The 57,671-nt window shown below is 59.2% G+C and carries 44 protein-coding genes, 1 tRNA gene, 2 pseudogenes and 1 riboswitch (1 of these 48 running past the window's edge); of the genes and pseudogenes, 13 read left to right on the top strand and 34 right to left on the bottom strand.

Annotated features, from left to right (window positions below; genetic code table 11):
- Positions 1 to 695 precede the first annotated feature (695 nt).
- From G1C98_RS05880 to G1C98_RS05925, 10 genes and pseudogenes are all read right to left on the bottom strand, one after another.
- Positions 696 to 1,721, bottom strand: coding sequence for a nitroreductase family protein (locus G1C98_RS05880; protein WP_169080204.1), 1,026 nt, complete (start codon positions 1,719 to 1,721; stop codon positions 696 to 698).
- A gap of 177 nt (positions 1,722 to 1,898) precedes the next feature.
- A complete protein-coding gene (locus G1C98_RS05885; protein ID WP_169080206.1) occupies positions 1,899 to 3,347 on the bottom strand; it encodes a Coenzyme F420 hydrogenase/dehydrogenase, beta subunit C-terminal domain in 1,449 nt (482 codons plus the stop codon).
- A complete protein-coding gene (locus G1C98_RS05890; protein ID WP_169080208.1) occupies positions 3,344 to 4,864 on the bottom strand; it encodes a lipopolysaccharide biosynthesis protein in 1,521 nt (506 codons plus the stop codon). Before G1C98_RS05890 ends, G1C98_RS05885 begins: the two co-directional genes overlap by 4 nt.
- 207 nt (positions 4,865 to 5,071) lie before the next feature.
- Positions 5,072 to 5,971 (bottom strand): annotated as a pseudogene (locus tag G1C98_RS05895) (polysaccharide pyruvyl transferase family protein); the annotation flags it as partial.
- 19 nt (positions 5,972 to 5,990) lie between these two features.
- Entirely contained in the window at positions 5,991 to 6,554 is a 564-nt protein-coding gene (locus G1C98_RS05900; RefSeq protein ID WP_169080212.1) for an LbetaH domain-containing protein, read from the bottom strand.
- Positions 6,547 to 7,551 carry a glycosyltransferase family 2 protein gene (locus G1C98_RS05905; protein WP_169080214.1) on the bottom strand — a complete coding sequence of 335 codons (1,005 nt, stop codon included), beginning with the start codon at positions 7,549 to 7,551 and terminating at the stop codon, positions 6,547 to 6,549. Before G1C98_RS05905 ends, G1C98_RS05900 begins: the two co-directional genes overlap by 8 nt.
- Positions 7,552 to 7,559: 8 nt before the next feature.
- Positions 7,560 to 8,813 carry an O-antigen ligase family protein gene (locus G1C98_RS05910; RefSeq protein ID WP_240944948.1) on the bottom strand — a complete coding sequence of 418 codons (1,254 nt, stop codon included), beginning with the start codon at positions 8,811 to 8,813 and terminating at the stop codon, positions 7,560 to 7,562.
- A gap of 111 nt (positions 8,814 to 8,924) precedes the next feature.
- Positions 8,925 to 10,067, bottom strand: a complete 1,143-nt coding sequence (locus tag G1C98_RS05915; RefSeq protein WP_240944932.1) for a glycosyltransferase — start codon at positions 10,065 to 10,067, stop codon at positions 8,925 to 8,927.
- On the bottom strand, positions 10,064 to 10,966 hold the full coding sequence (locus G1C98_RS05920) for a glycosyltransferase (protein ID WP_169080218.1): 903 nt from the start codon (positions 10,964 to 10,966) through the stop codon (positions 10,064 to 10,066). The genes G1C98_RS05915 and G1C98_RS05920 overlap by 4 nt, the downstream gene beginning before the upstream one ends.
- Positions 10,967 to 11,019: 53 nt before the next feature.
- A complete protein-coding gene (locus G1C98_RS05925) occupies positions 11,020 to 12,546 on the bottom strand; it encodes a sugar transferase (protein ID WP_169080220.1) in 1,527 nt (508 codons plus the stop codon).
- 500 nt (positions 12,547 to 13,046) lie between these two features.
- Between G1C98_RS05925 and G1C98_RS05930 the strand changes: the two genes are divergently transcribed.
- Positions 13,047 to 14,606: an MDR family MFS transporter gene (locus tag G1C98_RS05930; protein ID WP_169080486.1), complete on the top strand. Its 1,560-nt coding sequence runs from the start codon at positions 13,047 to 13,049 to the stop codon at positions 14,604 to 14,606.
- Positions 14,607 to 14,801: 195 nt separating this feature from the next.
- On the opposite strand, the gene G1C98_RS05935 is transcribed toward G1C98_RS05930, so the two are convergent.
- Together G1C98_RS05935 and G1C98_RS05940 are read right to left on the bottom strand one after the other, a co-directional pair.
- Positions 14,802 to 15,608 (bottom strand): ComF family protein, encoded by an 807-nt coding sequence (locus tag G1C98_RS05935; protein WP_169080221.1) that lies wholly within the window; start codon positions 15,606 to 15,608, stop codon positions 14,802 to 14,804.
- Positions 15,609 to 15,649: 41 nt separating this feature from the next.
- On the bottom strand, positions 15,650 to 16,441 hold the full coding sequence (locus G1C98_RS05940; RefSeq protein WP_169080222.1) for an HAD-IIB family hydrolase: 792 nt from the start codon (positions 16,439 to 16,441) through the stop codon (positions 15,650 to 15,652).
- Positions 16,442 to 16,519: 78 nt separating this feature from the next.
- Here G1C98_RS05940 and G1C98_RS05945 point away from each other — a divergent pair, with 78 nt between their 5' ends.
- Positions 16,520 to 16,948, top strand: a complete 429-nt coding sequence (locus tag G1C98_RS05945; RefSeq protein ID WP_205831914.1) for a metallopeptidase family protein — start codon at positions 16,520 to 16,522, stop codon at positions 16,946 to 16,948.
- Between the two features lie 185 nt (positions 16,949 to 17,133).
- On the opposite strand, the gene G1C98_RS05950 is transcribed toward G1C98_RS05945, so the two are convergent.
- From G1C98_RS05950 to G1C98_RS05960, 3 genes are read right to left on the bottom strand one after another with little or no spacing between them, the layout of a single operon-like run.
- Positions 17,134 to 18,639 (bottom strand): DUF5719 family protein, encoded by a 1,506-nt coding sequence (locus tag G1C98_RS05950; RefSeq protein WP_169080224.1) that lies wholly within the window; start codon positions 18,637 to 18,639, stop codon positions 17,134 to 17,136.
- Positions 18,636 to 21,767 (bottom strand): glycosyltransferase family 2 protein, encoded by a 3,132-nt coding sequence (locus G1C98_RS05955; protein WP_205831915.1) that lies wholly within the window; start codon positions 21,765 to 21,767, stop codon positions 18,636 to 18,638. Before G1C98_RS05955 ends, G1C98_RS05950 begins: the two co-directional genes overlap by 4 nt.
- Positions 21,764 to 22,063 carry a WhiB family transcriptional regulator gene (locus G1C98_RS05960; RefSeq protein WP_169080225.1) on the bottom strand — a complete coding sequence of 100 codons (300 nt, stop codon included), beginning with the start codon at positions 22,061 to 22,063 and terminating at the stop codon, positions 21,764 to 21,766. Before G1C98_RS05960 ends, G1C98_RS05955 begins: the two co-directional genes overlap by 4 nt.
- Positions 22,064 to 22,314: 251 nt before the next feature.
- Between G1C98_RS05960 and G1C98_RS05965 the strand changes: the two genes are divergently transcribed.
- From G1C98_RS05965 to G1C98_RS05980, 4 genes are all read left to right on the top strand, one after another.
- On the top strand, positions 22,315 to 23,730 hold the full coding sequence (locus G1C98_RS05965; RefSeq protein WP_470287745.1) for an LCP family protein: 1,416 nt from the start codon (positions 22,315 to 22,317) through the stop codon (positions 23,728 to 23,730).
- 155 nt (positions 23,731 to 23,885) lie between these two features.
- Complete coding sequence (locus G1C98_RS05970; RefSeq protein ID WP_240944933.1) at positions 23,886 to 25,415, top strand: LCP family protein; 1,530 nt, start codon at positions 23,886 to 23,888, stop codon at positions 25,413 to 25,415.
- A 129-nt stretch (positions 25,416 to 25,544) separates the two neighbouring features.
- Positions 25,545 to 27,467: an FtsK/SpoIIIE domain-containing protein gene (locus G1C98_RS05975; protein ID WP_240944934.1), complete on the top strand. Its 1,923-nt coding sequence runs from the start codon at positions 25,545 to 25,547 to the stop codon at positions 27,465 to 27,467.
- A 100-nt stretch (positions 27,468 to 27,567) separates the two neighbouring features.
- A complete protein-coding gene (locus G1C98_RS05980; protein WP_169080227.1) occupies positions 27,568 to 27,846 on the top strand; it encodes a WhiB family transcriptional regulator in 279 nt (92 codons plus the stop codon).
- A gap of 168 nt (positions 27,847 to 28,014) precedes the next feature.
- Here G1C98_RS05980 and G1C98_RS05985 read toward each other — a convergent pair whose 3' ends face one another.
- The gene (locus G1C98_RS05985) at positions 28,015 to 29,505 is read right to left on the bottom strand and encodes a sensor histidine kinase (RefSeq protein ID WP_169080228.1); all 1,491 of its coding nucleotides are present in this window, start codon (positions 29,503 to 29,505) and stop codon (positions 28,015 to 28,017) included.
- Between the two features lie 119 nt (positions 29,506 to 29,624).
- Between G1C98_RS05985 and trhA the strand changes: the two genes are divergently transcribed.
- A complete protein-coding gene (gene trhA / locus G1C98_RS05990; protein WP_169080229.1) occupies positions 29,625 to 30,536 on the top strand; it encodes a PAQR family membrane homeostasis protein TrhA in 912 nt (303 codons plus the stop codon).
- 117 nt (positions 30,537 to 30,653) lie between these two features.
- On the opposite strand, the gene G1C98_RS05995 is transcribed toward trhA, so the two are convergent.
- The 12 genes and pseudogenes from G1C98_RS05995 to G1C98_RS06050 form a co-directional block, all read right to left on the bottom strand.
- Positions 30,654 to 31,136: a GreA/GreB family elongation factor gene (locus G1C98_RS05995; protein WP_169080230.1), complete on the bottom strand. Its 483-nt coding sequence runs from the start codon at positions 31,134 to 31,136 to the stop codon at positions 30,654 to 30,656.
- A gap of 89 nt (positions 31,137 to 31,225) precedes the next feature.
- A complete protein-coding gene (locus G1C98_RS06000) occupies positions 31,226 to 31,633 on the bottom strand; it encodes an FKBP-type peptidyl-prolyl cis-trans isomerase (protein WP_169080231.1) in 408 nt (135 codons plus the stop codon).
- A gap of 167 nt (positions 31,634 to 31,800) precedes the next feature.
- On the bottom strand, positions 31,801 to 32,370 hold the full coding sequence (locus tag G1C98_RS06005) for a cadmium transporter (RefSeq protein ID WP_169080232.1): 570 nt from the start codon (positions 32,368 to 32,370) through the stop codon (positions 31,801 to 31,803).
- 214 nt (positions 32,371 to 32,584) lie between these two features.
- Positions 32,585 to 32,664: transfer RNA gene (locus G1C98_RS06010), tRNA-Leu, on the bottom strand.
- A 96-nt stretch (positions 32,665 to 32,760) separates the two neighbouring features.
- Positions 32,761 to 33,759: a Ppx/GppA phosphatase family protein gene (locus G1C98_RS06015; protein ID WP_169080233.1), complete on the bottom strand. Its 999-nt coding sequence runs from the start codon at positions 33,757 to 33,759 to the stop codon at positions 32,761 to 32,763.
- A 69-nt stretch (positions 33,760 to 33,828) separates the two neighbouring features.
- Positions 33,829 to 34,401 (bottom strand): DUF501 domain-containing protein, encoded by a 573-nt coding sequence (locus G1C98_RS06020; RefSeq protein ID WP_417852302.1) that lies wholly within the window; start codon positions 34,399 to 34,401, stop codon positions 33,829 to 33,831.
- A 66-nt stretch (positions 34,402 to 34,467) separates the two neighbouring features.
- A pseudogene (locus G1C98_RS06025) lies at positions 34,468 to 34,959 on the bottom strand (FtsB family cell division protein); the annotation flags it as partial.
- 229 nt (positions 34,960 to 35,188) lie between these two features.
- Complete coding sequence (gene eno, locus G1C98_RS06030; RefSeq protein WP_169080236.1) at positions 35,189 to 36,487, bottom strand: phosphopyruvate hydratase; 1,299 nt, start codon at positions 36,485 to 36,487, stop codon at positions 35,189 to 35,191.
- Between the two features lie 88 nt (positions 36,488 to 36,575).
- Positions 36,576 to 40,160 (bottom strand): transcription-repair coupling factor, encoded by a 3,585-nt coding sequence (gene mfd, locus G1C98_RS06035; RefSeq protein WP_205831916.1) that lies wholly within the window; start codon positions 40,158 to 40,160, stop codon positions 36,576 to 36,578.
- Positions 40,150 to 40,749 carry an aminoacyl-tRNA hydrolase gene (gene pth, locus G1C98_RS06040; RefSeq protein ID WP_169080237.1) on the bottom strand — a complete coding sequence of 200 codons (600 nt, stop codon included), beginning with the start codon at positions 40,747 to 40,749 and terminating at the stop codon, positions 40,150 to 40,152. Before pth ends, mfd begins: the two co-directional genes overlap by 11 nt.
- 203 nt (positions 40,750 to 40,952) lie before the next feature.
- Positions 40,953 to 41,462, bottom strand: a complete 510-nt coding sequence (locus G1C98_RS06045) for a GNAT family N-acetyltransferase (protein ID WP_169080239.1) — start codon at positions 41,460 to 41,462, stop codon at positions 40,953 to 40,955.
- A 127-nt stretch (positions 41,463 to 41,589) separates the two neighbouring features.
- On the bottom strand, positions 41,590 to 44,832 hold the full coding sequence (locus G1C98_RS06050) for a UPF0182 family membrane protein (protein WP_169080241.1): 3,243 nt from the start codon (positions 44,830 to 44,832) through the stop codon (positions 41,590 to 41,592).
- Between the two features lie 144 nt (positions 44,833 to 44,976).
- Between G1C98_RS06050 and G1C98_RS06055 the strand changes: the two genes are divergently transcribed.
- On the top strand, positions 44,977 to 46,236 hold the full coding sequence (locus G1C98_RS06055; protein ID WP_240944935.1) for a glycoside hydrolase family 3 N-terminal domain-containing protein: 1,260 nt from the start codon (positions 44,977 to 44,979) through the stop codon (positions 46,234 to 46,236).
- Positions 46,237 to 46,322: 86 nt separating this feature from the next.
- On the opposite strand, the gene nadD is transcribed toward G1C98_RS06055, so the two are convergent.
- From nadD to G1C98_RS06070, 3 genes are all read right to left on the bottom strand, one after another.
- A complete protein-coding gene (gene nadD, locus G1C98_RS06060; RefSeq protein WP_169080243.1) occupies positions 46,323 to 47,033 on the bottom strand; it encodes a nicotinate-nucleotide adenylyltransferase in 711 nt (236 codons plus the stop codon).
- Positions 47,030 to 47,575 (bottom strand): phosphoribosylglycinamide synthetase, encoded by a 546-nt coding sequence (locus tag G1C98_RS06065; protein ID WP_169080492.1) that lies wholly within the window; start codon positions 47,573 to 47,575, stop codon positions 47,030 to 47,032. The genes nadD and G1C98_RS06065 overlap by 4 nt, the downstream gene beginning before the upstream one ends.
- A 68-nt stretch (positions 47,576 to 47,643) precedes the next feature.
- Entirely contained in the window at positions 47,644 to 48,933 is a 1,290-nt protein-coding gene (locus tag G1C98_RS06070; RefSeq protein ID WP_169080245.1) for a glutamate-5-semialdehyde dehydrogenase, read from the bottom strand.
- 203 nt (positions 48,934 to 49,136) lie between these two features.
- On the opposite strand from G1C98_RS06070, the gene thrC reads away from it, so the two are divergent.
- The 5 genes from thrC (at position 49,137) to G1C98_RS06095 (ending at position 54,810) form a co-directional block, all read left to right on the top strand.
- The gene (gene thrC, locus G1C98_RS06075) at positions 49,137 to 50,627 is read left to right on the top strand and encodes a threonine synthase (protein ID WP_335341296.1); all 1,491 of its coding nucleotides are present in this window, start codon (positions 49,137 to 49,139) and stop codon (positions 50,625 to 50,627) included.
- A gap of 135 nt (positions 50,628 to 50,762) precedes the next feature.
- Positions 50,763 to 52,094, top strand: a complete 1,332-nt coding sequence (locus G1C98_RS06080) for an MFS transporter (RefSeq protein ID WP_169080249.1) — start codon at positions 50,763 to 50,765, stop codon at positions 52,092 to 52,094.
- Positions 52,095 to 52,206: 112 nt separating this feature from the next.
- Positions 52,207 to 52,371 carry a hypothetical protein gene (locus G1C98_RS06085; protein WP_169080202.1) on the top strand — a complete coding sequence of 55 codons (165 nt, stop codon included), beginning with the start codon at positions 52,207 to 52,209 and terminating at the stop codon, positions 52,369 to 52,371.
- A gap of 135 nt (positions 52,372 to 52,506) precedes the next feature.
- Positions 52,507 to 53,073 (top strand): GNAT family N-acetyltransferase, encoded by a 567-nt coding sequence (locus G1C98_RS06090; protein WP_169080251.1) that lies wholly within the window; start codon positions 52,507 to 52,509, stop codon positions 53,071 to 53,073.
- A gap of 477 nt (positions 53,074 to 53,550) precedes the next feature.
- Positions 53,551 to 54,810 carry a CTP synthase gene (locus G1C98_RS06095; RefSeq protein WP_169080253.1) on the top strand — a complete coding sequence of 420 codons (1,260 nt, stop codon included), beginning with the start codon at positions 53,551 to 53,553 and terminating at the stop codon, positions 54,808 to 54,810.
- 614 nt (positions 54,811 to 55,424) lie between these two features.
- On the opposite strand, the gene G1C98_RS06100 is transcribed toward G1C98_RS06095, so the two are convergent.
- The 3 genes from G1C98_RS06100 to G1C98_RS06110 form a co-directional block, all read right to left on the bottom strand.
- Entirely contained in the window at positions 55,425 to 56,006 is a 582-nt protein-coding gene (locus G1C98_RS06100; protein ID WP_169080255.1) for a pyridoxamine 5'-phosphate oxidase family protein, read from the bottom strand.
- Positions 56,007 to 56,111: 105 nt separating this feature from the next.
- Entirely contained in the window at positions 56,112 to 56,894 is a 783-nt protein-coding gene (tenA, locus tag G1C98_RS06105; protein ID WP_169080257.1) for a thiaminase II, read from the bottom strand.
- Positions 56,886 to 56,999: riboswitch (TPP riboswitch) on the bottom strand. (Overlaps the previous gene by 9 nt.)
- A 101-nt stretch (positions 57,000 to 57,100) precedes the next feature.
- Positions 57,101 to 57,671: the 3' portion of an HAD family hydrolase gene (locus tag G1C98_RS06110; protein WP_169080493.1), read on the bottom strand. The gene runs 95 nt beyond the window's last position; the window shows 571 of its 666 coding nt (coding positions 96-666); the start codon falls outside the window, past its right edge — the gene reads right to left on this strand; the stop codon is at positions 57,101 to 57,103.

Raw genomic sequence — 57,671 nt, forward strand, 5'->3', positions numbered from 1 at the left:
CGCGAACGAATGGTCGAACCGCCGCTACCTGGACATGTCCCGGCTCGATGACAACCTCGTGGAAGCGAACTGATCATCGCGCCATGGACGGCCATGATCCAAAGTGCGCAACTTTTCGGGCACTACCATTTTATGAGCAGGAACACCTGCCCATGTGGTGTTAGGCTCAGAAATGTCTTTTAGAACCAACGCATTTGCGTCCACACGCGTATGATTAGCAGTTAATACCACCAAGCACTTTTGAATCAATCATGAGCTCGACATGATCGCCAATAACAGGACATTGGTCATGCGTCTGAGCAATTACGACTCCAACTGGAAAGCGAGCAGTAGTTCCCAACCCTCACTTGGAAATTCATAATAACCCGTTCCGGATGCCAGATAACTAATCCTTTACCAAAAACATTAATAGGAATTTCAGAGCAAAATTGAGATGATAACTTCTTAAGCCTCAGTAGATGCCAGTAATAGGCAATTCGATGCCACCCTCCAACATTGTGATGATACTCTGCTTTGCATAAATGAGTTTTAAGACGGATAACTTGCGCACCAAACAATCGTTTCAGCAGACTTTTGGGATTAGCCTGGATTAGTCGATCCGCAACCAAAGCAACTAAGTGCACTAAACATGTTAGAGAAATGGCAAGCTGGCACCCTTCAACTCGTCATGGTAGCATACCCTCATCTGTCACCTTTCAGACTCGCGTGACAATACTTTCCGGAGTACGACGTATAGAACGGCATACAGGCACAGACTCCGGGAAATTACCCACTGCGATGTACATCACGGGAAAATCATAGTCAGGCATATTCAACAGTTCCCTGGTCTGACGATCCTGAGACAAATTGAACATCGCGTTCAGAGGACATGCCGCCAAACCATATGCTTCCAATGCGTACAATAGAGACATCGAAAATAGGCCACCATCCACAAATGGCTCATTACGTTCCCCGTAATTCATGAACGCCCGGATATCAGAAGTAATCAGCAATAATACTGGAGGCATATCATATCCATTAAACCCACCTTGAATTTTCAAGGCTGCCTTAATTTTTTCTGAATCGGTAATCTGATATATACGCGTAGCTTGTCGATTGCACACAGACGGAGTCTTCATCGACACCTCGTACACTTTATCAAGCAATTCCTGCGAAACAGGCTTATCTGAATATTCTCGTACTGAATACCTATTTTGTGCTAATTGGATGAATCCCTTGGAAAGGTTATCGGCCTTAGTAGAAGAATTCATGATAAAAGAGCCAGCTTCGCTTGAAGCATCTGGCTCATAAGTTAAAGCAGATTCCCAAATATGTTCGGGGAACATCGCCTTCACCGAAGTAAGGTCGTAATTAACGTCATTATGACGGTGCTGATATTCATGCAGTACTGACAATCCTTGCTGATACAGAGGATTGGTTCTGTAATTTTTATCTGCTTTCTCCAACAAAACCATTCGCTTGGAAATTTCGCTCAAAACGCCCTTGCCAAAGCCGCGCCTGAAATTGACATGACTCAACCCTTTTTCCAACCTATGGATATCAAAAGCCAAACGTGTTTCAACACGTGCTTTGTCGGTGGAAGTGTCAAGGGACATCCAACGCATAAAGCGTTGACGCTGAATCCGCCTCGCCTTAGAAGCCTCTATCATATCTTTTATAGAATGCGCTCTCTCCCATGCAGATTTGGGCACGATGCTCTTAATAATTTGCTTTGCAGACATACTTTTTCTCCTCTCGAAATCCATTTCGTTCAGGCAGCAAGCAGATAACGTTGTTTTCTTGCGCTAAACCCAGAAATGCAAAAAGCGTGGCCAAAGCCAAGCCCATTATTCTGGACTGGTATTAGCCACGCTTCCGTATTACAAATTGCAGAGGAGCGTATAACAGAGTAAGCGCGGTTAGCTACGCCCCCCCCCCATCAAATTTTTAATCCGTGATACCGCCCCAGCAGGCAACACACGTTTAAAGATTCTCTTGCAGGCGCGAATAATTCGCTTCTTTGGAGATGTGCTCACGCGACGATACGAATGTTCAATCGGCTTCATGTGCTTCTTGAACTCGTTGAAATCGTTTGCCTTGACGGCCTCGCGGAATGCGGCGAAGCTCTCGTTCTTCAGCACGGTACGCATCGCGTAGGTCTTCTGACGCCGGTCACTGACGCCGTCCAACGATGGCTTGACGCGTTTGGTCGGGGTCCATTCGCCACGCTGTTCGTGCACATACAAGCGGTATGCAAGCCCCTGCCGGCGATGCCGGAAGCCACCCGCCTGGGACTGGTACACCTCCGCGGAATCGGAATCATGCAGCACAAGCTCGCTGCGATGACGGTCGAATAGGTTCTGGACTTCCTGGTTGCGCACGACAATAACGTTGCAGCCCTCACCATCGTTCACATATTTCGGGATCCATGCATCGCCAAATGTCACATCCGCGGTCTCGGCAAGCACATCGTCACAGTAATCGCATGCGTTGTACTTGAAATAGCCCAATCCCCAATTGGTAGTAGACAGCTCAGCAGTACGCTTGATGACAGGTTTTTCCCCATCAGTCAGCCGAACTTCGACCGCATAGTCGGAAGCAGGGCTGCCCGGAGTCTTATGGCGGAAATCCACGCGAGCGATATTATCCAGGGGAACACCGGATTCCCATGCCTCGCTTTTCGCGAAGAAGTCCGATTTCAGGTGCCCGCACACCAAGCCGATGCAGTACCTAATGCGCTTGTTAAGCACTTCGTCCTGCCTGCACAACAGACGAACCGCTTTCACAAAACAGGGAATACCGATGAACAAATACTTCCCATCATGTTCATGCACATAGGAAAGCACTTCACTCATTTCAACAGGATAGTACTTCGACTTCGCACCCGTCTTAAGCTCATCCACATTATGCGACACCTGGTATGTGTACATGTGTTCCGGATCCGGGCCGTCCTTGACATGAATCACCGCGTCCACGAGTCCGTCCTCAAGCATCTTAGAAGCGAGCCAACTGACCATGCCTCCAGAGCTGCCGCGGGAGCGCCAGCCATCGGCAGACGTGTACCCCACATATGCATTGAGCCAGTAGCCGAGATATTGATCATGGTGTATGTCAGCCTGCTCGGAGAACAGCTCAGCTCCAAGAACATCCTCATTAATGGAACTAGCGAAAGGACACGCACTGTTGACTGCGTCTTCATTCGCAATAGAGCCCTGTATAGAAGCTTGATAACACCCATCGGCACTCTTGGCGATGTTAAATGCAGGGTCAAGATATGCGCATGAGCCACAGCCTACGCAATATGTGGCTGTGCCCCCTACTGCATCCTTATCGGGTGATTGAATCACCTGTTCAACTGTACTGCTCATCTCATTACCTTTCTATGAAGACGATTAACAATTTTCTCTCGCTCATCAGCAGTAAGAGACACTTTCATCGTGCCTGCACCAAACAATAGCGTATACACGATGCCCCACAGCAAAAAAGTCGAAATGGAAGAGACTGGCAACGCCAAGCCACCCAGCAGACATACAGCAACCACTACAAGTGCCAGCAAGATAGTCGGTAATTGGTGTTTCCAGAAATAAACCATGTCCAAACCGATACGAGTGTGATAGTACCAGTTCATGAACAGGCCGGTACCCAGCACAATACTGGCCACGTAGCCGATGGCCGTGGCCCAATACCCAAGAGAAGGTATCAAGAGCACGCTAATCACGATATCAATTACAGATGTAAGAACATAGATTAAGCTACGAGTCTTGTGGCGATTCTTAGCACGTTGAATTTCAATACCCGTGTTCTGGGTGAGTGGAATCATCACTGGCAATACCATAATCAGGCAGAGCCAATACGCGTCCGTATTCGCTTCGCCTGCCCAGATACGTACAAAATACCTGCCAAGCACAATAAACCCGCCGAACAGATACCAGAAGATGACCATCTGATAACGGCCCACTCGTGTCATCAACTGGGTCAGGACTTTGTTATCATCCGATTCCGCAACGATGCGGTTGATTTGCGGATTAAACACATTTGACATGGTTGTCGACATGGAAAAGAAGATATTCCTGATCTGCACAGCAATAGCAAACACCGCCACTGCCGTTGAACTGGCCATTGCACCTAATAGGAAATTGGGCACGTTGTTGTTGACCAAATCGAAAATCTGGTTCAAGAAAATCCAGAAACTGAATACTGCGATTGCTTTGAATAACACCCATTCCAAACCACGGAATGTGAATTTCATATTTAACTTATGCGTGGCAAATGCGATGTTCCACACAAGCAAAATGGTCGAGATCGTCAACTGGGCGCATGCCACACCGATAGCACCCATTCCAAGCCAGAGAAGCAGAACCGCGAGGAACGGCTGTGCCAATGCGGTGAGCAGCTGGCGCGACTGCTGGAACACGAACCGTTCATGTGCCACGATGTACGAATCGAATGGCGTGGACAGCATAGTCACCGCGATGTTCACACCCATGACCATCAACAGTGCGCGTGCCAGATTGATTTCTTGAGTTGTCAAGCCGCCAGAGAACAATGCATGCACATTCAGAACCATTGCTCCACAACCGATTAAGCACAACACTGCGACAGTAAGGTACACAAGCAGGAACATGCCATTCAGTCGGCGCACGCCCAAACCATTGTCCGGACATCCAGCAGCACGCTCACGCATGTAGAAGCGCACGTAGCTCCCATAGAAACCTGCCGACAGGAGCGTCAACGCGAACACCACGCTGTTGGTCATCTGGAACACGCCGTAATCGCCCTGCCCCATGAAATGCAACAGCAGAGGCACGTAAATAAGATTGACCAGGTTTTTCACCAAAATGTTCGCATAGCCGAGCAGCGCTCCAACTTTCTTCTGACTTGCCATATAAGCCGGTTACTCCTTCATGGCCCTATCAAGCCATTCCTGAGACTCCTTACGATGCTGTTCGAGCAACTGATCGACCTTTTTATAATCAATTTCAGGTGCAAGACCAGAATCCATCATCACTGAATTTAGGTTAAACAAACGAAACAGAGTCTCCATGCGTGAGTTCATGTTCGCGTTACCTGTCATGCCAGCTCGGTTGAAGACCGTAAACTGTTTATGGAACAAAATTGAGAAACAACATGCATGGTAAGAATCAGTGAACACATACTGCGCCTTAGCAAACAGTTCTACGAAGTCCTGAGGACCGGCAACATAAGTTGCTCTATCCCGTAAATCAAGCATACGACGGACATGGCATCCACGTTTTACTGCATACGCCTGAATGTCATGTTCCTGCTTATCAGTCAAATTTCCAAGAAAATATGTAAGCACATAACTATCATTATCCGACACAAAATTTTCTGTAACATCCAACCATTTATCAGCAGTGAGCATAAGGGTAGGGTCCAAGACCACTGCTGCTTCCAAACCAGTCATTTCCTTAACCAGCTCAACACCGCAATCTTCACGTACTGAAATAGCTTTCAAGCGTGGCAAATATTGCTGAAAAATTGGCATGACATCATCTGTAACATGAGAGACCCCAAAACTTGCAGCATAACTGATAGTTGGAACCTGATCAGATGAGAACGCCCCAAGACGAAGTCTTAATCCACTCTTAGAAATCCAATAATAATTCCAAACTTGGTCTGAACCAAGAACAATAAAGTCAAATCTCAGTGAAGGAGATATATGTCCTGCTTTCGACACTTTACATGCAACATTTAATCCATACTTATTATTGAAATATTGAAATCTATGACTTTTTCTTTTATCTGCAGCTAAAGCAAAATGCTTGAATGAGCATACTCTCTTCTTAAGAATGTCTAAAAGAGAACGAGCAGGTATAAATATTTGTTTAAGCTTTGAATCAACAGGCCACCCACAATCGATTGTGGAAACTTTTCCGTACGCTTTCAAACACTCTGTTAAAGCATAGTTCTGTAATCTATTTCCATAATTATTGGAATCATTAATCGTTAGAATAGCAATTCTCTTATCCATTTGAATTCTCCATATTATCTTATGCCAAAGGCACAGGTTCCTCAATGGTACCCTTGTTATTGATTTTCTTTGCCGGGATTCCCGCCCATGTTGTATTTGCTTCCTTAATCTCTTTAAGAACTAATGCATCAGCCCCAATTCGCACGTGATCCGCAACATGTATCCCTCCCAGAACTTTTGAATCAATCATAAGTTCAACATAGTTGCCAATCGATGGAGATCTATCGTGTGATTGAGCAATAACGACGCCACTGGAAAGACTGCAGTAATCACCAACACGGGCATCTGGATTAATGATAATCCTTTCAGGATGCCAGATGGTCAGTCCTTTGCCAAAAACATTAATAGGGATTTCTGAACAATAGATTTTACAAAAGTGTTTTACAAAAAAAAGATGATAATAATAGAAAATCTTGTTCCTTAAATGGCTACTATTATTAAAATAAAATTCGGCTTTGCGTAGATGAATTTTCATCTTCGCAATACGCCCACCAAATAAACGCCTAATCACTCCTCTAGGCAATGGCTGCACACGAAGATCTTCTTTGATATAGGATTGTAATTCGTCTTTTGTACTAATCAAGATTACCTCTTTCCAAGATACGACGAATAAAACTCTGATAAAACATAATTATCCAATATTTCCTGCCAACTGATAATCGAAAAGCGACACCCCGCTTGCTTTTTTCATCATTAATGTAAGGATTACATTGCCATTCTCTAAAATGCATACTCATCCAAGATGAAATTCTTCTTACATTTCTCAAACCTTGAATTCCGTATCTAAGCTGTGCTCTCGTTTCATAGTTCATTAGATGATTGACAGCTTGCCACTCAATTTCATTATGGTATAAACTTAATTCATCATTGGTTAAAGATTTAATAATATGATTGAATGAATCGATAATACTTAACCTATTAGAGGAATCCATAGAATGTATGGCGCTTCTTCTTTGTTGTCTATACATATAGACATCCTCGTTAAAATATTTAATCGAGTCAGCACGAACACTCAAAGGCAATATAGACGCAAGATCTTCGCCAATACACATCTTAGATGGATTATACAAACCACCATTTTCTTCCAGAAATTCTCTACGAATAAATTGACGCCAAAGCTCTGCACATGAACGAACATATTCCCGTTTGGAGAAATTGGCAAAATTTAACTCTTTTGAATCAATCCTTTTCCCTTTTGCATCTACTTTGACTCCATTAAATACAATAATATCCGAATCCTCATCGCATAATAAATCGACTATTTTAGCGAATGAATCCCAGTTAATAAAATCATCGCTATCAAGAAAACCAACATATATACCTCTGGCAACTGAAAGTCCAGTACATCTTGCAGAATTTTGTCCTTGATTTTTCTGATGAATTACCTGAGCTTCATATGCAAGATTTATAGAATCTAAATATTTAGAAGTCTCTGGACATGAACCATCATCAACTATAATAATCTCAATTTTTAAATTCCTATTTTGAAGAAAAGGAGCAAAACATTGTTGTAAAAAAACAGTCGGCGTATTCCATACTGGAATTATCAAAGAAAGAAGAATCTCTTTCACCATAGCCATATCACCTTTCAAGCTAAAATATCATTCAGAGATTGAGATGGATTTTTCTTTAGATACTCTGCAATAATTCGAAACACTATTATCCAAAGCCATAATGCTACAGTACGTTCTGCTCCAATAATAATAGAGCAAATGATAATTCCAGGAAGCATTGCAATCAAAACATAGTTATGTGTTTTCAGAAGAATTTTAATGCAATCAGTAATTATATAAGCAAAAAGAAAAAGGCCAACTATGCCGAAATCGACAAGAAAATCAGTTATTGTACCATGAGTAGTTACATTTGGGTCACCAATAATACCACGATCTTTTGCAAAAAAATAATTATAATTCCCTACGCCATACCCCAAAAAAAATCTATGAGGCCAACGATGAATGGCGTTAATCCAATATGAAACACGTTGCTCATTGGAATCATCGTGATAACTATTACCAAAAAAACGATCAAACATCCATCCACTCATAAATTTCGAAGCAACCAAAAAAAGAACAATAATACATACAGCAAAGAAAAAAGAATTTTTAATTTTTCCATTATTTCTTTGTGTAAAATATATAAATGCACTTACGCCGATAATTAATACCATACACATTAATGCACTGCGAGAACCTGTTAAAATTATAGAAACAGTTCCTAAAAGAATACAAATCCAAGAAAGAATCTTGTCAAAATTTTTAGTTGCATATATAGCAACTATATACGAGCATACGATTTGAACAAGCACCAGCAAAGCAAAATAATTGGCGTCTAGCTGGCATCCACGAAGCGTAACCGGATATACGCGACCAAAATACATACCTTGTTTTAAATATTCTTTAAATTCTAAATAAAATGGCACAAGTACGGAATAGGATACACCTTTTAAAATAATTGAAATATCTTTTTTTGAAAACCTCTGCGAAACGGCAGTGCCATAAAACCATATTATAATCATGAACATAAAGGCACGAATAAGTGTTCTGCTTGTTATTAAATAATCATCTTTTAAAACAGTTAAAAAATTTGAAGCACAAGTAATTGTAATAAAACCAACCATCACGATAAGTGCATGAAACGTATATTTTCTAGCATCCTTGGAGAAAACAAATGCTAATATCATTAGTAAAATGGATGGTAAAGCTGTTTGAAAGGTAAATGAGCGCTCATTTGCAATAAGAATAAAATAAGGCATTAGAACAATTGCAAATGTGATCAGTTTATGCTGGGACACATCATCTTGTCGACATAATGATTTCCCTTTTCCCAAGGAACAATAGAACATTAATGCCACCTTTTCTCCCTAAAGCATCTTATCAAGTAAGTCTAAAAAGGCATTTTAGTTTCAGAAATGCCGATAATACAAATTATTTCAAAATAAAAAACCCACTATTACTTAACATTTCATTGCCATCAAATGCTCATAATGTTGCATAAGTAGTTCCGCGTTAGCCCTCACAGAATACCCTCGTTGTTTAAGTACTATTGGGGCATGCATCAACCGACCACCACTAATAGCGTTCTTTAAAGCATAAGTCCATTTTTCAAGTTCATCATCTAGAGACAGAAAAACACCAGTACCAGTGATATCAGTTTCCTTTGGCACTTTAGTCGAATATATACAGGGCAAGCCCGCAGCTTGCGCTTCAACAGCAGAAACAGGTAAGCCTTCATAGAGCGAAGGCATGAAGAAAACATCCATCGCAGAATATAGCTTATCAATATCTTCACGGACACCTGCGAGTATTACAGCATCCGAAAGGTGCTCGGACATAATTACTTTTTCAAGATCAGCTCTCCCATCACCATCTCCAAGAATCAGCATCCTGGAATCAGGAAATATTTCATAAAACTTTGCAAACACACGCACTGCAAATGGGAAATTCTTTTGGCTGACAAAACGTCCCACGCAACCAATTACAGGAGCATCTCGCTCAATACCGAACCTTGACCGTACTTGCTGACGTACTTGTGAATCATATCTAAACTGTTCTAACGGAATACCGTTATTAATTACAGTGAATGGACGTGAGCCAAATAAATAGCTGCCTGCTTCCTGTGAACAAGCAACACAATCAGTGATGTAAGGCTTGCCTAACGCAATAAGAGGAGCATTACGTAATCGATGTAGGAAAACATCCGAACTTGTATTTAAATGACTGTGTTGAATACGGATTTTTATACCACTTTTAAATGCGTCACGCAAAACCCAAAAAGCCGTATTGGGCATATGGCAATGTACTACGTCGTAGTCTTTACCTTTTTCTTTGAAAAAGGAGGAAACTTGCTTGGAAAATGTCAATAAATCTTTTCCGGCATTTTCTACCCGATAAACCTTGCTACCAAGTTCTTGCAAGTCATGTTCATAGGTAGGTTCAGTCAGCAGCCTTCCCTCGTGCGTATCGTGATGGAGAAAATCATAGTGGACTCGATCCTCATCATGGAATCTAGCCATATTAAAGACAAAACGTTCAACGCCTCCGGCTTTGGATAAGGAAGGGACAACATGCAGCACACGAATTGGTTGATGAGTCATCATTTGGCTCCTTTTCTTAAGAACTTGGTGTATATAAAAGATCTCACGGAGTTAGGAACAAGGCAGACTAATATGTGGGGAATAGTTGTTCCCAGGAACTGAAAGAACGTGAAGTAGCCCCTCCGTAATTGCTCAGTTTTAAATTTCCAAATATGTGGAATATATGAGGGGCCACCGCGACGAGCATAGAAATCGGGACTCACACGCATGGCAACCAGAGGCTCATTTATATTCGCGGCCTTACATCCCGATGCCAGCATCCGATTGAATAAATCCCAATCTTCAAAGTACAGATAATCGGCACTATAGTTTCCTGCATTTACCACTCGTGATTTACGGAGCACCATGGAGGGATGTCTAAAAGGATTGCGCCTCTTTGAATATGAGACAATCGACTGTTGATCAATCGGAAGATCCGATTTGGCTACCGGATGCTCCGGATCAGATATAAATTCTACAATTTGTGATCCGACCATATCTAAATGGTATTCCGACATCTCGGCAAGTTCCTTTTCCATGCGAGTCGGAAAAGCATAATCATCAGAGTCCATACGTGCAATAATCTCATTTCTGCACACTGGAATCCCCTGTGCAAGAGCACTACCCAACCCCTCATTCTTCGGTAAAGTCACTATGTCAAAGAGACCTTTATTCTGTTCGCAGAACGAGTCAATTACAGCGTTTAACTCCGAGGTCAACGGACCATCTTCAACGAGGACAATTTGTTCAGGCGGAACCGTCTGAACAAGCATGCTGCGCAATGATTCCGCAAGAAATTCTGGAGATTCCTTTGCATAAACACTCATTAGAACGCTATATGGTTTATTACCTTCTTTAGCGCTGCAACCCACCCCATCATAAGATTGTGCTTTATTGCTACCGACCAATTTGTCCCCTCTCATCCATCCCTGCGGAAATCCAATCGCAAAAACATGTTATTACATTCCACACTGACTCAGTACGCCCCATTCGGATGTACAACCGTGCCAATGGTGCGAAGAATATAAACGATGTCGCCGATTACGGACCAGCCCTGCACATAACCGACGTCCAGCTGCTGGCTTTCCTCTTCGCTCAGATCATTTCGGCCGGATACCTGCCACGGGCCGGTAATACCGGGCTTGACGAGCAAACGAGTGGCATACACCTGGTTGTACTCGTCCACCTCAAACTGACGCTGTGGGCGCGGACCCACCACACTCATCGTTCCAATCAAGGAATCGAAGAACTGCGGCAACTCGTCAATGCTTGTCTTGCGAATAAAATGACCGACCTTGGTGATGCGCGGATCCTTCTTGATCTTCACACGCGCACCCAGCTCCTGTCCGTTCGCCGCAGCCACTTCGGCAAGCTTGGCGTCGGCATTCACGTACATGGAACGGAACTTATGAATCTTGAAGGGCTTGCCACGCAAACCGATACGTTCCTGCCTATAAAACACCGGTCCGTGGTCCTCAAGCTTGATGGCAATCGCCGTGACCAGCATGATCGGAGACGACAGAATGATGGCAATCAACGAAACCACAATGTCGAATACACGCTTTTGCAGCTTTGCCCACGGCGAATACTGCGGCAGGCAGATGGTCATCACGGTGGTGCCCTGAATCACGCGCACATTCGTCTCATGGCCGCTTACATCCACGGCGGAAGTGACGAGCGCGATCTCCAGGTTCATGGATTCCAGACTCAGCACGAAGGTATTGAAGTTGTCGGAGAAACGCTGCAGCACATCCGTCACCATCACGGTCTGCACGCCCATGTTCACGGCACGTTCGGCCAAATCGCCGCCATACGCCAGCACGGGAATGTCCTTGCCGCTGATCTCATGCACGCTTTTCAAGAACTCGTCCGTCGCATCCGCCGCCTCAATTCGGCCGGTCTGCTCGTTCAGCCTAATCGGGCATACGGCCACCGGGCGGTAGTTCAGCTGCTGCTTCTGGCTCAGGAAACGCAACGCATGCTCAATGCCCTCGCACGATCCCACAACCGTTGTGGCATACGAATACGCACCCTTCTCACGCCTGAACAGCACCACACGGCGGATGATGAAACGCTCGACCATCGTGATCAGCAGCGCGCACACCATAATCAGCGCCGTGGAAAGCAACGACACATACGAGTTGAGAATGAAGTCGAGCGCGCACACCGTGATGCCGGTGAGCACGGCACCCTTGAACAGCAGCAGGTTGAGCTGATAGCCATCACCCATCACGTGCCGGTGATACACACCTACGCCGTGCATACACAGCGCCCAGATCAGCGCGCACACGACCACGTATACGACCAGATTGATGTGGAAATGGAAGCGAGCGGAATACAACGCCGCCTCATTGCGAACCGTAAGCACCACCGCCGAGGCAACAGCGAATGAAATCATGTCGCACACAGTCAGAATGGCATTGACGAAGAATCGCCAATACGCAACACTGGTCAACTGATGCCATGAAGAGTCCCTCAGCTTGCTGTTGTTCGATTGCGTCATCTCTTCTTTCTCCCTGCCAGTTCCCTTCCCAAAACACATAGGGGGGGGGGCAACCTTTAAGGTACCGAACGCTACGTACATCGTTTTGGGGTCTTCTCAGCCAATTTACTTGCTTTTCTCAAGAAACCACACGTGTGTCGCGCTATTCGATGCCTAATGTACGCATTTCATGTCCTTTTCGATGCGTTTTCATGCGTTTTCTACATATCTTCACATTGCAAAACGAGATGGAACGGACTTCGCCCAACGCTCAAGGCTCGATATTCCGCATGCAAGCGGTCAACGGCGGGAATACTATGGCAGAGGTTGATATAAGGAAAACACACAAGCACGGCAATCCGGGCCCGGGGAACCGGCATGGGCGGGGTTTGCGGGTTTGCGGCTGGAGCGTGACCTGCAAGCCGACGAACCGACACCCGCCCGGCAAGATGCAACAGACTGCACAAGACCGCCAGAGACTGCAAGCAGCAGCGAGCGCTAGGGAAAGGAACAGGGAATCTATGGGGACTTCGATGTCGCGAGCGCTGACCCGCGAGGAATCGTATGTGAACGGCAAGCTGACCCGCCCGGCGTTGGTGTCTATTTCGATTCTGACGTTCATCACGTTTGTGGGGAATTTTACGCAGTTGCAGCTCAGTTCCGCGCTGCCGACCATTGTGGCTGATTTTCATATTTCGGTGACGACCGGCCAGTGGCTTACGTCGGTGTTCCAGCTGGTGATGGGTGTGATGGTGCCGTTGACCGCGTTTCTGACGCGCCGGTTCTCCACTCGCCAGATTGTGATCTGTTCCATGGTGGTGTTCACGGTTGGTTCGGCGTTGGCGTGGCTTGGTCCTTCGTTTGTGCTGGTGTTGTTGGGGCGTTTGCTTGAGGCTGTGGGTACCGGTGTGATGTGGCCGGTGTTGCAGATCACGGTGTTTTCCATGTATCCGCTGTCTCGCCGTGGTGTGGCCATGGGTACTGTGGGCATGGCGATGAGTGTGGCGCCGGCGCTCGGGCCCACGTTTGGCGGCTGGCAGACCGATATGAATGGTTGGCGTTCCATTTTCCTTACGCTTACGGTGATTGGTGTGGCCTCGCTGCTGTTGGCCGTGTTCTTCCTGCATAATTTCGGTGAGTCGGATCGTTCCGCCCATGCGGATTTCTTCTCCGTGGCGCTGTCGGTGTTCGGTTTCGGCGGGCTGATGTTCGGGTTTACGAATATCGAGTCGTATCCGTTTGCGAACCCGATGGTGTGGGGCGCGATGCTGATTGGCGTGATCGGCATCGTGTGGTTTGTGGTTCGCCAGTTCATGCCCGCATGCAAGCCGGGTTCCAATGTGCTTCGGCATTTGGTCGCACGTTCCGCCAAGGTGGAGGTGCCGCTGCTTGACCTGCATGTGCTGCGCAATCGGAGCTTTACGGTGGGCACCATGGTGGCGGCCCTCTCGTTCTTCGCGTTCAGTTCGATCATGGTGATCATTCCCTTGTACATTCAGAACGACCGTGGCTATTCGGCGATGATGAGCGGTTTGATCATGCTGCCTGGTGCGATCGGGCAGTGCATCGCGCAGTTCGGTGGCGGGCGTGCGCTTGACCGGTTCGGTGCCCGCCCGGTGGCGTTGGTGGGTACCACGATTCTGCTGTTGGGTACGTTGGGCATGAGTCTGATCGGTCCGCATACGTGGATCTGGTGGGTGTCGATCTGCCAGTTCACGCGTCAGATCGGCATGGGGTTTGTACTGATGCCGGTGACCACGTGGTCGTTGAACTGCCTGGAGCCGCGTGACGTGGCGGCCGGGTCGGCGGTGACGAATACGGTGCGCCAGATTGCGGGTGCTATGGGTGCGCCGATTCTGGTGATCATTATGGAGTCGATCGCCGCGATGCGTACCGCCGCGCTGGGTGGCGGGCATGCGGCCGCGATTGCGGGCAGTATTTTCGGTGTGCAGTCGGTGCTGCGTATCAGCACGCTGATCGTGGCGGTGATGCTGGTGCTCGTGTTCCTTGGCGTGCGCGGCGAGGGCGCGGGGTCGGCGCGTGACCTGGCCCGCGTGGCCGTGGCCAAGCTGCACAAATGATGTGGCTTGGTGACTGCCCCTGCGGATATGCAGCGATAACTGTGACTGCGTGACAACAACTGTGACCAATGGGACATATTCTGTCACTCCAGTCACAGTTGCTGTCACTTTTACCTCGTGTTGTTGTCGCTGCAGTCACAGTAAACGGATATACCCATGATGGGCCTGTAGCAGTGCAGGTTCATCGTCCATCGTTCACCGTTCAGCAGGCGGCGGGACGGCGGCGAGCGCCAATCCTCCCGCCGCGCTCCCCCGCGCCCCACGTATCGCTTCGGCGCACCGGCGCATGGTTGTCCCTGTGGTCACAATGTCGTCCAGGATCAGCACCTTCTTGCCCGCTATAAGCCCCGGGTCGTTCACCTCCAACTGCCCGTCGAGTCGGGCTGCCCTGCCGAGTGCGCTGTGGGTTTCCACGGCTTTGCCCTGTACGTGCCGTGTTCGTAGCGCGTTCACGGCACAGGCTTCCACTCCGGCGGCTGCCAGTTCTGCGGCTGTGGCTTTCGCGAGCGGCCAGAGGTGTCTGCGCCCGCGTGTGCGCATGGATTTGGGTGATGATGGTGCGGGTACGACCAGTATTTGTGTTTGACTGCCTGTTTGGTGTTCCGTCTGTGGCATGGGCTGTGACAGAGTCTGTGGCTTGGTCTGTAGTGTTTCGATGATGCCGCTGCCGACTACCAGTTGCCGGCATACTTGGCTGAATGCCTTGTCGCATTCCGTGTCGCCGTGGTCTTTCCATGAGAGGATTGCCCGGCGTACGTTGCCTTGGTAGGTGCCTGCCGCGTATATCGTCGCGCAGGCCGGTTGTTGGATTGCCGCCGATGGTATGCCGTTCAGTGCGTTTGGCGCGGTGACTGCGCCCGGCGTGCCGTCTGGTGCACCGCTTGGTGTGCCGTTGAGTGGCAAGACCGTATGTCTGCGGAATAGCGACTGGCAGTCGCTGCATAATATTTCGTCCGGCTTGTCGCAACCTGCGCATCCTCTGGGCAGGATGAGCCCCAGCATGCCACGCCAGAATGTTTGGCCCGCTGATTGAAGCGTGCCGTTCACGCAATACGCTCCAGCATCGCGTCGATGAACCTGATCGTGTCGCGCGGACTGTTCACCGCCACGCCCATGGCCCCCGCCTGCGCGGCCGGGTAGTCGTTGCCGTCCTCGCTCATGCGGTCGCCCACGAACACCATCTGCCCGACCGGGAAACCGTTCAGCCTGGCGAGCTCGCGCACCGCGAACCCCTTGTCGATGCCCTGCTGCGAAACGTCGATGCTGGTATACCCGCCGGCATGCACTTTGAGATCGGGAAGGTCTGCGGCCACCGCCTGTGCCAGGCGGCGCTTCAACGAACCATCCGGGTCGAACGCCTGTTTCGCCTCCAGCGGAGCCTGCTGGCCGAGCACCGACAGCGTGATCTGCGATCCCCTGTTCTCGATGCGTTCACCCCACACATGCTCGGGCCACATGCCCAGTTCGCGAGCGCGACGTTCCAGACTGGCCGCGGCGCGTGCGCACTGGTCCTCGGTCAGGTCGTGGCTGAACACGCGCTTCCATGCGCCTTGCACCCAGCGGTAGTAGCGGGTGCCGCTGGTGGGCATGAGATGCAGGTTGGCTTTGCAGGCCTGGGGGCCGAGCACGTTGATGATCTGGCTGACGACCAGCTCCCAGCGCCCTCCGGTGATCACCGCCACATCGATGTGCCTGGTGAGTTCGGTGAAACGCGCCGCCACGTCGGGGAGCATGGGCTTGCGGGAGTTGGCAAGGGTGTTGTCCAGGTCGAACCCGATAAGGCGTGTATGCCGGGCGAGGTCGTCATAGTCCAAACGGTCCCATTGCCGAATCATGCCAGCCCTCCTTTGCCGTGCACGGTTGAATGTTCAGTATCCTACCCTAATGCCAGTGGTATGTCATACAGTGAAGGCATGGCTGAAGCTCCATGGAATACCCGCGTTTACCGTAACCGCCACGGCCGTGGCACCCGTACGCCCATGTTCGGTGTGCGTATGCCGAGGTACCGCACCCGTTCCGGCATGTTCGACGATCTGGTCGCCGCGCATATCCGCAGACTGGGCAATGCGTGGCCCGAACTGATTCATCCGCTCCAATTCGCCGTGGAGGACGTGCCGCCTTCCGACCCGGTGCCTTGGGAGTTGGAGCCCAATGTGAAGTCGCGTCTGTTTCCCGCGGCGCATGGCATGCCGGCGCGCATCGTGCTGTACCGCATGCCGTTGCAGAGCAGGGCGCGCAGCCGTGATGAACTGCAGTGGGCGATCCGCGACGAACTGGTGGTGCGTGTGGCCGAGCTCTATGGGCGCAGGCCTGAGGAGATCGACCCTGATTACCAGTGGTGAATGCGGCCGCATACGAGATGTGGGCCTTGGCATCCGGTTAGGTGGATGCCAAGGCCCACATTGGTTATCGGGGCTTGTGGCTGCTTGGAATGCTTGCTTGTGCCGCTGCGTTTGCCGGCGTTACTGCGCCGCTGCATTCACCGCGCCAACCGGCGTTCAACCGACCGACGTTCAGTCGCCGCCGTTCAGCGCACCAGCGTCAGATCGTTGGTCGAGGTGATGCGCGCCACGCGCACACCCAGCTTGGTCGGCGCAACCGTGGAGACGCCCGCGATCTTCTTGCCGCTCAGGTCGCCGGACCCCAGTCGCAGCCCCCAGGACACCGTGCCGTCCTTGCATTCCACCACGGCTGCCACACCATCGGTGTTCATGGTCGTGGCGCTGTTGGCCTTGATCGTCACCTGCTGGCCCTGCTTCATGGAGCCGTCGGCGTCCATGAACGCCACGGTGGCGGTCGTGTCCGCGTTGGAGGTGTTGGCCAGGGTGAGTGACGTGTCGTAGCCGTCCGGCAGGGCGATGGCGGAGCGCTGCTCCGGTGCCACGCTTGGCAGCAGCGCGAAGTCCTCCTGCCCGCTCGAACCTCCGAGCGTCGCCTTGGCTTCGGCCTGGAACTGGTCGTCGCTGTCCAATTGGATGCCGTTCGCGCCCGAGGGGGCGTTTCCCAGGTCGATGGCGCTGACCTGCTGGCCCTTGATGTTGTACGAGCCCAATGCGATGAGACCGTTGTCACTCACCCACGAGGCACGCACCGTGGTGTTCTTCTCGCTGTACAGGTACAGCGTGGTCTTGTCGCCCTTGCGAACGGAGGGAATCAGATTCGAGGTGTCCGCCTCGCCCAACGGCATGGCGAAGTCGGATCCCTTCGGGGTGAGTCCATCCATCACGATCACGCGCACGCTGGCGGCCACGGCGGTGGATTCGCTGGCCACCTTCACATACAGGGCGTCCTGGCCGGATGCCGCCGCGGACAGATCCATGGTGGAACGCCCGTTGCCGCGCACGGTCACATTGCTCGACGTGGCCAAGCTCATCTTGCCGGCCGCCTTCGTGCCGTACACCTCCACGCTCACCGTGGTCGGCTTGGACGAGGGATTCGCCAATACCAGCTGCTGGCTGGAGCCCGTGCCGGTGCCGGGCAGCAGGAACGACTGGCTGAGCGCCGGCACCACGCAGGTGGCGGCGGAGATGCCACGCAGATCGCCTTCGGTGGCGCGGGATGCAAGGATGCCCGCCTGGCCGGATTCGGCGTCGGCCTTGAGCAGGTTGGCGTCGAACAGACGTGGGTAGGCGTTATCGTCGCGCAGGGTCATGCCGTTGTCGCTGCCGGTGCTGGCCGGGCCCGACAGGTTGGCGGTTTTCGCGCCGTCCACGTCGAACGGGGTGACGGACGCGGCATGCACGGTGCCGAACGCAGCGAAACTGGCGGAAGACGCGATGTTGCCGTCCGAGGCGCGGTAGTCGCTGTCACCCCAATCGGTGGAGTCGGGCAGCTGCATGCGTTCGCCGCAATACGATTCCAGACGTTCCTGCACCACGCGGTGCGATGTGGCGGAAGTGCCGGCGGCCGGGTCGACCAGCCAGTCGGGCATATCCACCACGCCCAGGAACGCCAGCGCACCCACCAGCACAAGCGAGGTGACGGTGGCTGCGATGATGCGCATCACGCGGGCGGCGGTCGAATTCGATGTCATGCTTCCTCCTGAGGCTGCTGGTCGCGCTTGCGCGGGAAGGCGACAAGCACGTACAGCAGGAATATCACGGCCAGAGCCACCAGCCACGCGATGCGCCACATGTTATGGCGTGCGGCGTCCAGCTCGGTGGAATGCGCCGTCATGCCCTTGCCGCTGGCGGCGGTGAGGCGATAATACGTGCCGTTCTCGTTGGCCACCACGGTCTGCGTGCCGTCCGACGCGGCGAGATTGGTGGACAACGCCTCGCTGCCCATGCCGCCCGTGACCACGAACACGCCGCCAAAGCCGAGCTTGGCCAGCGAGGCGACCGCGGAGGAATCACTGTTCGACAGCAGTCTGGAGGCGAGTTCGCCGATGGTGCGGTCGGTGGCGTCATGCCCGCCGGACGCCACGGTCGCACGCCATGCAGGCGAGCTGTCGATCAGATCGCCGCGCGAGGTGCGCATAATGCTGTACGAGACGGCCGTGCGCGAATCCGCGTACAGGGCGAGCACACGCTGGTCATGGTTGCTTTGCACCGCATCCGTGGCGACCATGGGCATACCGTTGCCGCTCACCGCTACCTGCCCCTTGCCGTTGCGCTCAAAGGCGAAGCCGGACCACACCACGATGCTGGCGGCCAGGACGAGCACGAGCAGCATACGGCCCACGACCACCAGCCAATGCAGGCGGGCCGCGGTCTTGGCGCTTTTCTTCTGCCTGCGGGATTGCGCGTTGCCCGTCTTGGAGACGCGCAGCGCCTGGAACTTGCGCACCGCGCCGCCAGCCATCAGGCATACGCACGACATCAGGCCGAGCATGGCAAGCGTCAGACCGGGCATCACGGATCCGGCGATGGCGCCGGTCTCGTCGAAGGCGATGACCACGTGTGCGGAGACGATGGCGAGCGCGCCGCCGGTCAGGATCACGATCCACATCATGCGCGAGGCGCGCAGCGCGAACGGAAGCACGAGCGAGATGACCGCGAGCACCAGCGCCACGATCAGCGCCACCAGGATGCCCATGCTGTAGCCGCCGTCCATCAGGTCGTTCAGAGGATTATGGATGTCGATGCCGAACGCGCGGTCCACGACGCCGGACAGGTTCAGGGACGCGGGCCTGCCGTTCACGCTGGAGGACGGCACGTTCACATCGCCGAAGATCTGCCTCCACGCGCCACGGCGGGCGAGACGCACCGCGTGGACCAGCGTGGGCGCGCACAGGAACGCCGCCGGGATCGGCATGAGCAGCAGCATGGCGCGATGACGCGGAATGAACAGCAGGAACACGAGGAAGGTGACGATGAGCGGCAGCAGCAACTGCGGTTCGGCGGCGACCACCGGCATGAAGCACAGGGATGCCGCGGCGGCGGCCTGCACGGAGGCGCGCGGGCGCACCGGGTCCTCGGTGTGGTAGAGCCCGACCGCACGGAACACGAATGCGAACGCGGCGGGCAGGAAGATCATCACCGTCATCATCGGCAGGTTGGCCGTGGCGAACAGGCCCATGGCCAGGCCGAACGCGCACCACAGCAGGCCGCTGGCGATGCGCACGGTATCGGAACGGGTGAAGATGCCGGCCAGTGCCCAGAACGACAGGGCGCTTAGCGGCGCGGCGAGGAAGAACAGCAGTCCGGTGGCGGCGGCCACATTGCCGCCGGTGAACAGCGAGGCGAGCAGCAGCACCCACAGCCATGGCGCCGGAGGCAGGGATACTCCCCCGCCCACGCCCCACACCCATTGGGTGCTGGCCGCCTCGGCGAGCTGGCCGAAGGTGGCGCCGGTGGGCGGCAGCTGGCTGGAATACAGCGAGCCGCCGGAGAACAGGGAACGCAGCACGGGCCAGTAGATCACGGCCACGGCTGCGAAAGCGACGGCCGCCATGAGCAGTGCCGCGATCCAACGCTTGATGGCGCGGATGCGCAGATGGGAGCGGACCAGTGGGCTCATCAGCGTGGTGTTGCGCTGGCCGTCCAACGCGCGGATGCGGTCCTTCCACTGGGCAAGCTGGGCGCGTGTGGCGGTGATCATGTTCAGCTGCGTATGCGGCACCTTGGACTGCTTGGAGACCAGGGCACGCGCACGCAGGCCAGCGGCGACGGAGGTGAGCGCATGCCACGGCATGCACAGTTCGCACCACGCCTCATACGGCTGCTTGCCGACCAGACGGATCAGGGTCTTGAAGAACGCCACGAACAGGGACAGCACCCACACCACCGGCCAGCGCAGACGAGCGATGTCCGTGTAGTAGTAGCGCTGCCGTGCCACCAGCACGCCCATGGCGGGGTTGATGGGCATCTCCTCGTCCACTTCCTCGCCGCCGCGCGTGCGCACGCCCTCGTAGCGGGCGCGGCGATGCGCGATGCGCGCCTGCGGCACCACCAGCACGCGGCCACCGCTGCGGCTGATGCGGCGGCACAGGTCCACCGATTCGGCGTAGGTGGTGAACCACGCGTTGATGCCGCCCATGCTGCGCAGCGTGGTCAAGGGCAGCAATGCGCCGGCAAGGGAGACGCTGAACACGTCGGCGCGGGAATCGTATTGCTCCTGGTCGGGTTCGCCGTCGACCACCAGCGAGGCGATGCCGTGCTTGTTGGCGTACGAGCCCACATCATGCAGGTTCTCGCCCTCCCAATCCAGCTGTTTGGCACCCAGAATGGAGGCTCCCGGGGTATTGCGCTGCGCTTCGAGCAGTTCGCTCAGGCAGTCGGGCGTCGCCGGGCGCGAATCGTCGTGCAGCAGCCACAGGTTCTTCACCGCGTTGGTGATCCTGGCCAGGCCGATGGCCTTCTGCACCGCGTCGCCGAACGACCGCGCGCCTTGCGTGTTGACGATCTGCACGCTCACGGTCTGCGCCTGCGGCACGTATTCCAACGGTTCGGAGGAGGTGGTGACCACGTCAAACGAGGTCTCCATGGATTGCATGGTCTGACCGCTGCAGTCGGCGACCACGATGACGCCGGGCAATACGGTCTGTTCCAATACGGCCGCCAGGGTGTCCGGCAGGAAACGGATGTCGTCTTCGACCGTGACCACTGCGGCAACGGCCTGCGAGACGAATTGGCAGTGGGAATACGGGCGGGCGGCCACAGCGTCGGTCAACACCTGGCGCACGCCGCCGTCGAGAATCCGTTCAAGATCTTGCGTCAAATCTGCTCCTTGCGCATCTTTTTGTACCGGCGGCGTTCACGTTCGCTCATACCGCCCCAGATGCCGAATCGTTCGTCATGCTCGATGGCCCAGTTCAGGCACTGCTCACGTACCTCGCATTGCGCGCACACGCGCTTCGCGTCACGGGTGGAACCGCCTTTTTCGGGGAAGAACGCCTCCGGATCGGTCTGCGAGCACAACGCCTTGTTCTGCCATGTGACATCGCCGTCCGGCAGGAACAATCCCCACAGATCGCCAGACGGCTCCCCCTCGGAATCTTTGGCGATGCCCCACATACGTGCATCCTCCTTGCCTGGCTTTTCCTTATTCTGATATGTCTGCAACAGATAGATTACACACTTGGGGCTTTGTTTTTGTCAAATTCGAGCTGTGTCATTACCACGGGTTCGCCCGATCCTGTGCTATAAGCGCGCGAACGGCGTTTACAGAGGGGCAAGGAGCGTGAAGAAACCGCACCGAACCGCCATTTCTCAACTCCATGCCGTACAATCAAAACGTTTTGCCCCATACAGGAAGGTTCGCAAGCGTGAACGAACAACGATCCGATGCCAACATTCCCAACGTAGGCGGTTGGAAGGATACCGCTCCTCGCCACACCCTGACGTACCGCATACGCCACCGAGCGCGCAACACTGTCATATACGTGCTGGCCGCGGCGCTGGCCTTCGTGGGAACGGTGGCGGCCGCCACGCTGATCGACATCAACGGCGCGATCAAGGACGGCGAGGTCAAGGCGATTCCTCAGAAGGGGCAGAAGGAAGAAGAGCTGGTGGATCCCAACGCCGGCAAGTCGATCGAACTGCTGGTCATGGGGCAGGATACCCGCGACGGCGCGGATAACGCGGCCATCGGCGGCGGCGACACCAGCGAAGGCTCGCATCAGGCGGATACCACCATGGTGGTGCAGATCTCCGCGGACCGCAGCTACATCAACCTCGTCTCCATTCCGCGCGACTCCCTGGTGGACGCGCCGAGCTGCGAGACCAGCAAGGGCACGGTCAGTGCCCGGTACAACGTGATGTTCAACTCCATCTTCGCCGAAGGCTACGCCACCGGCGACGACCTGGCCAGCGCCGCAAGCTGCACGGTGAACGCGGTCAACTCGCTGACCGGCCTGAACATCCAGAACTTCATCGTGGTGGACTTCAACGGTTTGAAGGACATGATCAACGCCATCGGCGGCGTGAAGATCTGCATCCCCTCCGACGTGAAGGACCCGTACACCGGTCTGGACCTCACGAAGGGCCTGCACCAGCTCGACGGCCTTGCCGCCACCCAGTACGCCCGTACCCGCTACAGCCTGGGCGACGGATCCGACGTGCAGCGCACCACGCGCCAGCAGTACCTCATCAAGCAGCTGCTGCAGCAGGCGCTCGACAAGAACATCTTCACGCATACCAGCGAGCTGTACCAGTTGGCCAAGTCCGCGCTGAAGTCGCTGAACATCTCCCACGGCCTTGCCGACACCGCCACGCTTGCAGGGCTGGCCATGAGCCTGAAGAACCTGAACGTGGCGCATATGTATACGCGTACGCTGCCCGTGGTGCAGGCGCCGAGCGACCCCAACCGCGTGGTGTGGGATTCGAGCGCGGACGAACTGTGGACCAAGATGCGCGAGGGCAAGCCGTTCGTGGAGCAGGCCACGCAGGATTCCTCCAGCAACGACTCCAATAAGGACGATAAGAGCTCCGAGAATTCCGATTCGACCGATCAGAACCAGAACGCCGATCAGAACACGCAGGGCGACCAGAACACGCAGGCGACCCAGCAGAACACGAAGGTCGCCGAGGGCGTGGAGAAGACCCCGGACGGCAAGTACATCGACACCGCCACCGGCGGCGTGATCGACACGGAGACCGGTGCGGTGCAGGATGCCAATACCGGCCAGGTTCTGGGGATTTCCGAGGCGTACCTCAACAACGTGGTATGCCCAGTAAAATAGACAGATGTATAGAATCTGACTAACAGCAAGGCGGTGCAGGGCCAAGGCTCTTGTGCCGCCTTGTGCTGGAAATGAGGAAAAACCCATATAGACACCCATTCGCACGGCATTATGTGCAACAGTGACATAGGTTTTGTTATCGCTCAGGAGGAGATATGGCACAGGACAACGAGGGGAAGCGCGCCCAGGGTGCTCCGCCCAGCTTCATTCCCGCAGGCTCTCGCCGCCGCACCTCCCCCGCCGGCACCACCGCGCAATCCTCCGGCGCACCCGTTCCTCCGAGCTTCACACCCCCGTCCCGCCGCCGCAGCGAACCGGCACCGACCACATCGCCCACCGCACGCGCATCGGCCAACAGAACCGCTTCGGCATCCCATTCCGCCTCCCCGAATTCTTCAGGCTCCGCCAATCCATCCAATGGCGCAGGGCGCACCGGGCGTTCCACGGGCAGCTCCACTGGCAGGCCTGCTTCCACAACCGCCCCGCGCAGCACGGCTCCCCGTAGTACCGCGCGCTCATCCTCCGCGCCGCAAAGCTTCGCACCGTCGGCACCGCGCACACGAACCACCCGTGGATCGAACGGCACCCCACGCGCCGCGCAACCGCTGGCGCAACCGCTGTCACAGCCGGCGGCGCAACCCCTTTCCCGCAACCCCCACATGGCATCACGAAATGTTTCCCCTGCATCCCCTATCAGATCGGCCGGCGCTATGAGCGCCACCAGGACGCGCAGAAGGCGCGGCGGCAAGCACATCGCCTCCATGGCCGTGATCATCGTATTGGCCGCATTGGCAATCGCCGTATTCAGCGGATGGGGATGGATCAGCAGCCGCCTGAACAAGGAGAACGACTGGCTGACCTCCAAGTCGCGCACCGCCGCCACATCATGGCTGATCCTCGGATCCGACGAACGTGACGGCACCACCGGCGGCACGGCGGACGACACCCCCGGCTTCAGGACCGACACCATCCTTATGCTCATCAAGCCCAAGTCCGGCCCGAGCGCGTTGATCTCCATCCCCCGCGACTCGCTGGTGCAGGTGGACGGCCAGTACATGAAGATCAACGCCGCCGCGGAACTCGGCGGCAACAAGGCGTTGACGAACGCCGTCGAGGAGATCTCCGGGCAGAAGATCAACCATATCGCCAAGATCAAGTTCGGCGGTCTGCAGAACGTGGTGAACGCCATCGGCGGCGTGAACCTGTGCTACGACCAGACGGTGAGTGACCCGTATTCCGGCCTTGACTGGCAGGCGGGCTGCCACACCGTGGACGGCGGAACCGCGCTGGCGTTCTCGCGTATGCGCTATGCGGATGCAAACGGCGACTTCGGCCGTGCCCAGCGGCAGCGCCAGGTGATCGCCGCGATCATCGCCAAGGCCACGGCCAAGGAGACGCTGACCAGCCCGGCGAAGCTGACGAAGGCCGCGGACGCCGCCCTGAGCGCGGTCACCGTGGACAACAAGACCTCCCCGCTGACCTTGCTGCAGATGGCGCTGGCATTCAAGAGCGCCACCGGAAGCAAGGGCGTCAGCGGCAGCGTGTACTGGACCGACCCGGATTACGCGGTCGCCGGCGTGGGTTCGTCCGTGCTGCTTGACGACACTCGCAACGCCGAACTGTTCAGCCAGCTTGCGGCCGGCACGCATGCCGCCGGCAAGGTCGGTACGCTGTCCGAAGGCTGATCGCGTCTCTCTCTCGTTCCGTTCTTTCCTTTTCCCTCTTTTGAAGAAACCGTGAACAACGGCTAGGGTTCCGTCCACATTGCCCGTACGGTTTGGCGTGGCTGCGCGTGCCATCGCAGACTTGGGGGTATGGAACGACGATCACGGCAACGCACCGAACGCCTGACACTGCTGGTCATGGTGGCCCCGATGGCGGGGCAGGTGATGCTGCTCGCCATGCTGCTGGCGTTCCAGCAGTGGATGTTCGCGGCGATGATCGTTCCCTCGTTGCTGGGATGCATGGCCTCGCTGGTCTTGGCGCTGCCACGCCGCAGCCAGGACGCACAAGGCGGCGCGATGCCGGCAGGAGGCAGGCTGGTCGATGCCTCGTCTTCCGGTGCTGCCATGGCAGTTCCTGGCTCCGATCCCGCACGCCTGCAACGAATGCCCGCACGGCATCTGGAACTGCTGCTGGGCATGCACCGCGAGGCCGACCGGCTGCCGTGGCGCACGGTGGCGAGGCGCTGGCTGCACCCGTTCTCGATGAACGTGCCCATAGGCCTGACGGAACGCGGCGTGGTCTGCCTCGACCTGCAACGGCAGGGACCGCACGCGCTGGTGGCCGGCACCACGGGGTCCGGCAAATCCGTGCTGCTGCAAAGCTGGTGCCTCGCCCTGGCCGCGCACAACCCGCCGGAACGTCTGCAATTCGTGTTCCTCGACTTCAAGGGCGGCACGGCCTTCCGCCCGCTCGAACGGCTCCCCCACTGCGTGGGCAGCGTATGCGATCTCGACCTGCAGCATGCGGTGCGCGCGTTGCATGCGCTCGATCTTGAACTGAAACGCCGGGAACGGCTGGTCGCCGAACAGCATGCGCAGGACATCTCCGCATTGCGTTTCGCGCCGCCACGGCTCGTAGTGGTCATCGACGAGTTCCACGCGCTGCGCGACCAGCTGCCCGACGTGGTGAACCGCATCGTGCACATCGCCTCGCTGGGCCGTTCGCTCGGCATGCATGTGATCGCCTGCACGCAGCACCCGGCCGGTCAGGTCTCCTCGGATATGAAGGCGAACATGACCTTGGGGCTGTGTCTGCGCGTGCGGGACGCCATGCAGTCGGTGGAGATCCTGGGATCGGGTGTGGCCGCCTCCATTCCGCCGTCATTGCCCGGCGTGGTGTACTGCAACGACGGCGAGGGCGTGGAGGCCTGGCGGTGCGCGGCCACCGGGGACATCGGCCACATGGTCGACGCCATCATGCTTGCCGCGCGATGCCACGGCAGCATTCCTGCACCGACCCTGTTCTCCGCTCCCCTGCCACGCGTGGCGAAACGACTGCCTGCCGCCAGTCATGCGCATGGCATGCCGTTCGCGCTGGCGGACAACGGCGTGACGCTCCAGACCGCAACGCTGCCGCTGTCCCGCGGCAATATCGGCGTCATCGGCCCCCACGGACGGGGCAAGACCACGCTGCTGGCGGCCATCGCGCGCTGGGCCCGATTCTGCGCCGGCGAGCCGGCCCACGTGCGGTGGACGAGCCGGAACATGGGCGGCTATGCAACACGCGACCTGCCCGCGCCCGCCCATGGCGACGACGTTGGCATCGGCACCGGGCAAGAACCGATCACCGGAATCCCGGACGAGCCGCGTCCCATAAGTATCGCCGCCGGCACCACCAACGCCGGCACGGCTGCCAAAGCCGGCACCCCCGCTTGCGCCGACAGCGAAACCGACATGCCGCCTCGGCGCATCTGGATCGTAGACGATGCGGACACGCTGTTCGACCCGTTCTGCGCCGACCCGCTCGCCGCCCAGTTGCGCGAAGCCCTTGCGGATCACACCGTCACCGTGGTCTTCGCCGTGGAGTCCAGCCGTCACGTGCGCATTCCCGACCATTGCGCCATCCGCGTGGTGTTCCCCACCGCCGACAAGGCCACCGACCAGATGAACGGCATACCGGCCGACATATGGGCGTCGCTCGGCCCGGATGCCCTCACGTTGCCGGGGCGTGCAGTGTTCATCGACCACGCCCAGGCGGTGCCGGTGCAATGCGTGTTTGGAGACGATTCGTGAAACTTCGCCAATCTCTTTGAGAAAAAGTCTTGAAAAACTCGAAGGAACGTGCTTACCTATTACAGGAACAATTGTTGGATATTCCATTTGGGAGGACAAAATGAGCAGCGCTTTTGATTGGCGAGCCAAGGCCGCATGCCGCGACAAGGATCCCGAGCTGTTTTTCCCTGTCGGCAACACCGGCGCTGCATATCAGCAGATTGAAGAAGCCAAGGCCGTGTGCCGCACCTGCAAGGTGATCGACGCCTGCCTGAAGTGCGCACTCGACACGAACCAGGATTATGGCGTGTGGGGTGGCCTGAGCGAGGACGAGCGCCGTCAGCTCAAGCGCAAGGCGATGCGTCTGCGCCGCACGCAGGCCATGCAGATGCAGATCTGATCGATATACAACACGCTTACGGCGGTTGCGCCGGCAACGGGGCGGAGGGTGCAAGCCTTCCGCCCCGTTCGTTTTGTCTGCGTATATGCCAGTGCCCTCCCGTCGGAGAACCCGGCGGGAGGGCACTGATATCTATGCAAACCTGCTCTAGCAGACTACTAGTACTGTCTACATCTGGGACTGCGCCGCGCGCAGCGTCATGTCCAGCACCACGCGGGTGCCGCCTTCGCGGCGGGCCTGCCAATGCACGCTGCCGCCGAAATCGTTGGTCACGAAGGTGTTGATGATCTGCGTGCCCAGGCCGGAACCGGAGGAACGGGCCATGCCGCCGTGCGCCTCCGAATCAAGGCCCACGCCGTCATCCTCCACCACTACGTTGAGGTTCGCGCCGGAACGACCCACGGAAACCGTGATATGACCCTCCTCGCGGCCTTCGAAGCCGTGCTCCACGCAATTGGTGATCAGCTCGGTGAGCACCAGCGACAACGGCGTGGCGTCCTGTGCCGGCATCATGCCGAACTTGCCCAGGAAGCTGATGCTGATGTGCTGGTCGCGCATGGTGGCCAGATCGACGGCCATCTTGAGCAGCTTGGAGATCACCTTGTCGAAGTCGACGACCTCGTCGGCGGTCTGACTCAGACCCTCGTGCACCATGGCGATGGTCTGCACGCGGCGCTGTGCCTCCTTGAGCTCGGTCTTCACCTCTTCGGACTTGGTCTTGCGTGCCTGCAGACGCAGCAGCGCCGAAACGGCCTGCAGGTTGTTCTTCACACGGTGGTGGATCTCGGAGATCGTGGCGTCCTTGGTCTGCAGCTCCTTCTCGCGGCGGCGCAGCTCGGTGACGTCGCGGCACAGCACGATCGCGCCCATGCGCCCGTTCTCGTCGTACAACGGCAGGGAGCGCAACGAGACGGCGGAATGGTTGGCGCTGATCTCCGAATCGACGGCCGCCTTGCCGCTCAGCACGAGCGGCAGCTGGTCTTCGACCGGATCGTCGGTGTGCAGCAGGCTCACGCCCAGCTCGCTCAGGTAATGCCCGCGCATGGTGGCCAGCAGGCCGATCCTGCGGAAGCAGCTGATGGCGTTCGGGGAGGCGTAGCGCACGATGCCGTCCACGGTGAGGATGATGAATCCGTCGGACATGCGGGCGATGTGACGCTGGCTCATCACCGCGTCGGTATAGGGGAACTGTCCGCGCGGGATCATCTTGAACAGCTGCTTGCCGGCGTTGATGCTTTCGGTCTCGTAGCGGCCGTTCGATTCGCGGGTGGTCATGTTGGTCTCGCGCACCACGAGCCCGAGGGTCTTGCCGTGGGCGCGCACCGGGGCGTACACGCTACAGACGCTGACCTTGCCGAAATCGCGCATCTCCGGGGAGCGGTAGATGCCGTCGGCTTCCATGGCGGCGTCGAGTTCGGCTGTCTGATCGTCCGGCACGACCTTGCCGACGATGTCGTCGGCGCGCAGGGTGACCATGGTGGACGGGCGGCACTGCTCCGCCACCACATACTGCCCCTCACCGTTTTTGATGATGAGCAGCAGGTCCGCGAAGCTGAGATCCGCGACCACCTGCCAGTCGGCTACGAGGTGGTGCAGCCATTCACGATCCCTGTCGTCAAAGTCCGGACGCGTTGCAAGTATCTGAGAGAAATCGGCCATGCGACCATCATACGCACGCACGGCGGCGCGACACAAAGTTTTGACGCCATGTCACTTGACTTTGCGATAACCTACGGTATCGTAGGTTACGGTTGCGTAACCAACCTGGAAGGATCACCATGTCAGAACGCGAAGAGACGGAGATCGCCCGCAAGCAGGCCGCTGTGATGGACGCGCAGGATCAGGCCGTCAAATCGAAGGCGGACGGCGTACGCGCCCGCGCCCAGCTCAAAGCGGAGAAAATACGGCTGAAGGCCGAGACGAAGGCCAAGCACGTCATCGCCAAGGGCGAAATCAAGGCCGCCAAGATCGAAGGCATCGATCTTCCGGAACTCGAGCACAAGCGCAAGCCGCGCAAGATCCGCTACGACGTGCACGGCAGGCCGAAGCCGGCGATGCGCGGCTGGATCCACGCCGTCGCCGCCCCCCTGTCGCTCGCGGCCGGCATCGTGCTGATCTGCCTGGCCAGGCAGACGGGCCTCAAATGGGCCTGCGCCGTGTTCATGGTCAGCTCACTCATCCTGTTCACCAACTCCGCCGCCTACCACCTGGGCGACTGGAGCAGCAAGGTCACCAACGTGCTCAGGCGCATCGACCACGTCAACATCTTCCTCCTGATCGCCGGCACCTACACGCCGGTGGCGTTCGCCCTGCAGCCGTTCTGGCGCAACACCATCATCATCTCCATGTGGGCGTGCACCGCCGTGGCCATCATCATCAACGTCATCTGGACCACCGCGCCGCGCTGGCTGTATACCCTGGTGTACGTCATCTTCGGCATCTACGGGCTGGCCTACATGGTGTTGTTCTGGACCTCGCCCGTGGCGGGCCCTGCGGTGACGATCCTCATCATCGCCGGCGGCGTCTGCTACATCGCCGGCGCCATCGTCTACGCGCGCCGCAGCCCCGACCCGTGGCCGCGCGTGTTCGGCTTCCACGAGATCTTCCACTGCGGCACGGTCGCCGGGTACGCATGCCACATGGTCGCCATCTACATGGTGATCGTCAATATGTGGACCATGCTGCCCTAAGCCGGCTGCAAGGCTTCGGGCGGAACCACGGCAAACCGCCCGAAATATATGAATGCGCCGCCCCGGAAAACCCCGGGGCGGCGCATTCATATATGCCGATAAAAACCGTATACCGGCTCAGCTCAGCGGCTTGGAATCCTTGATGGTCACAGAGATCTCACGGCCGTTCGGAGCCTTGTAGCTCACGGTATCGCCGACCTTCGCGCCGTAGATGGCGGCGCCGATCGGGGACTCCGGGCTGATGATGGTCTGATCGGTGGCGATGGCCAGATCGTGCGATCCCAGCACGAACACCTTCTCGCGGCCGTTCATGTCGAGCGTGACCAGCGAACCGTCGCCGACCTTGCCCGCGGGCGGAGCGGTGAGAATCTTGGCGTGACGCAGCTTGAACGTCAGCTCCTCGATGCGGCCCTGGTTGACGCGCTGGGCCTCACGCGCGGCCTGATAGCCGCCGTTCTCGCTCAGATCGCCTTCGGCGCGTGCGGCGGCGACCTTGCCGATAATCTCGTCGCGGTACTCGCCCTCACGCCACTTGAGCTCTTCCTGCATCTTGTCGTAGGCCTCCTGCGTGAGCAGGAACACCTGATCCTCTTGTGCCATATCGACTCCTTTGTTGTTCGAAGAAAGCGCCGGTGCCTTGGCTCCCGGCGCTCCCGATGGTTGTAAGCGTTATTCGCGTTATCTGGTTGTCAGCGCGTGGAGATGATGTCGACCACGAACACCAGGGTGTCGTCGCCGCCGATGCCGGCCTGCGGAACGCCACGGCTGCCATAGCCGTACTCCGGCGGGATAGAGACCACCAGGCGGGAACCGACGTTGTGGCCCGGCACCGTCTGATCCCAGCCCTTGATGACCTGACCCACGCCGATGCCGAAGCTGGCCGGCTGGTGGCGGTCGAAGCTGGAGTCGAACGGTTCCTCCTTGCCCCACACCACACCGTGATAGTTCACGGTGACGGTGTCTCCGCGACGCACCATCGGACCGTCGCCTTCAACGAGCTCCACGGCCTTCAGGCCCTTCGGGGCTTGCTCAGTGGGGAATTCAATCGTCGGGCGGGCGCCGAACTCGCTGTTCACCTTGGGCATCTGGTCTGCCATGTCAAAAACCTCCTGTTTGGGCAATGCGCTCTAGATTAGCACCATCACACCCATTTGGGCACCTTTGCGGCCAAACCGCCGCATTGCGAACATCCAGCCGTCCAATATGCGCACATACGCGGCGATGCCAGAGCCCTCTCTCTAGCGGTGCGGCTTAGCGGCACGGCTTATCGGTACAGCGCGGAGAACATCATCACCATGGCGATCAGGCCAAGCACCGCGAGTACGATCTGCACGACCAGCAACGTGATGGCCAGCGGCTTGCGCGTGCACAGCTTGGACGCGAACAACTGCCCCAGCAGGAACGCCAGAAAACCGAAGATCGCATAATTCAGGGTGATGGCGAGCACATCGCCGTTCGACAGCACCACGCCGTTGAGCGGCTGGCCGATGGAGTTCATCAGCGAGGTCGCCACCAGCAGGCCCCACACGCCGAAGCCGATGAGGCCCACCACGCCGTACGCCAGCGGCTTGAACTTGGCCCTCATGCGCAGGGTGAAGGATTCGGCGCACCACAGCAGCGCGAACCCGACCACATAGGTGAATACGATGGCGACGGCCACCGCCACGCACATCCACGGCACCAGGGCGACGCCGCCGCCCATCATCGACAGGTAGAAACCCGAGCAGGAAATGGCCCCCACGCCCAGCACGGTGCCGATGATGATGGCCTGCGTCGGCATGGTCGGCAGACCGCCGGCCGTGGTCTTCTCTACGTCGCTCCAACTGGATGGCATATCCGCTCCTCACGTCGTCTCGTGCTTGCCATGGAGCACCTTACCTGCCGTTTGTTTCGTTTGTTTTGCCCACACCCCGCGCCCACATCGTGCCCACGGTTTGCCCACGGTTTTTACGAATTGGAACGGATCAGGGCGATTCAAGCGGAAGCGAAAACCAGTGAAAATCGTTGGGAATACAGGAAAACCGCCGTTTCCGGCGGTTTCATGAGCGTGCCTCCAGCGGGACTCGAACCCGCAAGCCGAAGCGGCTGATTTTAAGTCAGCTGCGTATACCAATTTCGCCATGGAGGCATCGGTCATACCACGCGCCCGCCGAACCCGATCCAAACGAACCGGAACCGGAAGGGTGCGAGATACCGACCGACGTTATTGTATGCTAGCACGCCCTCAGGCATTCAGCAGCCTGCGGCCATAATCAAGCACCAGTCCGTCGAGCAGACCATGCTCGCTGGCCACATAGGAGTCGATGGGCTCACCATGGTCGGCCTTCGCCGCCTCGCTCACGCGCGACAGCACGCGGTTCCACACCACGGCACCGCCGCCCACCACGTCGATGCGTCCGGGGTGGATGGTCTTGTATTCGGCGCGTTCGGCACGGGTCATGGCAAGGAAACGGTCGTCCACCTGGTAGGCCTCCTCAATCGGCAGACGATAGCCGTCCACCAGGGAGTGGTCGTATTCCTTGAGTCCCATGGCCAATGCGGTCATGGTGGTGACGGTGCCGGACACGCCGATGATGGTGCGTGCACGCCCGGCCGGAACCGTGCGGAACGCCTCGTCGATATGCTCGTCGATGTCGCGGTACGCCTCCTCGACCTGTTCGGCGGTGGGCGGATCGTTCTTCAGATGACGTTCCGTCATGCGCACGGAACCGATGTTCATGGAGTAGGCCGCCTGCACCTGGGTGGCCGGCGCGCTCTTGCCATCGCCGCCGATGACCAGCTCGGTGGAGCCGCCACCAAGATCGACCACCAGATACGGCGGTTCCAGGTCGCTTCTCGGCACGACGCTGGTTGCTCCGAGGAAGCTCAGATCGGCTTCTTCCGTGCCGGGAATGACCTCGGGGCGCACGCCCAGGATCCGTTCGATGCCATCCTCGAACTCCTCGCGATTGGAGGCGTCACGCGTGGCGGACGTGGCGACGAAGCGCAGGCCGTCGACGGGATGCTCCTCAAGGATCTGCGCGAACTCACGTGCCGCGGCGTACGCCCGCTCCAACGCCTCGTCCGCAAAACGGTGCGTCTTGTCCACATCCTGGCCGAGACGGATCACCTTCAACTGGCGCGGCACGATCTCCGTCATGCCGTTCTCGTCGACCCGAGCCACCTTGAGTCGAATGGAATTCGTACCGCAGTCAATACCCGCCACGGTCACCGATTTCGCCATCGTTTCACTCTCCTTTGCTTACAGCCGTTTCGCTTGCGCCGGTTTCAGGCCGACAATCGTTCAGAGCGACTACTCCTGCGCCTCTTCGGCGGCGGGCCAGGCCACGCTGCACCGGCATACGGTGGGGTCGAATTCGCCCTTGACGCGTTCGAGCACCATGTCGCCGATCGGGTTCACACCGGGGCCCATCACCAGGGACTGGGCGATCAGGGCATGCAGGCACTTGACACGCACGGGCATGCCGCCGGCGGACGTGCCCTCGATATGCTCCTCGCTATCACCCAGCCGCACGGCGATGGCGTGACGGAACTCCAGGTACAGCGCATGCGCACGCTCGTACGCGGCCTTGACCGCCTCATCGTCGGCAACCATGGCACCGTAGTCGCGCATGGCGCCCTCGGCCTCCACATGCGACGCGGCCTTGACCGCCTCGGGGCTGGTCAGATAGCAGGTCGTGGGGAACGGCACTCCCCCAGGCAGCAGCGGCCTGGTCACCACGGCCAGCGGACGCCCGCACACGCAGCGCGCACCGACGGCCACCATGCCGCGCGGATAGCGCCCCAACTGCTCCTGCACGATGGCGATATCACGTTCTGCCGGCTGCTGCGCGAGAAGCCGCTCCGCCAATGCGTCGGGTTCGATCTGGCTCACTATTGCCCTTCCTGTTGTACTGTTTGCTTGACGCTTGTTGCTTTACTTGTTGTCGGATTGATCCGCTTCCTTGAAAGCGTAGGACAACTCACTATACCAAGGCAGCTTCTGCTCCTCGGATTCGCTGTTCTTCGAGGCCTTGTCGGATTCCTTGCCCGTCACCGCCTGAGGGTTGAGCACATGCACGGACAGCTCGCCCGGGAACACGAAGCCAAGCCGTTCGCGGGCCTGCGCGGCCACATAGGACTTGTCGTCCCAGCGGGCGATGTCGTTCTCAAGCTCCTTCTTCTGCGCGATAAGCGAGGCCTCCTGGCGTTTGAGACTATTGAGATGCGCCAGATCGTTCGCATAGGAATTGAAGGTGGACACCAATTGGATGGCCGCCACCAGCACGATGAACAGCGCGACGAAAAACGCGATGGGACCGGAGCTGCCGGCGCGCGACGATGCCGCGCTCTTCCGGGAAGACCTCCCGTTCCTCTCCGATTTCCCGGCCTTGCCCGCGGCCTGTACGGTGCCGCCGGACGTGGTACGTTTCCGTGTGCTCATGGATTCCAACCTACCTGCCACATTCGACTATGCGTGAGGGTCTGCCGATCGCCGACTCGGGCCGACCGCACGCCGTATTCCATGCCGTGGCACCCGGATAATCGGCCGGGGTGAGTGCGATTCCGCCGCGTGGCCGATATACACGTGGCCGATATACGAAAAGGGCGAGACACCATAACGATGCCTCGCCCTTTCCTCGCGTTCGCAGATTACGCTCTACGCGTCACGCTCACTTGGCGATGTACTTCTTGCAGGCCTTGAAAGCGCTGTAGCCGGCGTACTGAGCGGTGGAGCCGAGCTCCTCCTCGATCTCGAGCAGGCGGTTGTACTTGGCGATACGCTCGCCACGAGCCGGAGCACCGGTCTTGATCTGGCGAGTGTTCTTGGCGACGGCCAGGTCGGAGATGGTGGTGTCCGGGGTCTCGCCGGAACGGTGGGAAACCATGGAGGTATAGCCGTTGGCGGTAGCCAGCTCGATGGCGTCCAGGGTCTCGGTGACGGTGCCGATCTGGTTCAGCTTGACCAGCAGGGAGTTGGCGGCACCCATGTCGATGGCCTTCTGCAGGCGCTTCGGGTTGGTGACCAGGAGGTCGTCGCCGACGAACTGCAGACGATCACCGAGCTTGGCGGTGATGTCGGCCCAATCCTGCCAGCCTTCTTCCTGGAACGGATCCTCGATGGAGACGATCGGGTACTCGTTGATCAGGTTCTCGTAGAAGTCGAGCATGTAGCCGGCCTCACGGTCGTCACCCTCGAAGTGGTACTTGCCGGTCTCCTTGTTGTAGAACTCGGAGGAGGCGACATCCAGGGAGATGCCGATCTGCTTGCCCGGCTCGTAGCCGGCGGCGGAGATGGCGTCCATGATGTAGTTCAGGGAGTCCTTGTTGGACTTCATCTTCGGAGCGAAGCCGCCCTCGTCGCCCAGACCAGTGGCCAGGCCTTCCTTCTTCAGGACGTTCTTCAGGGTGTGGTAGACCTCGACACCGGCGCGCAGAGCCTCGGAGTAGGTGTTGAAGCCGTACGGGGAGATCATGTACTCCTGGATGTCGGTGGCGAAGTCAGCGTGAGCGCCACCGTTCATGATGTTCATGTTCGGAACCGGCAGGATGTGGCCGTTGGTGCCGCCGATGTAGCGGTACAGCGGCATGCCTGCGGACTCGGCGGAGGCATACAGAGCGGCCAGGGAGACGCCCAGGATGGCGTTGGCGCCCAGACGGCCCTTGTTCGGAGTGCCGTCGAGCTCGATCATCAGATCGTCGAGAGCACGCTGGTCAGCAGCGTCCATGCCGATGACCTTCGGAGCGATCTCCTCGTTGACTGCCTTGACAGCGTCGAGGACGCCCTTGCCCTGGTAGACGGACTTGTCGCCATCGCGGCGCTCCCAAGCCTCAGCCTCACCAGTGGAAGCACCGGACGGAACCAGACCCAGGCCCTGAGCACCGTCTTCGGTATCAAGCACGACCTCAACGGTCGGGTTGCCACGGGAATCAAGAATCTGACGCGCGTACACGCTTTCAATTGCTGCCACAACTACTCCTTTAAAACGCTAGGTTGTGATGTCATTAGCCAAGAATAATGGGATTGTTGGACGAAGTACACCCTCGTCCTACGGCGTGTTAGCGACGCGGCTTGGGCGTCCACGCGAGGTCGTCGAGCAACTGGTTCACCCACAGCACGATCTGGTCCGGCGACATGGGCTTCGCGCCGAGCGAGCCGGCGAACGGGGCGGGGATGATGAGCTGATGCGTGACCGGACGGTACTGGAACCCGCGGTAGATCCTCGACATGCGCATGCGCACCGATTCGGCCGGATCGATGCGCCCGATACGCACGCGATTCGACTGGGCCAGAATCTCGCTGATACCCATCTTGCGGGCCTTGAACTTGAGACGGGCCACGTCGAACAACGCGTCGAACTGCTCCGGCGGCTTGCCATAGCGGTCCGTCAGCTCCTCACGCAGCGCCGTCAGATCGTCCTCCGTACGGGCGGCCGCGAGCTTGCGGTACGCCTCCAGGCGCAGCTTGTCGGAATCGATGTACTCCACCGGGATCGAGGCCTCGATCGGCAGATCGACCGACACCGCCACCGGTTCGGCGGCCTTGTCCGGCTCCTTGTATGCCTCGACGGCCTCGGAAACCATGCGCACGTACAGGTCGAAGCCGACGCCCTCGATATGTCCGGACTGCTGGTCACCCAGCAGATTGCCGGTGCCGCGCAGCTCCAGATCCTTCATCGCCACGTCGAAGCCCGAACCAAGCGCCGTGTTCTGCGCGATGGTGGCCAGACGGTCGTGCGACTGCTGGGTCATGGGCTTGGACGGATCGTAGAGGAAGTAGGCGTACGCGCGTTCGCGGCCACGGCCCACACGGCCTCGCAGCTGATGCAGCTGACTCAGACCGAACCGGTCGGCATGGTCGACGATCAGCGTGTTCGCATTGGAGATATCAAGACCGGTCTCGATGATCGTGGTGCACACCAGCACGTCGATGTCCCTGTGCCAGAAGTCGCGGATCACCTGATCCAGCTGCTTCTCGCCCATCTTGCCATGAGCGATGCCGACATGGCTTTCGGGCACAAGGGTATGGATCTTGTCGGCCACGGAGGCGATGTCCTCCACGCGGTTGTGCACGTAGAACACCTGCCCGCCGCGCAGCAGCTCGCGCCGGATGGCGGCGACGACCTGCGCGTCCTCGTAGGCGCCCACATAGGTGAGCACCGGCAGACGGTCCTCGGGAGGCGTGGCCAGCGTGGACATCTCGCGGATGCCCGTCACGGCCATCTCCAGCGTACGGGGAATAGGCGTGGCCGAAAGGCTCAGCACGTCGACGTTCGTACGCAGCGCCTTGAGCGTCTCCTTGTGCTCCACGCCGAAGCGCTGCTCCTCGTCGATGATGACCAGGCCAAGATCCTTGAACTTGATCTTCGGATTGAGCAGCTTGTGCGTGCCGATCACCACGTCGACGGTGCCGGCGGCGAGATCCTCGATGGTCTGCTTGATCTCCTTGGGCTTCTGGAAACGGCTCATCGCCGCCACATTGACCGGGAAGCCCTCATAGCGTTCGGTGAAGGTCTCGTAGTGCTGCTGCACCAGCAGCGTGGTGGGCACGAGCACGGCCACCTGCTTGCCGTCCTGCACCGCCTTGAACGCGGCGCGCACGGCGATCTCGGTCTTGCCGAAACCCACGTCGCCGCAGATCAGGCGGTCCATGGGCCGGGGCTTTTCCATATCGGCCTTCACATCGTCGATGGTGGTGAGCTGGTCGGCGGTCTCCTGGTACGGGAAGGCGTCCTCAAGTTCCTTCTGCCACGGGGTGTCCGGGCTGAAGGCGAAGCCGGGCGTGCGCTGACGCGCCGAGTACAGCTTCACCAGGTCGTCGGCGATCTCGCGCACATGCTTGCGGGCCTTGGCCTTGGTCGCCGCCCAGTCCGAGCCGCCGAGCTTGTTGAGCTTGGGGGCCTCGGCACCGATGTACTTGCTCACCAGGTCGAGCTGATCGGTGGGGATGAAGAGCTTGTCCGGCGGGGCGCCGCGCTTGCTCGGCGCGTATTCGATCACCAGATACTCGCGCGTGGCCTTGTTGTCGCCCGTACCCACCGTGCGCTGACGCATCTCCACGAACCGGCCGATGCCGTGCTGCTCGTGCACCACGTAGTCGCCGGTCTTGAGCTCCATCAGGTCGATGGCCTTGCGGCGGCGCTTCGGCGTCTTGGCCTGGGCGGCGGCGCTGGTGCGGCCGGTCAGATCGCGTTCGGTGAGCAGCGCGATCTTCGCCTCGGAATCGACGAACCCGTCGATGGCGGCGGAACGTACGGTGGAGAAGCTGGCGATGCCGGTCTCGTTGATGGCTCGCTTGAGACGTGCCAGCGTGCCCTGCGCGGCGGCGGTGACGGTGACCTCATAGCCCACATCGATCAGCCCTTCGATGCCGGACGCGGCACGATCCCCGTCGCCACGGAATTCCTCGGGGTTCTTGGCCGCAAGACGGACGCGGCCGGAACGGCCGGTGTCCACGTTGAAGTCGGTGAGCTCGATGACGGCATGATCGGAATAGCCCAGCGAGCTCATCACCTCGTCGAAATCGAGGAAACTCGACTCATCGAAACTGATGGGAGCGCCGCCGTGGCCGGATGCGGCCACATGCCAGCTGGCCGCAAGGAACTCGTTCGCGGTCTTCATCAGATCGGTGGCGGCCCTGCGCAGCTTCTCCGGATCGTTGAGCATGACGACGGCATGCTTGTCGAGCATGCCTGCCACCGGCTCCATGTCGGTGACCAGCGCGGGCATCAGCGATTCCATGCCCTCCACGGGAATCGCGTTGGCGATGGACTCCAGCATGTCCTCGGCGTTGGGGATCGAGCCGATCAGGCTCTTCGCGCGGGCGCGCACCTTGTCGGTGAGCTGCAATTCACGGCAGGGCGTGGCCCAGATGGTATCGACGCCATCGCCGTACGTGCGCTGGTCGGAGGCGTGGAACTCCTTGATCTCGTCGATCTCGTCGCCGAAGAACTCGATACGCACCGGGTGCGGGTAGGTCGGCGGGAACACATCGAGGATGCCACCGCGCACCGCGAATTCGCCGCGGTTCATCACCAGTTCGACGCGGGTGTACGCATTGCGCACCAGGCGCCCCACCGCCTCATCGAGCGGCAGCTCCTCGCCCTTGACGAACACCAGCGGCTCCACATCGCCGAGTCCGGCCACCACCGGCTGGATCAGCGAGCGCACCGGCATGACGAGGATGCGGATCGGGCCGAACATGGGGTTGGCGGGGTCCGGGTGCTTGAGTCTGCGGAATACGGCCATGCGGCTGGCGACGGTGTCGGCGCGGGGGCTCAGGCGTTCGTGGGGCAGCGTCTCCCATGCTTCGAGCTGGGCGATGTCGGAGGGGCTGCCGGAATACCATGAGCGCAGGGCGTTGACGGTTTCCTCCGCTTCGCGGCTGGAGGAGACGATGTATACGACCTGGCTGGTCGTGGGGTTGCCGGCGATGGCGGCGGCCAATGCGGGGCGGATGCCCGAGGGCGCGCCGACGATGAGCGAGGCGTCGATGTCGCCTTCGGTGGTTTCGGCGGTGCCGTCCGCCACGGATGCGAATGCCTTGTCTGTGCGCAGTGCGGCGATCAAGCCGGACAGGCTGGCGTCCATCGGGCCGGCGGGTCTGCCGTTCGCCGTCGTGCGAGGCTGCGGGTCAGCGGCCATTGAACTTCTCCTGGGTCTTGGCCAGTCCGTGGAACATGATCTCCTCGGCGGCGTCGGCGCCGTCGGCGAGGAAGTCCGGCAGCTGCTTGCGCTGGTCGGGGCCGAATCCGCCCAGCACCCAGTTCACGGTGTTGTCGTGCGCGTTGGCGCCGCGCTTGGCGTGGCCCACGCCCATGCGTACGCGGGAGTATTTCGGGGTGCCCAGCGAACGGTCGATGGATTTGATGCCGTTGTGCCCGCCTGCGGAGCCGCCGGCCTTGACCTTGATGCGGCCGAAGTCCAGGTCCATGTCGTCGTGGATGACGATGACATGGTCGGGGTCGATCTGGTAGTAGGAGCAGATGGAGGCGACCGCGTTGCCGGATTCGTTCATGTAGGTGAGCGGCTTGGCGAGGAAGAACTTCTGGTTGCGCCCGTCGAGGTTCATCACTCCCTTGCCGAGCAGCGCGAGTCCCTTGTGGTCGGAGAAATTGACCGACCAGCGTTCGGCCAGCACGTCGGCCGTCATGAATCCCATGTTGTGACGGGTGCCCTCGTATTTGCTGCCCGGATTGCCCAGACCTGCGATCAGCCAGAAATCAGACGCCATACCCCACCTCTTGTGTTCGTTGTCTTCGTTGCGTTCGCTTGCGTTCCTTGCGGCCGGTGCCGCGATCGGCATCAGTCGGCCATGTTTCCCGCCGACTGTATGCCATTCCAAATGCATCATTGTACCGCCGGCCATGCCGCCGGACCTGCGGCGGCCCGCTGTTCCCCTGGTGCCGGCGCGGTCGGACGGTTGTACGGCATGCCTTACAGGTCGAGGTACCAGTAGCTCATGTCGCGCATGGTCCCGGTGGAATCGGTGGCGGCGGCCGGCATGAGACCGAATTGGGTGAATCCGAAGCGATGCATGAGCGCTATCGACCCGGCGTTGTCCGCGAAGATGATGCCGCACGCCTTGCGCATGCCGCGTTTGCGCGCCTCATCGAGCAACGAGCGCAGGGTGAACGTGCCCACTCCCCTGCCCTGCCAGTCGGGTGCGATGTAGTAGGCCAGGTCGGTGACGCCGTCGTAGCCGGCGCGGTCGTAGAACACGGAAAGCGCGCTGAAGCCGACGATCGTGCGCCCGCCGTCGCCATCGACGGCCTCAGTGACGAACACCGCGTAGGGGCTGCGGTGGGATTCGAGCCAGTCGCGCCGCTGTTCGACGGTGCGCGGGGTGGTGTCGGCGGACGATCCGCCCTTGATGACGGCGGCGTTGTAGATGTCGGTCAACGCCTGCACGTCCGCTTCCGTGGCCTGCCTGTATGCGTATTCCATGGGGTTTCTCTTTCCTTATCGGCCGTATCGGCTTCATAGTAACGAAATGGTGGTCCATTCGGACGAAATCGGGGCGGATTTCGTCCGAATGGACCACCATTGTGGTGCCGATGCGGCTGTCGACCGGCTACTTGCTCAGTTCGACGGCCTTGTTCAGCGCATCCTGCAGCTTCTTCTGGGCTTCGCCGTAGGCGGACCAGTCGCCGTTCTTCATGGCGGACTGGCCGTCCTGCATGGCCTTGGACGCGTCATCCAGGGCCTGCTGGAGCTCGGGGCTGCGCTGCGCGCCGGAAACGGCCGAATCCTTGGAATCCGACTTGCCCGACGTGCCGGACTGCGACTTGTTGCCGGACGTGTCCGCAGACGAGTCGTCGGACGAATCATCCTTGGCCTGCGTATTGCCCGAAGCATGGTCGGCGTCGCCGGCGTTCGCACCGGAATCGCCGCCGAACACCTGATCCAGCGCCTCGTCCAGCGTGTCGGCGAACCCGACCTGATCGCCGAAGGCGACCAGCACCTTCTTGAGCAGCGGGAACGACGTGGCGCCGGAGGACTTCACATACACCGGCTGCACGTACACCAGGCCGCCGCCCAGCGGCAGGGTCAGCAGGTTGCCTCGGACCACGTTGGTGGAGCCGGATTGCAGCAGGTTGAGCTCCTTGGACACGTCGGCGTCGGCATTGAAGTTGTTCTGCGCCTGTCCGGGGCCGGGGACGTTCGAATCCTTCGGCAGCTCCTGCAATCGTATCGTGCCGTAGTTCGGGCCTATCTTGCCCGCCGTGGACCCGGCGTCGGAGTCGACCGACAGGAAGCCGGTAAGGATCTCACGCGTGGAGGTGCCGGCGGGGATGTACGAGGATGTCAGCGAGAACACCGGCTCCTTGGTGCCGCCCGTCTGCAAGGTCAGGTAGTAGGGCGGCTGGAGGATGTCTTCGGACTGCGCCTGCTTCGACTCGGTCGGATCGACCGGCGTCTGCCAGAAGTCCTCGCCCGAATAGTACTGGCTGGCCGAGGTCACATGGTACTTGGCGAGCAGCTCGCGCTGCACCTTGAACAGGCTCTCCGGGTAGCGCATGTGGCTCATCAGATCGCCGGAGATCTCGGAAAGCTGGTGGTACTGGCCTGGGAAGATCTTCTCCCATGCCTTGATCACCGGGTCGCTCTCGTCCCACACGTACAGGTCCACGGAACCGTCGTACGCGTCGACGGTCGCCTTGACGGAGTTGCGGATGTAGTTCGCCTTCTGCGTGCCCAGGCCCTTGACCGTGCTGGAGCTGACGGTGGTGGAATCCTGGGTGGCCGAGCCGAGCTCGGTCATCTGCGAGTACGGGTAGGCGTCGGAGGTGGTGTAGCCGTCCACGATCCACTTGACGCGACCGTCGACCACGGCCGGGTACACGCGGCCGTCGAGCGTCAGATACGGCGCGACCTTGGCGACGCGCTCACGCGGGGAACGGTCGTAGAGGATCTGGGATTCGGATGTCACACGGTCGGAGAACAGGATCTGATCGGAACCGAAGCGGATCGCGTACAGCAGCCTGGAGAACAGGTTGCCCACCGAGGGGCCGCCGCTGCCCTTGAAGGTGTTGGTCGCGCCCTGGGAACCGGTCGGATAGTCGAACTCCCACGACGTGGTGCCCTTCGGCGCGCCGACGATGGAGTATTCGCTCATATTCGGGGAGAAGTAGATGCGCGGCTCGTAGTGCTCGGATTCCGTGAGCTTGCCCTGGGTGGGGATGCCGGATTCGAAGAAGCGCGGCTGGCCGTCGGAGGTCACCTGGCTGCCGTAGGCCGCCACGACGCCGTAGCCGTGCGTGTACACGGTGTGATCGTTCACCCAGTTGCGGTTGTCGTTGCCGTCGAGGTTGAGCTCGCGTGCGGCGATCACCGTGTCCTGGCTGGTGCCGTCGATGTTGTACTTGTCGACGGTCAGCGAATCGGCGAACGTGTAGTACTGCTTGGACTGCTGCAACTGCTTGAAGGTCGGGGACACGACCTGCGGGTCGAGCAGTCGGATCTGCGCGGTGCTTTCGCTTTCTGAACGCAGCGCGCCCTGCTTGCCCGTGGTGGTGGCCTGGTACTGCTCGGTCTTGAGCTTGCCCAGGCCGTAGGCGGCGCGGGTGGCGTCGATGTTGCGCTGGATGTAGGTGGATTCCATCTCCTGCGCGTTCGGGTTCACGCGGAAACGCTGCAGCAGCGCCGGCCAGACGATGGTCAGCACCATGGAGACGACGACCGTGATGGCAATGGCGATAACCGGGGTGCGCCATGCCTTCAATGCGGCGGAGGCGCGCACGCCGATCGGGGCGTTGCCCTCCAGCGCGTGCGAGCGCATCAGCCACACGCCGAGCACCACGCCCAGCACGGCGACGAGCACGGCCATGATGAACGTGACGGGGATGGTGGCGTTGACGGCGGTGTACGTGGCGCCGGTGATGCGCGTGCCCTCGGCGGTGAGGCTGGAGAACACGCCGAGCGCGATCTGCGCGGCCCAGCCGAACATGTTGAGCATCAGCCAGATGGCAATCTGGCGGCGGGCGCGCTTGGTGATGAAGAACAGGCCTCGGCCGTTGTCCGGCATGGTGATGCGGATGGCACCCATCATCAGATGGGTCACGACGGAGAAGACCAAGCCGACCAGCAGCAGCGTGGACAGCGCGGACACCATGAGTTTCAGGCCGGGAAGGATGAAGACGTAGAAGCCGTTGTCGATGCCGAACTGGGGATCCTTGGTGCCGAAGGACTGGGCGTTGAACATGAGCAGCACCTGGGTCCAGTCGATGTTGAACCGTGCGCCGAAGACCACGCCCACCACGGCGGAGACCACCACGGCCACGCGGCGCGCATGCTTCGAGCTGAAGGATTGCGTGATCTCGACCACGTTGTTGTTCACGCGTACGCCGGAGCCGTCGGCCGCTGCGGGGCGGGCGCGGATGGCGAGCCATGCCGCGAGGAAGCCGACGATGGCGGTCACCAGCGCGTAGGCGGCCCACAGGCCGACCTTCACGCCCACCTGCGTCCAGACCACGGACTGGAAGCCGAGCTGGCCGTACCACATGAGGTCGGTGATGAATTTCGACAGGCCGAAGAACAGGCCCACGATGATGGCGAGCGCGAGCACCACGCCGATGAGGATCTTCGAGCCGCGGCCGGAGGATTGCGCCGGCTTGCGCGTGATGCGCGGCATATTGGGCATCTGCGGACGGCCCTGCCTGCCCGCGGCACCGGTGCCGGCATCGTCGCCGTCGGTCTCGATGTCGACGACGATCGGGTCGTCGTCGGGGTTGGTATTGGGATTCTTGCGGTTGCGTTTCGGATTGCGCGGATCGTAATCCGGATCGAACATACCGAACATATCAAAGAAGGACATGTCTCCAAGAGTACAGATAGGTGCAGAGTGCGACCGGTGTTCGCTGGGGACTGAATCGCGCCGCAGGCCAGGCCGGTGCCGGGCCGGTGCCGGGCGTGGGGTATCGAGTATTCTCGGAGAAGAGATTACCGAGGAAGGGCTGCCATGACCGTCGTCTCCACCGCACATGATCGCCGCGTAACGCGCGCGCTGCGCATTGTCGCCGCGCTTGCCGTGATAGCGATGATCGCCACGCTTGCCGGCCTGGGTCTGCTGTGGATACGCGTTCATACTGCCTCGCAGGCGGCGCATCATGCGCAGGCGAGTGCGGGAGCGACCGGCATCGGCGAACTGGGCAGGTCGGCCGCGCCGAAGCCGGATGCATCGCCGGCTGCCAAGGCGAAAAGCGCGGTCGCCGCCATGAGTATGGAACAGCGCGTGGGGCAATTGGTCATGGCGCCGTTGAGCGCGGGAACCGATCCTTCAAGCTTGGAGGGCACGATCCGCGACAGGCATGTGGGTTCGGTGCTGATAATCGGCAATTGGAACGATGGCGTGGCAAGCGTCCGGCAGGCCACCGATGCGCTGCAATCCTATGCGCCGGCGAACAACAGACTGCTCATGACCACCGATCAGGAGGGCGGCCAGGTGCAGCATCTGCAGGGCAATGGGTTCTCCGCCATGCCCAGCGCGGTCGAACAGGGGCGCATGGGCACCGACCAGCTGCGGCAATCCGCCGCCGTATGGGGAAGCCAGTTGGCGCAGGCCGGCATCAACGTCGATCTGGCACCGGTGGTCGGCACGGTGACCGTGGCACGCGCCTCGAATGCGCCAATCGGCGCGCTGGACCGCGATTTCGGTCTGGATGCGGCGGGCAACGCCGCCCATGCCAGCGCGTTTGTGCTCGGCATGCGGGACGCCGGTGTGGCGACCTCGATCAAGCATTATCCCAGCCTCGGTTCGGTAACCGGCAACACCGACTTCACCTCCGACGGCATTCTCGACACCACCACCGTGCTCGACGGCGATGTGGTCAACGCGTTCGGCACGGTCATCGCACAGACCCAGCCGGCCATGGTGATGATGTCGCTCGCCACCTATCAGGCCATCGACCCGAGTTCCCCGGCCGCGTTCTCCTCCACGATCATCGACGGATATCTGCGTGCCAGGCAGGGCTATCAGGGCGTGGTGACCTCCGATTCGCTGTCCGCCGCGGCGCTGGGTGGCATTCCCGTCGACCAGTTGGGCGTGCGTCTGATCGAGGCCGGAGGCGACCTCGCGTGCATAGGCGCACCGGACTACGTCACGCCGATCCTCGACGGGCTGAATGCGAAGGCTTCCTCCGATGCGGCGTTCGCCGCCAAGGTGACGCGCAGCGCCGAACGCGTGATGACGCTCAAATACCAGATGGGATTGGCACAGTAGCCGAAATTGGCACAGTAGCCGAAGTCGCGGCGGGCGTCTGGGGCACCCGCCGCATGCCGCGGATGCTGCCGTAATGCCGCCGCCTGCTACTCGCGGTACAGACCGTGCTTGCCGATGTACTGCACGACGCCGTCCGGCACCAGATACCAGACCGGTTCGCTATGACTGGCGCGCCTGCGCACGTCGGTCGAACTGATCGCCAATGCGGGGATCTCCAACGTATCGACCTTGCCTTCCGGCAGCTTGACGCCTTCGGGCGAGGAATACCCCGGACGCGTGACCGCGACGAAGTGCGCGAGATCCCACATGAGATCGGCATCCTTCCACTGCATGATCTCCGCCACCGCGTCCGCGCCTGTGATGAAGAACAGCTCCGCATCCGGGTGCTGTGCACGCAGATCGCGCAACGTGTCGATGGTGTAGGTGATGCCGGGGCGGTCGATGTCCACGCGGGACACGGTGAACTTCGGATTGGACGCCGTGGCGATCACCGTCATCAGATACCGGTCCTCGGCGTTGGTGACGTTCTTGTCGAGCTTGAAGACCGGGCGTCCCGTCGGCACGAAGATCACCTCGTCCAGATCGTAGACCCAGGCCACTTCGGAGGCGGCCACCAAGTGCCCGTTGTGGATCGGATCGAACGTGCCGCCCATGATGCCGATGCGCGGCCGGACATGCCAGTTGCCACGGGCGGAGCGACGGGCATTGCCCGACGTGACCACGGCCGTGGAGGAACCGACCTCGATCGCCTCCTCCGACAGGTCGGACATACGGCGCTCATCAGACGTCGGCGTCATGCACGCTCCCCCTGCTGCTCCTCGCGGTCCTGGTCGTCGCGTTCGCGCTCGATCTGCTCGGCGGTCGGGCTGTCGCCCTTCGGATCGATCTTGCCCATGTCCTCATCCCACTCGTCCTGCACCACTCGGCGGATCTCCGCGAACGTGGGCAGCGGGAAATCGGGCTGGAACATGCGGCGCACCTCGGCCACACGCTCGGTGATGCGGATAAGCGTATCGGTCATGCTGTCCACGTCGCCATCGCGCTCGAACGCGGTGAACTTGCCGATATACTCCTCCATGAGCGCCATATGCTTGCGCACCGTGTCGAACTGCTCGTCATCCAGATCGACGATGCCCTGGGCGTCCTCCTCGGGCCATCCGATCAGCACCGCATCCGCGTATTCGAGTGACGCGCGCTGCTCAGCCGTGGCGATGCCATCCTCGATCTGCACCAGGAACACATAGCGCACGATGCTCAGACGCTCCGAGGCGATCCGCATCACGCAGCGCCTGCTGCCAAGATCGATGTCGGGCCTCAGCCATGAGATCGGCTTGCTCATGCAGCCGTTCCCCGTCTTGCCGTTCTGCTCATCCTGACCGTTCCGCACGGTCGGCTCGTTCGTCTCGCTCATGCGCGCACCTGCCCTTGTCCGTATCCGATCCATTTCGTAGTGGTCATTTCCGTAAGTCCCATCGGGCCCCTCGCATGCATCTTCTGCGTGGAGATGCCCAGTTCGGCGCCGAAGCCGAACACGCCACCGTCGGTGAAGCGCGTGGACGCGTTCACCATCACCACCGCGGAATCGATACGGCCGGTGAATTCCTCGATGGCCGCGTAATCCTCGGAGATGATCGACTCGGTGTGCCCGGTGGAATGCCTGTTGATGTGTTCGATCGCCTCGTCGAGCGAATCGACGACCTTGACCCCCATGGTCAGGGCGAGATATTCGGTGTCCCAATCCTCGTCGACGGCATGCACGAGCAGCTTCGGATCATGCTCGGGCAGCGCGTCGATGATCGCGTAGGCGCGCTCATCGGCATGCAGTTCGACGCCGGCGTCCATCAGCGCGGCCGCGGCGAGCGGCAGGAAACGTTCCGCCACATCGCGGTGCACGATGAGCTTTTCGGCGGCATTGCACACACCGACGCGCTGGGTCTTGGCATTGAGAATGATCGGGACGGCCTTGGCCGCGTCACCCGCACGATCCATGTAGATATGCACGTTGCCGGCACCTGTTTCGATGACCGGCACCTTGGAGTTGGCAACGACCGCCTGGATGAGCCCGCGCCCGCCACGCGGCACCAGCACGTCGATATGCCCACGCGCCTGCATCATGGCCGTCGCACCGTCACGCCCGAAATCGTCGACGGACTGCACCAAGGCGTCATCGAACCCCTGCTCGCGCAAGGCCTTGCCGATCACACCGAGCGTGGCCGCGTTGGTACGTTCCGCGGCATGACCGCCGCGCAGGATGGCCGCGTTGCCGGATTTGAGACACAGGCTCGCCACATCCACGGTGACGTTCGGGCGGGCCTCGTAGATCATGCCAATCACACCGAGCGGCACACGGGTCTGCGTCAGGCGCAGGCCGTTGGGCAACGTGTACCCGCGCACGATCTGGCCGACCTGATCGGGCAGGGACGCGACATGACGCACGCCGCCCGCCGCGGCCCTGATGCGATCCTCATCGAATTTCAGACGGTCGAGCTTGCCCTCGTCCATGCCGTTGGCGCGCGATTCGCGCATATCGACGGCATTAGCCTCGGCGATGACGCCGGCGTTGGCGTCAAGCGCATCGGCGATGGCCAGCAGCAGCGCGTTCTTCGCGTCGGTGGTGGCCAGGGCGAGCGCGGACTGCGCAGCGGCGGCGGCATCGGCACGCGCACACACCTGATCGAAAATCTCTTGGAATTCCATGCGTCCCAGACTACCCCATGCCACGCGCAACAGGTACGTAACGGTTCAGCTATGGTCCGACGGAGGTTCGGGCGTCGGCGATCCGGCTCGCGCAGGCGCACGCGGGCGTGCGGAAAATGGACACCGCGCCGCCACTGCCTACGGTTGTCGGTAAACTTACGGCTGTTGAACCTCAACGTCAAAGATTCTTAACCGTAAGGATTATTGTGACCACGTTCCATTCCACGCGAAGCACCACCGATTCACTCACTTCCAAGCAGGCCATCCGCCTCGGACTCGCCGATGATGGCGGTCTGTTCGTCTCCGATCAGCTCGGCGAAACCAAGGTCGCAATCGACGATCTCGCCGGCATGTCCTACCAGGCCATCGCCCAGCGCGTGCTCGGCGCGCTGCTGCCCGACTTCACCGACGAGGAACTCGCCCAGTGCATCGCCGAGGCATACGGCGACCAGTGGTCCGACGAGAGGATCACCCCGGTCAAGCCGCTCGGCGACGACTTCGTGATGGAACTGTTCAACGGCCCGACCTCCGCCTTCAAGGACGTCGCGCTCCAGATCCTCCCCCGCTTCATGGCACGCACCACCCCGGCCGACGGCGACAAGGACGAGAAGATCATGATCGTCACCGCCACCTCCGGCGACACGGGCAAGGCCGCCCTCGCCGGCTTCGCGGACGCCGCCGGCACCGGCATCACCGTCTTCTACCCGGAAGGCAAGGTGAGCCAGGTACAGGAGTTGCAGATGACCACGCAGGCCGGCTCCAACGTGAACGTGTGTGCAGTCAAGGGCAACTTCGACGACGCGCAGTCCGCCGTCAAGCGCATCTTCGGCGACAAGAAGCTCGCCGCACGCCTGGCCAAGGACTCCCATGTGGTGCTCTCGTCCGCGAACTCCATCAACGTGGGCCGCTTGGTGCCGCAGGTCGTGTACTACTTCTCCGCTTACGCGCAGCTGCTCGAACAGCAGGTCATCAACGTCGGCGACGAGGTCGAGTTCGTGGTGCCGACCGGCAACTTCGGCGACATCCTCGCCGGCTACTACGCCAAGCTGCTTGGCCTGCCCGTCAAGCACCTGGTCGTCGCCTCCGACAAGAACAACGTGCTGTTCGACTTCCTGACCACCGGCACCTACAACCGCCAGCGCCCGTTCTTCCAGACCATCAGCCCGTCGATGGACATCCTGGTCTCCTCCAACCTGGAACGCATGCTGTACTACCTGTCCGACAAGGACGCGCGACTCATCTCCATGCTGATGAACGACCTCAAGCAGTGGGGCGCATACGAGATCCCGAGCACCATGCTCGCCAAGATCCGCCAGATCTTCGGCACCGGCTGGGCCGACGAGAACCAGGTGCGCGACATGATCGCCGATTGCTGGAACAAGAACCATTACGTGATCGACCCGCACACCGCGTGCGGCTACTTCGTCATACAGCAGATGCCGCGCGATCCGCTGACCCCGCGCGTGCTGCTCGCCACCGCAAGCCCGTACAAGTTCCCGCGCGTGGTGAACGAGTCCCTGGGCCTTGACGCCACCGGCACCGACTTCGAGTGCATGGACGTGCTCGCCGAAGCCACCGGCACCACCGCGCCCGCCGCACTGCGCAACCTGGAGAACGCCGACGTGCGCTTCAGCAACGTGGTGGAGGTCGACGGCATGGAGGACTTCGTGGAGCACGCCGCCAAGGCGCTGTGAGACTTCCTCCTCATCCAATCTTCCAAGCCGCATCGGCATAACGTTCAATCGGCTGTCCGCGATAAACGGGCAGCCGATTCTTGTTGTTCCCCATCAAGTGCCTACAGTACGTGTTCGGAGGCGATCGACATCATCATGGCACAGCCAGCACATTCCCATTCCCCTAATCCGACTGAAAAGACGGAAAGCACTGCCCCGGCCCCACACAAGGCACCGAAGGACCGGCTCATCACCCGCGATGTGGCGCTGGTCATGCTGGCGACGTTCTTCTTCATGGCGAGCAACATGACCATCACGCCGATCGTCGCGGGCTATGGCGAGACGTTGGGCGCGACCGGTGCGATGATGGGCGTCATCGCCGGCGTGATGAGCTTCGTATCGCTGTTCTGCAGGCCGATTGCGGGCAACCTGTCCGATCTGGTGAGCAAGCGGCTGCTCGTGGCGACCGGCACCACGCTGTATATCGTGGCGGGAGCGCTGTATTGCACGGCGAACTCCACCGGCATGCTCATCGCGGCACGCGTGGTCAACGGCCTCGGCTTCGCCTGCGGATCGGTGTGCCTGGCCACATGGGTGTCGCTGCTGCTGCCGATCCGGCATATGGGCGCGGGCATGGGACTGTACGGCATCGTGAACGCGCTGGCCATTGCGGTGGGCCCGGCGCTGGGCATCCGCCTGCACCAGCTGGTCGGCTACCATCTGACATTCATCGCGTCGCTGGTGATGAACGTGTTCACCCTGATCGTGGTGATGCTGGTCAGGAACGGCGGCAATCCGGCACGAAGGAAAGCCGGGGCGCGAGCCGGACAGACCGGTCAGGCCGGCACGGCGGGCATGGCAACGGTCAGCCAGGCACCGCATCAATCGCATCGACTGCACCGGCTGCATCTGAGCAACCTGGTCGAGCCGCGCGCAATCCCCCTGGTCGTGGTGTTCATGATGTTCGCCATCCCCTATTTCGCGAACCAGTCGTTCCTCGTCGACTACATCGCCGCGCGGCATCTTGCGGCATCCTCCGACCTGTTCTTCGTCTGCTACGCCGTCGCCCTGCTGCTCATGCGCCTGACCATGAAGGACCTGTTCGACAGCAAGGGCTTCCGCTTCTGGCTCGTCGCCTGCTCGATCATGATGCTGGGCGCGCTGGCATTCCTTTCCGGCATGACGAACGACTGGTATCTGCTGGGTGCCGGCATCGGCATGGCCGGCGGCTACGGGCTGATGAGTTCGGTGACGCAGGCGCAGGCCGTGGTGATCGCCGGGCGCGAGCGCAGCGGCATGGCGAACGGCACGTATTACATGGGCATCGATCTGGGTATGGCCTTGGGGCCGATTCTGGCCGGCGTGTTCTATGAGCATCTGCCGATCGCATGGTTCTACCCCGTGTTCATGGTGACGATTCCGCTGGCTTGGGCGGTGTATGCGGGGTTTGCGCGCATGATCCACGGGAGGCATGGCGGGCGCGGGTAACCGGCCATAGTGCCGGTGCCGGTGTTACGTGTGTTGGGCAAAGACAGTGCTGGACGGTTCAACGCTGGACGGTTCAACGCGAGAGGCCGATGCGCGGACTAGCATCGGACGTATGACGAAGAAGAACCGGACGGACCTTGCGGCATTGAAGTTTTCCCAGCACGGCAACGGCTTTGGCAAAGGGCCTGCGGCCGGGCTGCGCGGGCGTACGGCGATGCCGTTCAAGGCGACCGGGCATAAGGGTGGCATCAGCCGGCAGGGTTCCAAGCGCGGCTGACGGGTCACGCAGATCGCCTCGCGCACCCCTTTCGCTTCCCTTCCACACATCTATCCCGTACAACTACTCTTACTCCGCACACGAACGCAACCGTTCGGATATTCGGATATTCAGATATTCAGATAAGGACCGCATATGCTGATTCGACACGCCACCATGGATGACCTGCCGGCGATTTCGGCAGTGGAGGCAGCCTGCTTCCCCGCCGCCGAGGCCGCGAGCGCCGACGCGTTGCGGAATCGTCTCGCCGTGTACCCGGAATGCTTCTGGCTGATGATCGATGACGGGAACGACGGAACCGCCGTATCCGTATCCGATGATGCCGGCACGACTGACGCGGCAGATGATGCATCGCCCGCTACTGCCGACGGACGGCTGGCGGCGTTCATCAACGGATTCGTCACCGACTCCCCCGATCTGACCGATGACATGTACGACGATGCCAGTCTGCATGACCCGCAGGGTGCCTGGCAGATGGTCTTCGGCGTGGACACCGCGCCCGAATACCGGCATCACGGCTACGCCAGTGCGCTGATGCGACGGGTGATCGCGGACGCGCGCCAGGCCGGGCGCGCCGGACTCGTGCTGACCTGCAAGGACAGGCTGATCGGCTTCTATGAGCGTTTCGGCTATGTGGATGAGGGCATGTCCTCGTCCACGCACGGCAACGTCGCATGGCACCAGATGCGCCTGCGGTTCTGACTTGTCAGGGCATCGTCTCGATCCCACCGGCGAGATCGGCTCGAACAACGCTGCGATTCGGCCTCATCGGCCTGCCGCGTTGAATCTACTATCGCCCCGACACTGCGTCCCTGCCCCGTCGCGAAACGGCATGAAATCCAGCTGATGCGGGAAAGACGCGACATTGCGCAGACAACTTGCGACAGTAACCGCCCCGTTTTGTCGTAAAACAGCATGAAATCCATCATGTGCGGACAACTTGCGACGGGAATGAACTGGAGCAGTCGCGAAACGGCATGAATCACTATCCCTGCGGGCATTTTGCGACAGTCACTGCCACCATTTGTCGCAAAACGGCATGAAACCCATTATCTGCCTACATATCACGACAACAATCGCCCCATCATGTCGCAATATGGCATGAATCCCGGCTGGCGCTGACGAAATGCGACAGCAGCGAGCCTATTCTGTCGTAAAACAGCATGAGCCGCTGCATGTATGGGGAAAACACGACGACAGCGGACGGTTTTTGTCGCGGAACAGCATGAATTGCGATGCAGGCTCACAATTCGCGACGGCAAACGCAATTCATGTCGGATCACCCACGACACGCCCGAGACAAGGGGCTCAGTGCACATCCTCCCGTTCGACTTTCGCCAAGCACCGTTTCCACTTTATGTTCGGCACATGAGCACAAAACATGAGATATCGATCATCGCCTCGCACGCGCAACAACGCGGCTGCTATATTTTCGGAACGACTCCGACGTTGCAACGCGCTTTGCAACGGCAAGTCCATGCAGGCCGGCTGCTCCGTATAACGCGTAATGTCTATGTGCAGCAAAGCCATTGGCGGAGTCTGACTCCCCCGCAACGTCTCCATCATCTCACGCTCACCACGGCCGTGCGGCATCCTTCCTGGACATTTGCGGGACTGAGCGCCGCCGTCGCGTACCAGCTCGAGGTGCCATGGAATCTTATTCAATCCCCGCAGATCCACATAGCCTGCACGGATCACGGGTTCCAACGCGGGATTCTGACCGGCTTCTATATGAAGGAGATTCCGCAATGCCGTATCGCCAGCGGATTAGGGCCGATGGATCCGAACAGTCATACGCAATGCGCCCAATATCCTGCTGTCGGAATCTTCTGCGACGAGACAATGTCCTGTACGACGTTCCAAATCACCTCGCCAGCGCGCACGATAGTCGATTGTGGACTGCGGTACGAGTTTCGCTATGTTCTGCCGATCATCGATTCCGCGCTGCGCAGGAACCTGACCACCATCGCCGAGATCATCGCCGTGTGCGACGCGATGCAGGTCGATTGCGGGCCAGTCATGCGACTGGCACATTATGCGAATCCGCTCAGCGAGAACGGCGGCGAATCGCTATGCCGTGCGATATTCATCGAGTACGGTCTGGAAACGCCCGTGTTGCAGCATGAGTTCGTCGACCCATCAGATCCGGCGAAAGCGGCACGAGCGGACTTCATGTGGAGGACCGCCGATGGACGAATCATCGTGCTGGAATACGACGGCATGCGCAAGTACGTGGATCCGGACATGACGAACCGACGCGATATCGCCACGGTGGTATCGGCGCAAATCGAGCGTGACGGACTGTTGAAGCGTGCAGGTGTCGACACCGTGATGCACGTGACCTATGACGATGTGGTGCAGCCCGATTCCATGATCATGCGTCTACGCAGACTCGGCGTTCCTCTGGCTCGCACAGCTCTGTTCGACGCGGTGCGGTGATATCCGCTCCGGTAAGAGCGGGAAAACGCGACAAATTCCGATGAAAAGCGACAGAAAAGGGCCGTCTCCATGTAGGGAAACAGCATGAATCGTCGTGTCTTGATCGAATTTCGCGATAATAATCCTCCCATTGGAGGTAAGAACAAAAGTTGAATCGCGGAAGGTCCGGATTGGAGTTCGCATCCCCGAAATTGTCGCGAAACAGCATGAATCACCATGTGCACAGACGTTTTGCGACAGTTATCGTCCCATTTTGTCGCGAAATTGCATGAAACCTGACACATGCCGCTAAAACACGACAGTAGAAGGGCCGTTCTGTCGCGAAATTGCATGGGATTGGGCGTATACCGGCAACTTGCGACAGAAAAGGACCGGAACTGTCTCGAAACAGCATGAATCGTCGCGTCTGCAGACAGATTACGACGGAAAGCGTCTGATTTTGTCGCAACATGATATGAATCGCGGCTGATGTGGGAAAACACGACAAATACCGGCAGGATGCGACAGAAAAAGGCCGGATCTGTCGCGAAATGACATGGATTGGGACGGGCGGGGGAAGATACGACAAGCTGTATCCACCCAAGCTGAGCGCATGGGACTAAGCGGATGGGTCTCTATGCGGTGGGGCGATGCTTGGGCGCGGGAGCGGCGTGGATCTTGGCGGTAAGGCGTGACGCTTCGATTTTCCAGACGGCGACGCTTTGCACCTGCTGTTCGGTGAACTCGATGCCTGGCATGCCGGCCTGCTGAGCCATCAGCAATTGCAGGCCATGCCGGGCCTCATCCAAGTCGTTCACGATGCTCGCCGTGCCGTTGCCGATCACCGATTTGAATGCTTCGCCCCAATTGCATGGGGTACGTCCCTCGATGGCTTCGCAATCGGTTTCCATCTCGAACGTCACCGCGAGCGCATTGCCCGCAGCGCGGATGGCGTCGATCTTGCGCCCGACCGGCGCGGAATACAGGTAGAGGACGAGCGCACCGTCGTCCGAATACTCGTAGCCGAAGTTCATGGGCACGATTGTCAGCCCCTCGGCGTCGGCATACGCCACACGCACGATGCGGCAGGCCGCGATGATCGCCTCGATCCGGGACCGGTCCAGCACTTCCCTGTCGGCACGGCGCATTCTGCGATGCCGCCCGGCCACGGTGTACTCATGGTTGCGCCTGGTCGGGGTGTCCTTCATCTCGTTCATCGTTCCGCTCCTTGCACCGCATGCCGCGCCGCATGCCCGCGCCCCGGAGATGCCCCGTGGCCCGGGCATGCGACACACTACTATTCAACTGCCCTTCAGCTATATTCAGCGGGCCTTGTCCCACTGGGGCTTCCACGAGTACTGCATGTCGTAGGCGCTCGACCAGAACATGTATTCGTTCTGCACGCCGTTGCAGAAGATCTCCTCAAGCTCCTGCAGGCGCTCCTCCCCCAGTCCCTGGACCATGTGCTCGATGTGTTCGATCAGCCATACGGAGCCCTGCCAGAACTCCTCGGTCTTGTACATGTCGACCCAGGTGCGGAACGGGTTGGTATCCAGCGTGTCGGCGAATTCCTTGGCGAGACGCTGCCCGTAGTCCGCGTACACCCATGCGCACGGCAGCACCGCCACCAGGATGTCCAGCAGGTCGCCGCCGTAGGCGATCGAGAGGATGTCGGAGGTGTAGGCGCGTGCGAACGCGGACTGCCGCACGTTGTTCATCTCGCTTTCGCTCACGCCGAAGCCGGCCATGTACTTGCGGTGCACGGATGATTCCACGCTGAAGATGGAATTCTGCACGTTGACCATGAATTTCATGACCTCGGGGTCGCGGGTCTTGGTCAGTGCCAGCGCATGCACCTTGGCGTAGTCCGCGAGATAGCGGTAGTCCTGCAGCAGGTAGAAGGCGAAGCGTTCCTGCTTGAGCGTGCCGTTGCCGAGTTCGCGCAGGAACGGCTGGTTGTACCCGTCCTCCCAGACCACGTCGGCGGCGGCGCGCAGCCTGCGTGCGAACGGCGGCAGATTGTCGAGCCGGATGCCTTTGGCGGGGTCGAATTCCTCGTCGATTGCGAAATCGTATGTATTGGTGTTGGGTGCCACGGATGCCATGGACTTGCCTCCCTACGCTGGTATTAGCCATCAGGTTCCAAGGGTCAGGCCTTATGCCTTTCTCAACCCGCGCCGCGCGTGCGCAGGGTTCCCCCGCAATTACGGGCTTCATTATGGCAATATGCGCCGACTTGCACAACGGCGCAGCCACGGGCGCGTGCTAGCCAAGAATATACGGCTGGCCGAGGCACGTCACCGTGCGCTTGTCACCGTGACCGCGTCACCGTGGAAAAGCGCGGGGCGTCATGGAAGTCGAACATCACGCCGTCCGCGAGCGCGCAGATCTGTTCCCAGTCCGCGTCGGAGGAGTCGTCGTGCATGGCCCATGCGCGCATGCCGACGGATTTCGCCGAGCGTATGCCGGGCAGGATGTCTTCGAACACCGCGCATTCGTTCGGTTTGGCGCCGAGTCTGGAGGCTGCGAGCAGGTATACGTCGGGACGGTCCTTGCCGATGCCGTGCACGTCGTCCACCGATGTGACGGTGACAAAGAAGTCGAAGATGCCCACGTGCTTCATAGCAGGTTCGCGCAGCGATGGGGTGAGCGATGTCGCCACGCCCAGTTGCACGCCGGCGTCGCGCAGGTAGGTCAGGTAGTCCACGGCGCCCGGTTTGGCTTCGACCATGGTGGCGTATGCCTCGTGCGCCATGTCATCCCATTCGGCCATCACCGCTTCGGGCGTCTCGTCCAGGTGGAACCGGTCGATGGTGTATGCCGCGACCTGTTCGAACGGCATGGCGCTGATGGTGGGCACGTAGTCGTCGGGGACGTCGAAG

The sequence above is a fragment of the Bifidobacterium erythrocebi genome (genome assembly GCF_012932675.1).
Lineage (GTDB): Bacteria > Actinomycetota > Actinomycetes > Actinomycetales > Bifidobacteriaceae > Bifidobacterium > Bifidobacterium erythrocebi.

Excerpts from the sequence above, each read along its gene's own strand:
- G1C98_RS05880 (WP_169080204.1), bottom strand. The coding sequence starts at position 1,721 with ATGTCTGCAAAGCAAATTATTAAGAGCATCGTGCCCAAATCTGCATGG.
- G1C98_RS05885 (WP_169080206.1), bottom strand. The coding sequence starts at position 3,347 with ATGAGCAGTACAGTTGAACAGGTGATTCAATCACCCGATAAGGATGCA.
- G1C98_RS05890 (WP_169080208.1), bottom strand. The coding sequence starts at position 4,864 with ATGGCAAGTCAGAAGAAAGTTGGAGCGCTGCTCGGCTATGCGAACATT.
- G1C98_RS05905 (WP_169080214.1), bottom strand. The coding sequence starts at position 7,551 with ATGGCTATGGTGAAAGAGATTCTTCTTTCTTTGATAATTCCAGTATGG.
- G1C98_RS05910 (WP_240944948.1), bottom strand. The coding sequence starts at position 8,813 with ATGTTCTATTGTTCCTTGGGAAAAGGGAAATCATTATGTCGACAAGAT.
- G1C98_RS05915 (WP_240944932.1), bottom strand. The coding sequence starts at position 10,067 with ATGATGACTCATCAACCAATTCGTGTGCTGCATGTTGTCCCTTCCTTA.
- G1C98_RS05920 (WP_169080218.1), bottom strand. The coding sequence starts at position 10,966 with ATGAGAGGGGACAAATTGGTCGGTAGCAATAAAGCACAATCTTATGAT.
- G1C98_RS05925 (WP_169080220.1), bottom strand. The coding sequence starts at position 12,546 with ATGACGCAATCGAACAACAGCAAGCTGAGGGACTCTTCATGGCATCAG.
- G1C98_RS05930 (WP_169080486.1), top strand. The coding sequence starts at position 13,047 with ATGGGGACTTCGATGTCGCGAGCGCTGACCCGCGAGGAATCGTATGTG.
- G1C98_RS05935 (WP_169080221.1), bottom strand. The coding sequence starts at position 15,608 with ATGCTGGGGCTCATCCTGCCCAGAGGATGCGCAGGTTGCGACAAGCCG.
- G1C98_RS05940 (WP_169080222.1), bottom strand. The coding sequence starts at position 16,441 with ATGATTCGGCAATGGGACCGTTTGGACTATGACGACCTCGCCCGGCAT.
- G1C98_RS05945 (WP_205831914.1), top strand. The coding sequence starts at position 16,520 with ATGGCTGAAGCTCCATGGAATACCCGCGTTTACCGTAACCGCCACGGC.
- G1C98_RS05950 (WP_169080224.1), bottom strand. The coding sequence starts at position 18,639 with ATGACATCGAATTCGACCGCCGCCCGCGTGATGCGCATCATCGCAGCC.
- G1C98_RS05960 (WP_169080225.1), bottom strand. The coding sequence starts at position 22,063 with ATGTGGGGCATCGCCAAAGATTCCGAGGGGGAGCCGTCTGGCGATCTG.
- G1C98_RS05970 (WP_240944933.1), top strand. The coding sequence starts at position 23,886 with ATGGCACAGGACAACGAGGGGAAGCGCGCCCAGGGTGCTCCGCCCAGC.
- G1C98_RS05975 (WP_240944934.1), top strand. The coding sequence starts at position 25,545 with ATGGAACGACGATCACGGCAACGCACCGAACGCCTGACACTGCTGGTC.
- G1C98_RS05980 (WP_169080227.1), top strand. The coding sequence starts at position 27,568 with ATGAGCAGCGCTTTTGATTGGCGAGCCAAGGCCGCATGCCGCGACAAG.
- G1C98_RS05985 (WP_169080228.1), bottom strand. The coding sequence starts at position 29,505 with ATGGCCGATTTCTCTCAGATACTTGCAACGCGTCCGGACTTTGACGAC.
- trhA (WP_169080229.1), top strand. The coding sequence starts at position 29,625 with ATGTCAGAACGCGAAGAGACGGAGATCGCCCGCAAGCAGGCCGCTGTG.
- G1C98_RS05995 (WP_169080230.1), bottom strand. The coding sequence starts at position 31,136 with ATGGCACAAGAGGATCAGGTGTTCCTGCTCACGCAGGAGGCCTACGAC.
- G1C98_RS06000 (WP_169080231.1), bottom strand. The coding sequence starts at position 31,633 with ATGGCAGACCAGATGCCCAAGGTGAACAGCGAGTTCGGCGCCCGCCCG.
- G1C98_RS06005 (WP_169080232.1), bottom strand. The coding sequence starts at position 32,370 with ATGCCATCCAGTTGGAGCGACGTAGAGAAGACCACGGCCGGCGGTCTG.
- G1C98_RS06015 (WP_169080233.1), bottom strand. The coding sequence starts at position 33,759 with ATGGCGAAATCGGTGACCGTGGCGGGTATTGACTGCGGTACGAATTCC.
- mfd (WP_205831916.1), bottom strand. The coding sequence starts at position 40,160 with ATGGCCGCTGACCCGCAGCCTCGCACGACGGCGAACGGCAGACCCGCC.
- pth (WP_169080237.1), bottom strand. The coding sequence starts at position 40,749 with ATGGCGTCTGATTTCTGGCTGATCGCAGGTCTGGGCAATCCGGGCAGC.
- G1C98_RS06045 (WP_169080239.1), bottom strand. The coding sequence starts at position 41,462 with ATGGAATACGCATACAGGCAGGCCACGGAAGCGGACGTGCAGGCGTTG.
- G1C98_RS06050 (WP_169080241.1), bottom strand. The coding sequence starts at position 44,832 with ATGTCCTTCTTTGATATGTTCGGTATGTTCGATCCGGATTACGATCCG.
- G1C98_RS06055 (WP_240944935.1), top strand. The coding sequence starts at position 44,977 with ATGACCGTCGTCTCCACCGCACATGATCGCCGCGTAACGCGCGCGCTG.
- nadD (WP_169080243.1), bottom strand. The coding sequence starts at position 47,033 with ATGACGCCGACGTCTGATGAGCGCCGTATGTCCGACCTGTCGGAGGAG.
- G1C98_RS06065 (WP_169080492.1), bottom strand. The coding sequence starts at position 47,575 with ATGAGCAAGCCGATCTCATGGCTGAGGCCCGACATCGATCTTGGCAGC.
- G1C98_RS06070 (WP_169080245.1), bottom strand. The coding sequence starts at position 48,933 with ATGGAATTCCAAGAGATTTTCGATCAGGTGTGTGCGCGTGCCGATGCC.
- G1C98_RS06080 (WP_169080249.1), top strand. The coding sequence starts at position 50,763 with ATGGCACAGCCAGCACATTCCCATTCCCCTAATCCGACTGAAAAGACG.
- G1C98_RS06085 (WP_169080202.1), top strand. The coding sequence starts at position 52,207 with ATGACGAAGAAGAACCGGACGGACCTTGCGGCATTGAAGTTTTCCCAG.
- G1C98_RS06090 (WP_169080251.1), top strand. The coding sequence starts at position 52,507 with ATGCTGATTCGACACGCCACCATGGATGACCTGCCGGCGATTTCGGCA.
- G1C98_RS06095 (WP_169080253.1), top strand. The coding sequence starts at position 53,551 with ATGGGGAAAACACGACGACAGCGGACGGTTTTTGTCGCGGAACAGCAT.
- G1C98_RS06100 (WP_169080255.1), bottom strand. The coding sequence starts at position 56,006 with ATGAACGAGATGAAGGACACCCCGACCAGGCGCAACCATGAGTACACC.
- tenA (WP_169080257.1), bottom strand. The coding sequence starts at position 56,894 with ATGGCATCCGTGGCACCCAACACCAATACATACGATTTCGCAATCGAC.